At 70.7% G+C, this 57671-nt stretch carries 48 protein-coding genes and 3 pseudogenes (1 of these 51 running past the window's edge); 23 read left to right on the top strand and 28 right to left on the bottom strand.

All coding sequences use genetic code 11. The features are described 5' to 3' along the window. Window positions 1–479: the 3' portion of an alpha/beta fold hydrolase gene (locus tag GWK61_RS06720; RefSeq protein WP_194906122.1), read on the top strand. Its footprint begins 409 nt before the window's first position; only the last 479 of its 888 coding nucleotides appear in the window; its start codon lies off the left edge, out of view; it ends in the stop codon at window positions 477–479. Window positions 480–586: 107 nt separating this feature from the next. Beyond that, on the top strand, window positions 587–2107 hold the full coding sequence (locus GWK61_RS06715) for an alpha/beta hydrolase (RefSeq protein WP_194906121.1): 1521 nt from the start codon (window positions 587–589) through the stop codon (window positions 2105–2107). On the opposite strand, the gene GWK61_RS06710 is transcribed toward GWK61_RS06715, so the two are convergent. Together GWK61_RS06710 and GWK61_RS06705 are read right to left on the bottom strand one after the other, a co-directional pair. Continuing rightward, the gene (locus GWK61_RS06710) at window positions 2101–2568 is read right to left on the bottom strand and encodes a hypothetical protein (RefSeq protein WP_194906119.1); all 468 of its coding nucleotides are present in this window, start codon (window positions 2566–2568) and stop codon (window positions 2101–2103) included. The genes GWK61_RS06715 and GWK61_RS06710 overlap by 7 nt on opposite strands. 251 nt (window positions 2569–2819) lie before the next feature. Beyond that, the gene (locus GWK61_RS06705; protein ID WP_323747438.1) at window positions 2820–3359 is read right to left on the bottom strand and encodes an RNA polymerase sigma factor; all 540 of its coding nucleotides are present in this window, start codon (window positions 3357–3359) and stop codon (window positions 2820–2822) included. Between the two features lie 371 nt (window positions 3360–3730). Between GWK61_RS06705 and GWK61_RS06700 the strand changes: the two genes are divergently transcribed. The 3 genes from GWK61_RS06700 (at window position 3731) to pyrE (ending at window position 6073) form a co-directional block, all read left to right on the top strand. Then, window positions 3731–4621 carry a serine protein kinase RIO gene (locus GWK61_RS06700; protein ID WP_194906158.1) on the top strand — a complete coding sequence of 297 codons (891 nt, stop codon included), beginning with the start codon at window positions 3731–3733 and terminating at the stop codon, window positions 4619–4621. A gap of 114 nt (window positions 4622–4735) precedes the next feature. Then, window positions 4736–5395 (top strand): hypothetical protein, encoded by a 660-nt coding sequence (locus GWK61_RS06695; RefSeq protein ID WP_194906115.1) that lies wholly within the window; start codon window positions 4736–4738, stop codon window positions 5393–5395. Window positions 5396–5551: 156 nt separating this feature from the next. Then, window positions 5552–6073, top strand: coding sequence for an orotate phosphoribosyltransferase (gene pyrE, locus GWK61_RS06690; protein WP_194906113.1), 522 nt, complete (start codon window positions 5552–5554; stop codon window positions 6071–6073). A 53-nt stretch (window positions 6074–6126) separates the two neighbouring features. On the opposite strand, the gene GWK61_RS06685 is transcribed toward pyrE, so the two are convergent. Genes GWK61_RS06685 through GWK61_RS06675 form a run of 3 tightly spaced genes read right to left on the bottom strand, consistent with a single transcriptional unit; the run spans window position 6127 to window position 8828 of the window. Further along, a complete protein-coding gene (locus GWK61_RS06685; RefSeq protein ID WP_323747437.1) occupies window positions 6127–6867 on the bottom strand; it encodes an FAD:protein FMN transferase in 741 nt (246 codons plus the stop codon). Further along, entirely contained in the window at window positions 6864–7463 is a 600-nt protein-coding gene (locus GWK61_RS06680; RefSeq protein ID WP_194906112.1) for an FMN-binding protein, read from the bottom strand. The genes GWK61_RS06685 and GWK61_RS06680 overlap by 4 nt, the downstream gene beginning before the upstream one ends. Before the next feature lie 12 nt (window positions 7464–7475). Continuing rightward, window positions 7476–8828: a ferredoxin reductase family protein gene (locus tag GWK61_RS06675; protein WP_194906110.1), complete on the bottom strand. Its 1353-nt coding sequence runs from the start codon at window positions 8826–8828 to the stop codon at window positions 7476–7478. Between the two features lie 93 nt (window positions 8829–8921). On the opposite strand from GWK61_RS06675, the gene GWK61_RS06670 reads away from it, so the two are divergent. Together GWK61_RS06670 and GWK61_RS06665 are read left to right on the top strand one after the other, a co-directional pair. Beyond that, on the top strand, window positions 8922–9656 hold the full coding sequence (locus GWK61_RS06670) for a response regulator transcription factor (protein WP_194906108.1): 735 nt from the start codon (window positions 8922–8924) through the stop codon (window positions 9654–9656). A 13-nt stretch (window positions 9657–9669) separates the two neighbouring features. After that, window positions 9670–11172 (top strand): sensor histidine kinase, encoded by a 1503-nt coding sequence (locus tag GWK61_RS06665; RefSeq protein WP_194906106.1) that lies wholly within the window; start codon window positions 9670–9672, stop codon window positions 11170–11172. Between the two features lie 18 nt (window positions 11173–11190). On the opposite strand, the gene GWK61_RS06660 is transcribed toward GWK61_RS06665, so the two are convergent. Then, window positions 11191–12189 carry an ABC transporter ATP-binding protein gene (locus GWK61_RS06660; RefSeq protein WP_194906104.1) on the bottom strand — a complete coding sequence of 333 codons (999 nt, stop codon included), beginning with the start codon at window positions 12187–12189 and terminating at the stop codon, window positions 11191–11193. A gap of 114 nt (window positions 12190–12303) precedes the next feature. Here GWK61_RS06660 and GWK61_RS06655 point away from each other — a divergent pair, with 114 nt between their 5' ends. Beyond that, window positions 12304–13479: a citrate synthase/methylcitrate synthase gene (locus tag GWK61_RS06655; RefSeq protein ID WP_194906102.1), complete on the top strand. Its 1176-nt coding sequence runs from the start codon at window positions 12304–12306 to the stop codon at window positions 13477–13479. A gap of 162 nt (window positions 13480–13641) precedes the next feature. On the opposite strand, the gene GWK61_RS06650 is transcribed toward GWK61_RS06655, so the two are convergent. Together GWK61_RS06650 and GWK61_RS06645 are read right to left on the bottom strand one after the other, a co-directional pair. Then, window positions 13642–13995, bottom strand: coding sequence for a VOC family protein (locus GWK61_RS06650; RefSeq protein ID WP_194906101.1), 354 nt, complete (start codon window positions 13993–13995; stop codon window positions 13642–13644). A gap of 53 nt (window positions 13996–14048) precedes the next feature. Further along, the gene (locus GWK61_RS06645; protein ID WP_194906094.1) at window positions 14049–14423 is read right to left on the bottom strand and encodes a hypothetical protein; all 375 of its coding nucleotides are present in this window, start codon (window positions 14421–14423) and stop codon (window positions 14049–14051) included. Window positions 14424–14662: 239 nt separating this feature from the next. Here GWK61_RS06645 and GWK61_RS06640 point away from each other — a divergent pair, with 239 nt between their 5' ends. The 4 genes from GWK61_RS06640 (at window position 14663) to GWK61_RS06625 (ending at window position 20263) form a co-directional block, all read left to right on the top strand. Further along, on the top strand, window positions 14663–16447 hold the full coding sequence (locus GWK61_RS06640; RefSeq protein WP_194906092.1) for an acyclic terpene utilization AtuA family protein: 1785 nt from the start codon (window positions 14663–14665) through the stop codon (window positions 16445–16447). Window positions 16448–16475: 28 nt separating this feature from the next. After that, the gene (locus GWK61_RS06635) at window positions 16476–17426 is read left to right on the top strand and encodes an aldo/keto reductase (RefSeq protein WP_194906090.1); all 951 of its coding nucleotides are present in this window, start codon (window positions 16476–16478) and stop codon (window positions 17424–17426) included. A gap of 366 nt (window positions 17427–17792) precedes the next feature. Beyond that, entirely contained in the window at window positions 17793–18905 is a 1113-nt protein-coding gene (locus tag GWK61_RS06630) for an ABC transporter ATP-binding protein (protein ID WP_228561847.1), read from the top strand. Further along, entirely contained in the window at window positions 18902–20263 is a 1362-nt protein-coding gene (locus tag GWK61_RS06625) for an ABC-2 transporter permease family protein (RefSeq protein WP_194906088.1), read from the top strand. The genes GWK61_RS06630 and GWK61_RS06625 overlap by 4 nt, the downstream gene beginning before the upstream one ends. A gap of 103 nt (window positions 20264–20366) precedes the next feature. Here GWK61_RS06625 and GWK61_RS56055 read toward each other — a convergent pair whose 3' ends face one another. Then, window positions 20367–23120 carry a PKD domain-containing protein gene (locus tag GWK61_RS56055; protein ID WP_228561846.1) on the bottom strand — a complete coding sequence of 918 codons (2754 nt, stop codon included), beginning with the start codon at window positions 23118–23120 and terminating at the stop codon, window positions 20367–20369. A 211-nt stretch (window positions 23121–23331) separates the two neighbouring features. On the opposite strand from GWK61_RS56055, the gene GWK61_RS06600 reads away from it, so the two are divergent. After that, complete coding sequence (locus GWK61_RS06600; protein WP_194906085.1) at window positions 23332–24003, top strand: DUF1707 SHOCT-like domain-containing protein; 672 nt, start codon at window positions 23332–23334, stop codon at window positions 24001–24003. A gap of 125 nt (window positions 24004–24128) precedes the next feature. Next, window positions 24129–24749 (top strand): DUF4291 domain-containing protein, encoded by a 621-nt coding sequence (locus GWK61_RS06595; protein WP_194906083.1) that lies wholly within the window; start codon window positions 24129–24131, stop codon window positions 24747–24749. A 43-nt stretch (window positions 24750–24792) separates the two neighbouring features. On the opposite strand, the gene GWK61_RS06590 is transcribed toward GWK61_RS06595, so the two are convergent. Beyond that, window positions 24793–25227, bottom strand: a complete 435-nt coding sequence (locus GWK61_RS06590) for a nitroreductase family deazaflavin-dependent oxidoreductase (protein ID WP_194906080.1) — start codon at window positions 25225–25227, stop codon at window positions 24793–24795. Between the two features lie 118 nt (window positions 25228–25345). Here GWK61_RS06590 and GWK61_RS06585 point away from each other — a divergent pair, with 118 nt between their 5' ends. Continuing rightward, window positions 25346–25933: a gluconokinase gene (locus tag GWK61_RS06585; RefSeq protein WP_194906078.1), complete on the top strand. Its 588-nt coding sequence runs from the start codon at window positions 25346–25348 to the stop codon at window positions 25931–25933. A 5-nt stretch (window positions 25934–25938) separates the two neighbouring features. Here GWK61_RS06585 and GWK61_RS06580 read toward each other — a convergent pair whose 3' ends face one another. The 4 genes and pseudogenes from GWK61_RS06580 to GWK61_RS06565 form a co-directional block, all read right to left on the bottom strand. Further along, window positions 25939–26697 carry an endonuclease/exonuclease/phosphatase family protein gene (locus tag GWK61_RS06580; RefSeq protein WP_194906076.1) on the bottom strand — a complete coding sequence of 253 codons (759 nt, stop codon included), beginning with the start codon at window positions 26695–26697 and terminating at the stop codon, window positions 25939–25941. A gap of 1 nt (window position 26698) precedes the next feature. Next, window positions 26699–27847, bottom strand: coding sequence for an ABC transporter permease (locus tag GWK61_RS06575; protein ID WP_194906075.1), 1149 nt, complete (start codon window positions 27845–27847; stop codon window positions 26699–26701). 314 nt (window positions 27848–28161) lie between these two features. Then, window positions 28162–29040, bottom strand: a pseudogene (locus GWK61_RS06570) (ABC transporter ATP-binding protein); the annotation flags it as partial. Window positions 29041–29504: 464 nt separating this feature from the next. Next, window positions 29505–30452, bottom strand: a complete 948-nt coding sequence (locus GWK61_RS06565; protein ID WP_369125560.1) for a GlxA family transcriptional regulator — start codon at window positions 30450–30452, stop codon at window positions 29505–29507. 158 nt (window positions 30453–30610) lie between these two features. Between GWK61_RS06565 and GWK61_RS06560 the strand changes: the two genes are divergently transcribed. Together GWK61_RS06560 and GWK61_RS06555 are read left to right on the top strand one after the other, a co-directional pair. Then, a complete protein-coding gene (locus GWK61_RS06560; protein ID WP_194906069.1) occupies window positions 30611–31879 on the top strand; it encodes an MFS transporter in 1269 nt (422 codons plus the stop codon). A gap of 74 nt (window positions 31880–31953) precedes the next feature. Beyond that, window positions 31954–33198: a serine hydrolase domain-containing protein gene (locus GWK61_RS06555; protein ID WP_228561844.1), complete on the top strand. Its 1245-nt coding sequence runs from the start codon at window positions 31954–31956 to the stop codon at window positions 33196–33198. 54 nt (window positions 33199–33252) lie between these two features. Here GWK61_RS06555 and GWK61_RS06550 read toward each other — a convergent pair whose 3' ends face one another. The 3 genes from GWK61_RS06550 to pdhA are packed head-to-tail and all read right to left on the bottom strand — an operon-like array spanning window position 33253 to window position 36778. After that, window positions 33253–34608, bottom strand: coding sequence for a dihydrolipoamide acetyltransferase family protein (locus tag GWK61_RS06550; RefSeq protein WP_438939754.1), 1356 nt, complete (start codon window positions 34606–34608; stop codon window positions 33253–33255). Next, on the bottom strand, window positions 34593–35597 hold the full coding sequence (locus GWK61_RS06545; protein WP_194906067.1) for an alpha-ketoacid dehydrogenase subunit beta: 1005 nt from the start codon (window positions 35595–35597) through the stop codon (window positions 34593–34595). The genes GWK61_RS06550 and GWK61_RS06545 overlap by 16 nt, the downstream gene beginning before the upstream one ends. Further along, window positions 35594–36778, bottom strand: a complete 1185-nt coding sequence (gene pdhA / locus GWK61_RS06540) for a pyruvate dehydrogenase (acetyl-transferring) E1 component subunit alpha (RefSeq protein WP_323747435.1) — start codon at window positions 36776–36778, stop codon at window positions 35594–35596. The genes GWK61_RS06545 and pdhA overlap by 4 nt, the downstream gene beginning before the upstream one ends. 117 nt (window positions 36779–36895) lie before the next feature. Here pdhA and GWK61_RS06535 point away from each other — a divergent pair, with 117 nt between their 5' ends. Further along, window positions 36896–37423: an Lrp/AsnC family transcriptional regulator gene (locus GWK61_RS06535; protein WP_194906066.1), complete on the top strand. Its 528-nt coding sequence runs from the start codon at window positions 36896–36898 to the stop codon at window positions 37421–37423. Between the two features lie 165 nt (window positions 37424–37588). Here GWK61_RS06535 and GWK61_RS06530 read toward each other — a convergent pair whose 3' ends face one another. The 5 genes from GWK61_RS06530 to GWK61_RS06510 all read right to left on the bottom strand — a co-directional run bounded on the left by GWK61_RS06530 (window position 37589) and on the right by GWK61_RS06510 (window position 45513). Then, window positions 37589–38914, bottom strand: coding sequence for a nitrate/nitrite transporter (locus GWK61_RS06530; RefSeq protein WP_194906064.1), 1326 nt, complete (start codon window positions 38912–38914; stop codon window positions 37589–37591). A 66-nt stretch (window positions 38915–38980) separates the two neighbouring features. Further along, window positions 38981–39400, bottom strand: coding sequence for a nitrite reductase small subunit NirD (gene nirD / locus GWK61_RS06525; protein ID WP_194906062.1), 420 nt, complete (start codon window positions 39398–39400; stop codon window positions 38981–38983). Then, entirely contained in the window at window positions 39400–41970 is a 2571-nt protein-coding gene (gene nirB, locus GWK61_RS06520; RefSeq protein WP_194906061.1) for a nitrite reductase large subunit NirB, read from the bottom strand. The genes nirD and nirB overlap by 1 nt, the downstream gene beginning before the upstream one ends. A gap of 82 nt (window positions 41971–42052) precedes the next feature. Continuing rightward, the gene (locus tag GWK61_RS06515; protein ID WP_194906059.1) at window positions 42053–43354 is read right to left on the bottom strand and encodes an NAD(P)/FAD-dependent oxidoreductase; all 1302 of its coding nucleotides are present in this window, start codon (window positions 43352–43354) and stop codon (window positions 42053–42055) included. An 8-nt stretch (window positions 43355–43362) separates the two neighbouring features. After that, window positions 43363–45513, bottom strand: coding sequence for a molybdopterin oxidoreductase family protein (locus GWK61_RS06510; RefSeq protein ID WP_194906057.1), 2151 nt, complete (start codon window positions 45511–45513; stop codon window positions 43363–43365). 202 nt (window positions 45514–45715) lie between these two features. Here GWK61_RS06510 and GWK61_RS06505 point away from each other — a divergent pair, with 202 nt between their 5' ends. Both GWK61_RS06505 and GWK61_RS06500 read left to right on the top strand, forming a co-directional pair. Next, a complete protein-coding gene (locus GWK61_RS06505) occupies window positions 45716–46891 on the top strand; it encodes a uroporphyrinogen-III synthase (protein ID WP_194906055.1) in 1176 nt (391 codons plus the stop codon). 226 nt (window positions 46892–47117) lie between these two features. After that, the gene (locus GWK61_RS06500; RefSeq protein WP_194906053.1) at window positions 47118–47921 is read left to right on the top strand and encodes an aminoglycoside 3'-phosphotransferase; all 804 of its coding nucleotides are present in this window, start codon (window positions 47118–47120) and stop codon (window positions 47919–47921) included. On the opposite strand, the gene GWK61_RS06495 is transcribed toward GWK61_RS06500, so the two are convergent. The 5 genes and pseudogenes from GWK61_RS06495 to GWK61_RS06475 form a co-directional block, all read right to left on the bottom strand. Further along, window positions 47891–48316, bottom strand: a complete 426-nt coding sequence (locus GWK61_RS06495; protein ID WP_194906052.1) for a hypothetical protein — start codon at window positions 48314–48316, stop codon at window positions 47891–47893. The genes GWK61_RS06500 and GWK61_RS06495 overlap by 31 nt on opposite strands. A 134-nt stretch (window positions 48317–48450) precedes the next feature. After that, window positions 48451–49065, bottom strand: coding sequence for a TetR/AcrR family transcriptional regulator (locus tag GWK61_RS06490; RefSeq protein WP_194906050.1), 615 nt, complete (start codon window positions 49063–49065; stop codon window positions 48451–48453). Beyond that, window positions 49062–50369: a phenylacetate--CoA ligase PaaK gene (gene paaK, locus GWK61_RS06485; RefSeq protein ID WP_194906048.1), complete on the bottom strand. Its 1308-nt coding sequence runs from the start codon at window positions 50367–50369 to the stop codon at window positions 49062–49064. The genes GWK61_RS06490 and paaK overlap by 4 nt, the downstream gene beginning before the upstream one ends. After that, complete coding sequence (gene pcaF, locus GWK61_RS06480; RefSeq protein WP_194906046.1) at window positions 50366–51589, bottom strand: 3-oxoadipyl-CoA thiolase; 1224 nt, start codon at window positions 51587–51589, stop codon at window positions 50366–50368. The genes paaK and pcaF overlap by 4 nt, the downstream gene beginning before the upstream one ends. Before the next feature lie 290 nt (window positions 51590–51879). Further along, window positions 51880–53223 (bottom strand): annotated as a pseudogene (locus GWK61_RS06475) (3-hydroxyacyl-CoA dehydrogenase NAD-binding domain-containing protein); the annotation flags it as partial. A gap of 119 nt (window positions 53224–53342) precedes the next feature. Between GWK61_RS06475 and paaN the strand changes: the two are divergent. From paaN to cpt, 3 genes are all read left to right on the top strand, one after another. Further along, window positions 53343–55010 carry a phenylacetic acid degradation protein PaaN gene (paaN, locus tag GWK61_RS06470; RefSeq protein WP_194906043.1) on the top strand — a complete coding sequence of 556 codons (1668 nt, stop codon included), beginning with the start codon at window positions 53343–53345 and terminating at the stop codon, window positions 55008–55010. 1141 nt (window positions 55011–56151) lie between these two features. Continuing rightward, window positions 56152–56928: a crotonase/enoyl-CoA hydratase family protein gene (locus GWK61_RS06465; RefSeq protein ID WP_194906042.1), complete on the top strand. Its 777-nt coding sequence runs from the start codon at window positions 56152–56154 to the stop codon at window positions 56926–56928. Further along, on the top strand, window positions 56925–57467 hold the full coding sequence (gene cpt, locus GWK61_RS06460) for a chloramphenicol phosphotransferase CPT (RefSeq protein ID WP_194906040.1): 543 nt from the start codon (window positions 56925–56927) through the stop codon (window positions 57465–57467). Before GWK61_RS06465 ends, cpt begins: the two co-directional genes overlap by 4 nt. Window positions 57468–57486: 19 nt before the next feature. Here cpt and GWK61_RS06455 read toward each other — a convergent pair. Next, window positions 57487–57671 (bottom strand): annotated as a pseudogene (locus GWK61_RS06455) (GNAT family N-acetyltransferase); the annotation flags it as partial.

Below are 57671 nucleotides of genomic sequence, written 5' to 3'. Positions count from 1 at the left end.
TGACGCACCTGTGGCCGCCGGCCCGGCGCGTGCTGCCGAACCTGTGGCGGATGTGGCACACGGCGTTCATCGAGCACCCGCCGATCGGGCGGCTGGTGCTGCGGCGGACCGGCTTCGCCGGGTTCCTGCTGCGGCACTGGACCGCGGACAAGACGCTGTGGGAGCGCGAGGACATCCGGATCTACACGGATCTGCTGCGCGATCCGGCGCGGGCGCGGGCCGTGGAGCAGGTGAACGCGGCGTATGTGTGGCAGGAGATCTTCGGGCACCCGCTCGGGCGCTACCGGAAGGCGCGGCTGACGGTGCCGACGCTGGTCATCGGCGGGGAGCGGGACGTGGTGATCCCGCCGGCGGTGCTGGCGGGCGGGGAGCGGCACGCGGACGAGCTGAGGGTCGTGGTGCTGCTCGGCGGCGGGCATCTGCTGCCGGAGGAGCAGCCTGCGGCGGTGGCGGCGGAGGTGCTCCGGTTTCTGGGGTAGCCGCCGGTTCTCGGTCGTAGGGCCTCCCCCGAGCGAACGAGGGGTCGGCGCCGAATTCCGTCGCTCGGGTGATCCGCCGAGTGATCAGCGGCTTCTATCGTAAGACCATGATCCATAGTAAAGCTCTGCGACCTGCCTTCGTCGGCGTGGCGTGTCTGGCCCTGATCCCGGTGGTCGGGTCCACCGCTTCGGCCGCACCGGCGAACCACGTCAACCCCTATGGCGCGCTCGGTGCGCAACATCTGGACTGGCAGGTGTGCGACTGGTACCAGAACCCGCCGCCCGGCGGCACCGACTGGCACCAGTACCCGGTCACGTACTGCACCGACGTCACCGTTCCGATGGACTGGTACGACCTGTCGAAGGGCACGATCAGCGTCCGCGTCACGAAGGTCGCCGGCACCGGCGGCTCGGCACGGCGCGGCATCCTGATGGTCGATCCGGGCGGTCCCGGCAGCGACGGCTCGACCCTGGCGACGAAGACCGCCAAGTCCCAACCGTCGCTGCTGGGCGCGTACGACATCATCGGCTTCGCGCCGCGCGGCGTCGCGCCGTCGACCGCGCTGAACTGCAACATCGACTGGTCCCAGTACACACCGATCGCCGACGAGCGGGACCGCTCCGCGGCGAACACCGCGCAGCAGCTCGCGAACGCGCGCCTGGTCGGGCAGAGCTGCGGCGCGGCGCCGCTGGCGCCGTACATCACCACCGACCAGACGATCCGCGACATGGACCTGATCCGCGCGCTGTTGGGCGAGCCGAAGGTCAACTACCTCGGGTTCTCGTACGGCACGTGGCTCGGGGCCTGGTACGCCGCGACCTTCCGCTCGCGCGCCGACCGCTTCGTCCTGGACTCGAACATGGACTGGCGTGCGACGATCAAGGACGACTACGTCGACTCCTGGGCGCGCGGCTTCGACCGGCGCTTCGAGGTGCAGTTCCTGCCGTGGCTCGCGCGCCACGACGACCTCTACGGCTTCGGGACGACCGCGGACGAGGCGCAGGCGTCGTTCGACGCGCTGCGGGCCGCGGTGGCGGCGCAGGGCCGTGGCAGCTCGCTGGACGTGCTGCAGGCGCAGGCGCTGTACAACTCGGACGGCTGGCCGCAGTGGGCCGGGGTTCTCAAGGCTCTGCGAGCCGATCCGACTCAGGCCACGAAGTTGCTGCCGGCGGTGCGGGTGCCGACCGGCAAGGCGAACAGCGGGGCGTACTGGGCCGTGACGTGCGCGGACACGCCGTGGTCGCACGATCCCGGGTACTGGGTGTCCGAGGGCGACCGGCTCGGCGCCACGTATCCGCTGGTCGGTGCGGAGTCGACGGAGGAGCCGTGCGCGTTCTACCCGCACACCTCGCAGCATCCCGTGCTCCCGGGCGCGGACAACCTGCCGCGGATGCTGATGGTGCAGGACGAGTTCGACCCGGCGACGCCGGTCGAGGGCGCGCTCGAGGACGCGCAGGAGTCGGGTCAGGCGATGGTGTTCGTGCAGGGCGGCGGCAACCACATCGCGTACGACGCGGGCAACGCGTGTGTGGACGCGCATGTGAACGACTACCTGGTGAACGGCGGCGAACCGACATCAGCGGTCTGCGAAGGCATGCCGTTGCCGCTGGACAACAGGGTCTACTGACGGCTGGGGCCCTCGACGTGGCTGCGCACCTTGCCGAGGGTGCGCAGCACGGCGCGCTCGCCGAACAGGAGCGGGGCGGCCTTGCGGATGCCGGCGGTCCGGACGGCGCCGCATCCGGCCACGAGGGTGCCCGCGCCGTCGGCGACCGCCGCGAACCCGCCGACCACGAACCGGTCCTGCATCACGCACCAGCCCTCGCGCAGCTCCACGGCGAACCGCCCCCGGTTGCCGAGCAGGCCGGTGGCGACCGCTGAGCCGTCCGCGCGGAGCTCGAAGCGCCGGATGAAGCCGATGAGGTCGGGGATGCTGCGCTCCATGTCGGCGAGGTAGCCCCAGACGCGCTCGAACGGAGCGTCGACGCGCAGCTCGGCGTAGGCGCCGGAGGGGAGCGCCGAGGCCAGGACGCGCATGCGGCGGACCGGGTCGAGGTCTGCGACCGGCCAGGTGCCTGCGTTGCTCATGTTGCTCTCGCCGCCGCCCGAGCCACCACCACTCGCGCCGCCGGTGCCACCCAAGCCGCCGCTGCTGCCAGCCGGACTGCCGCCGCTCGGGCCGCCAGTGCCAGCCGCACCGCCGCCACTCGCGCTGTTTCTCCCGCCCGGGCCGCTGCCGCCCGCGCTGCTGCCAGCCGAACCGCCGCCGCTCATGCCGGGCCGACCGTCGCCGCTCGGGCCGCCTGCGCCGCGAGGTTCTGAGTCCCGCTTCCCGTCGCTCATGCCGTCCACTGCTTCCGAAACGCTGCCTTGGCGCGGCTCAAGCGTGACTTCGCCGTCCCCGCCGACACGTCGAGCACCTCCGCCGCCGCCTGCTCGTCCAAACCCTCCACCTCGCGCAGCATCAGGATCGCACGGTGCTCCGGCGACAGCCGGTCCAGTACGTCGCGGATGTCCACCGCCAGCTCGGGGCTGCCCGGCGCGGGCAGCTCGGCGAGCTCCGCTGGCTGCTGGCGGGCGCCGCGCTGCGCGACGCGGATCGCCTCTCGGACCGCGATGCGGCGGACCCAGCCGTAGAGCGCCGCGGGCTCGCGCAGCGATCGCAGGTTCTGGAAGACCGCGATCAGCGCCTCCTGCGCGGCGTCCGGGCCGTCGGCGAGGGCGATCGGGGCGCACAGGCGGCCGACGTAGGGCGTCAGCTCGTCCAGGAGGCGGCTCATCGCCAGCGCGTCGCCGCGTTGGGCGGCGCGGACCCAGCCGACGGCACCCGGCGCGTCCAGCGCGTCCGGCGCGTCCCCGGCCCCCTCACCTGCGCTCACGGACCGATCGTACCGGCGCGCGAATAATCGGTTGCGCGCCGTCGGCGAGCGTGCCAAGGTCGTGCGCATCGCCGATCAGACCGGTCGCCGATCACGTTCTCCTGGAAGGAGGTGGGGACAGTGACGTTTGCCGTCATTGCCGCACGCGCGGAATCCCGAATCATTTCCCTCCTTTCCACATGGAGAACACCACAGTGCCCAAGCACTCGCAGTACCTGAACGACGGCTTCGACAGCTCCGACGACCTCGACGATTTCGAGGACGACTTCGAGGACGACTTCGAGAACAATCTCGAAGAAGGCTTCGAGGACGATTCCGAGAACGAGGACGACTACGCCGATTTCGGTGACACCTCCGCGCGTCCGCAACGCATGCGCCGCCGTATCGACGACTCCGTCGCCAACCCGAACCGCAAAGGCCGCCTCACCCTTGAGGAACGAGCCCGCCTCGCCATCGAGCGCGAGAACCAGGACATGGCACCGCCCGAGGGCGACCGCTGGTCCAACTGGGTCGACGCCGGCCACGGCCCCGAACCCCGGCCCGAATGGGTCATCACCGAACAGGGCGCCTGCGACCACGAGCTCGGCGTCCTGAAGACCGGCAAGGAAGCCGACGTCTTCCTGCTGCGCCGCGTCTTCCCCGACACCGGCGCCGAGGTCACCATGGCCGCCAAGCGCTACCGCTCCAACGAACACCGCAACTTCCAGCGCGACGCCGGCTACCTCGAAGGCCGCCGCCTGCGCCGCACCCGCGACATGCGCGCCATCGAGGGCCGCACCTCCTTCGGCATGAACCTGATCGCCCAGCAGTGGGCGATCGCGGAGTTCGGCGCGCTGTCCGAGCTCTGGCAGGCCGGCGTGCCGGTGCCGTATCCGGTGCAGCTGTACGGCACCGAGCTGCTGATGGAGTTCATCGGCGAGGCCGACGGCACGGCCGCGCCCCGGCTGGCGCAGATGCGCCCGGATCCCGACGAGCTGCTGGACCTGTGGGAGCAGCTGGTCGCCGCCCTGCTGGCGCTGGCCGAGCGCGGGCAGACGCACGGCGACCTGTCGCCGTACAACCTCCTGGTGCACCACGGCCGGCTGGTCCTCATCGACCTGCCGCAGGTGGTGGACGTGGTGGTGAACCCGAAGGGCCGCGAGTACATGACCCGGGACGTGCACAACGTCGCCAAGTGGTTCCTGGCGCGCGGCCTGCCCGAGCGCTTCGCGGATCCCGAGGCGCTGCTGGAGATGCTCGCCAGCGAAGCGCGTCTGATCTGAAAACCCTGATATATCCAGGCCGCCGGCCGAGGCCCGCAGCACGCGGGCCTCGGCTACAGTCGCTCCCTGCGACATCGCCAACGACATCGCCACAGCATGCCGGGGAGGACCGCGATGGCCGAGCAGACCTGGGATCCCTTCGAGACGCTGCGCCGCACGCTCTGGATCGGCGGCGCGCAGTGGGCCGGCAAGTCGACGGTGGCGCGCATCCTGGCGCACCGGCACGGCCTGACCGCGTACCACTACGACTACCACGACGCCCGCGGCCACCACGAGCGCCGGATCGCCCGGCGCGTCGCACTCGGGCAGGCGGCCGAGGATCCGTCCCCTGACACGGTCTGGGTCGAGACGACGCCGGAGCGGATGGCCGAGGAGACGCTGGCCGGGTTCCCGGCGCGCTTCGAGTGGGCACTGGACGACCTGCGCGGCCTGTATTCGGCGCGGCCGATCATCGCCGAGGGCTGGGGACTGCGGCCGGAGCTGGTGCTGCCGCTGCTGGACGCGCCGACGCGGATGGTCGTGATGGTCCCGACGGAGGACTTCCGCCAGCACCAACTCAGCACCCTGCCGCGCGCCGGCGCCATGGGCATCCACACGAGCGATGCGGCACGCGCGCAGGCCAACCGGGTCGCGCGCGACCGGCTGGTCGGCGAGGACGCGGTGCGGCGGGCGAAGGAGTGCGGCGTGCCGGTGATCGAGGTGGACGGGACGCGCGACGCTTTCGCGATCGCCGACGAGGTCGCCGAGCACTTCGGCACGGCGCTGGTGGGATGAGGCCGCCGCAAAGCATTTCGGCGAGGCCCGGCACTCATCGGAACTCATCGGATGACGTCGCCGCGAGCACTTCGGCGAGGCCGGCCGCTCGCCGGATGAGGTGGCCGAACGCTTCGGCACAGCACTCGTCAGACGCGGCTGCGATAGTGGCTGGCTGTGACGCACTCAGACCTGGCCGCCCGCATCCACGCCGCCGCGCACCTCACCGGCGAGTTCACCCTCCGCTCCGGACGCACCGCCACCGAGTACTTCGACAAGTACCGCTTCGAGGCCGACCCCGTGCTGCTCGACGAGATCGCCGAGCGCATGGCCCCGCTCGTCCCGGACGGCACGCAGGTCCTCGCCGGCCTCGAGATGGGCGGCATCCCGGTGGTCACGGCGCTGGGCCGGCACACCGGCCTGCCCTGCGCCTTCGTCCGCAAGACGGCCAAGACCTACGGCACGCGCCGCCTCGCCGAGGGCGCGGACATCACGGGCCGCCGCGTCCTGATCGTCGAGGACGTGGTCACCACCGGCGGCCAGATCGCGCTGTCCACCGAGGAGCTGCGCACGCTCGGCGCCGACGTGCGCGAGGCGCTGTGTGTCATCGACCGCCAGCAGGGCGGCGGCGAAGCGCTTGCCGGGCAAGGGATCCAGCTGCTGTCTCTACTTACCGCCGAAGATCTGCGGGCCGGCTGAGGCCGGCAGCCGGACATCGCGCGGCATCGCCGCACCCGGCTTTCCGCCCCCACTCACCCCGCCAGATACCGCCCGAACCCCGCCGTCTCCACCGTCGTCCCGTCCGGCAGCACCGCGTATGCCTCGAACCCCTCGCGCTCCTCGACCCACTCCAGCCCCCGCTCCGGTCCCATCGCGAACACCGCCGTCGCGTAAGCGTCCGCGTGCGCGATCCGCGCCCCGATCAGCGTCACCGCCAGGAAGCCGGTCGCGGGCCGCGCGGTCGCCGGGTCGATGATGTGCGCGCCGCGCTCGGAGGTGCCGGAGGTCGCGACCGCGAAGTCGCGGCCCGACACCAGCGCCGCGTAGCGCTCGGGGTGGCGGGGGTCGGCGATGCCGACGGTCCAGGGCCGGCCGAGGTCGGCCTCGCCGCGGGCCTGGACGTCGCCGCCGCCGACGATCAGGTGGTTGCGGGAGCCGGCGGCGGTCAGCAGGCGGTCCACCTCCTCGATGGCCCAGCCCTTCACCCAGCCGCTGGGGTCCAGGCGGCCCGCCGGGTACGCGCTGAAGGCCCCGGCGGTGTCGGCCTCGACCTCGGCGCAGCGGCGCAGGACCTCGGCGATCTCCGGATCGCGCTCGATCGCCTCGCCGCGGGCCATGCGGCTGATCGCGCTGTCCTCGCGGTACGTGGAGAACTTCGCGTCGATCACATGCAGGCGGTCCACCGCAGCCGGGATGCCGTCGCCGACGTCGGCCACGATCGAGAACACGGTGCCCATCACCGGCTCGACGTATCTGACCTTCCCGTCGGTCACGCGCCCGCCTTGTCGATCGCGCTCTGCAGCGACTGCTGGTACCCCTCACTGGTGTACGTCGCGCCCGAGACGCCGTCGATGCTCGCACTCTGCGCGGTCATCGCCTGCTTGTTCAGCTGAGGTATCGCGTAGCTGTTGATCTCCTGGTCACGGCCGGTCTCGGTGGGGTACTGGAGCACTTGGATCTGCGTGATCTTCTTGCCGCTGAAGGTGACGGCCAGCTGCACCGGCCCGTAGCGGGTGTTGGCGGCGTTACCGGTGATCGTCTTGGTCGTAGTCGCCGGGGCCGCAGAGCTCGACGACGTCCCCGACTTCGGCTCGGACGAACTCGGCGCCGACCCGGGCTGCGAAGTGGAGCCGGAACCCGAGGAACCCGACGAGCCAGACGAGCCGGAAGACCCCGAAGAACTTGAAGAACTTGAAGAACTCGACCCCGAACTCGGCTGGGAACCGCCCGAGACACCGCCCGACTGGGTGATCGTGAAGTTGTTGGCGGCACCCTTGGCAGCAAGCGGCGTGTTGCTGTGCGGCTTCAGACCGAGCAGCAGCACGACCCCCGAAACGGTCGCGGTGCCGGTGACGATCGCGCGTCGCATGGAACAGCCTCTCTAGAACTCGAACGACTCGTGGTGGATATGGGAGTTGGGCACCCCGGCCCCCCGCAGCGCGGCGATCACCGCCTGCTGCATCGGCTCCGGCCCGCACAGGTACACGTCGTGCGCCTTCAGATCCGGCACCAGATTCATCAACCCGCGCGGGGTGAGCGTCTTGCCGTGCCGCCGTCGGCTGCCGACCAAGTACACCAGCCGGGCGCCTCGGCTGCGGGCGATATCCTCCAGTTCGTTGCGGAAGATGATCTCGCGATCACTGCCCGCCCGGTACAACAGGGTCAGCCGCCCCGGCAGCGTCTCGAACAACGCCCGGATCGGCGTGATCCCGACCCCGGCCGCGATCAGCAGCACCTGCGGCGAGCGCGCCTTGTCCTCCGTGAAGGCGCCGTACGGCCCCTCGGCGCGCACCCGCGTCCCCGGCCGCAGCCGCGCCACCGCCGCGCTGTGGTCGCCGAGGTTCTTGATCGTGAACCGCAGGTAGTTCGGGTGCGGCGCGGCCGACAGCGAGTACGGGTTCGCCACCCACCGCAGGCTCCGGGTCTGGAACTGGAGCCGGAAGAACTGCCCGGGCCGGGCGTTCAGGTCGTCCAGCCGCTCACCCTTGAGGATGACCGAGTACACCCCCGGGCCCTCCGGCACGACCGAGTGCACCCGCAGCTTGTGCCGCCGGTCCCGCACGTACGGCATCCACAGCCGGTACCAGCCGAGCGTCAACGCCGCCAGCACGTAGTACGCGCTCCACAGCGTCTGCTCCGGCTGCACCGACAGGTCGGCGCCGTTGACGATCTGATGGCTGAACGCCAGCGCGATCGCCAGGTACGTCGCCAGGTGCAGGTAGTACCACGTCTCGTAGCGGAGCCTGCGTCGCGCCACCCGCGCAGAGACGATGCCGGTCCCGAACAGCAGCAGCGTGCCCAGCGAGCCCTTGATCATCTCCGGGTAGTGGAAGACGATGTCCACACCCTCGGCGACGACTCCCTTGCCGTCGGTCAGCGCGTAGCCCCAGATGATGGTGACGACGTGCGCACTGACCAGGAAGACCATGTAACGCCCGCACAGCGCGTGCCAGCGCGCCAGCCGGTCGCTGCCCACGCGGTGCTCCAGGACCGGGATCCGAGCCATGAGCAGCAGCAGGACCGGGGCCGTGTAGCCGGCCAGCAGACCGGTGATGCGGCCCGCGCCGTCCAGCCAGCCGGCGGCGCCCACGACGTTGGGGGTGGCGTGCCACCAGGCGGCCAGCACCGCCGCGGCGCCGGCCGCCATCAGCGCCAGGGCCAGCCGCGGGACGGTCTCCGGCGACGTTTTCGCGCCGGGCGGCGCGGTGTCGCGGGGCAGTGCGGTCGTGCTCATGGGACCGAGGTAAACAGCACTACCTTTGAGTTTCCTCAGAACGGCGTCCGTTTCAGGTCAATCCTTAGCCAATCTTCACGCTCGCTGTGGACGATGACCGCCATGCTTGCGAACATCGCGAACCAGACCGAACCCTGGCGCTTCCTGGTCGTCGACGACGAGCCGGACCTGGTGGAGGTGGTCTGCGGCGCGCTGCGGCACGAGGGCTGGGACGCCGTCGGCGCGCACGACGGCCGCGAGGCGGTCTCGGCCGCGGCCACCTACCAGCCGGACGCCGTGGTGCTGGACATGATGCTGCCGGACATGGACGGCATGGAGGTCATGCGGCGGATCCACACCTCCCGTCCGGAGGTCCGGGTACTGTTCCTCACGGCGCGCGACGCGGTGGAGGACCGGATCGCCGGGATCGCGGCCGGCGGCGACGACTACGTGGCCAAGCCGTTCAGCCTGGACGAGGTCGTGGTGCGGCTGCGCAGCCTGGTGCGGCGCAGCGCGCGCGGGCGGGCCGGCCGGGTGGCGGGCCCGGACTGCCTGGTGGTCGGCGACCTGGTGCTGGACGAGGCCGCGCGGGAGGTGACCCGGGGCGGCGAGCCGATCGAGCTGAGCCCGAAGGAGTTCGCGCTGCTGTGGTTCCTGATGCGGCACCCCCGCCAGGTGCTGAGCAAGTCGCAGATCCTGTCCGAGGTGTGGTCCTACGACTACGGCGGGCAGGCCCACGTCGTGGAGCTCTACATCAGCTACCTGCGCAAGAAGGTCGACGCCGGCCGCCCGGCGATGATCCACACGGTGCGCGGCGCGGGCTACGTGATCAAGGCCGCCGCTCCATGACCTTGATCAAACAATGATCCGGCTCCGGCCACGGACGCTGCGCGGGCAGCTGACGCTCGGGCTGGTGGTGCTGCTGGCGGCGATCTTCGCCGGCGTCGGCGTGGGCACCACGGCCCTGCTGCGCGGGTTCCTCGTGTCGCGGCTGGACCAGCAGTTGTCGGCGGTCGGGCCGCGCTACGCGCAGAGCCTGGAGCACGAACTCGCCGCGGCCGACACCCGCGGGCAGGCGCAGGGCACGTTCGGGGCCCGCGCGCTGAACAGCGTGGTGACGCAGGCCGGCGTGGTCGACGGGACCAGCGCGACCGGCGACAACACCCGGCAGATCCGCCTGACGGCCGCCGATTCCCGGGGCCTGCTGGCCCTGCCGACCGACGGCTCCGCGCACAGCGTCCGGCTGTCGTCGCTCAAGGCCTACCGCATGCGCGCGGTGGCCGGCGCCGACGGCGACGTCCTGGTCACCGGCCTGCCGCTGTCCCAGGTCTCCAGCACGGTCCGGGAGCTGGCCACGGCCGAGATCGCGCTGTTCGGCGGCGCGGTGGTGGTGGCCGCGATCGGCGGCGCGGCGTGGGTCCGGCTGGCGCTGCGGCCGCTGGAGCGCGTGACGCGCACCGCCGAGCGGGTCAGCACCCTGTCACTGGCCAGCGGCGAGGTGGCGCTGGACGTCCGGGTCCCGGACGCGGATCGCAACGACGAGGTCGGCAGGGTCGGCGCCTCCCTGAACCGGATGCTCGGCCACGTCGAGGACGCGCTGGCCCGCCGGCAGTCCGTCGAGCGCCGGCTGCGCGACTTCGCCGCCGACGCCGGCCACGAACTGCGCACCCCGCTGGCCGCCGTCCGCGGCCACGCCGAGCTGGTGCTGCGGCGCGGCGGGGAGCTGCCCGCCGACGCGCGGCACGGGCTGACGCGGATCGAGGCCGAGTCCCGGCGGATGGGGACGATCGTCGACGACCTGTTGCTGCTCGCGCGGCTGGACGCCGGCCGGCCGCTGGAGTCGAAGGAGGTGGACCTGACGCTGCTGGTGCTGGACGCGGTGGACGACGCTCAGGCCGCCGACCATGAGGCCGACGGGGACGGTGACGGCGCCTCGACGGTGCTCGGCGGCGTGACCCCGACGCGTCACGAATGGCGCCTGGACCTGCCGACCGACCCGGTGACGGTCTCCGGCGACCAGCACCGGCTGGCACAGGCGGTGGCGAACCTCGTGACCAACGCGCGCGTGCACACCCCGGCCGGAACCCGGGTCACGGTCGGGATCACAGTCCACGCCGGCCGGGTCCGCCTGACGGTCGAGGACACCGGACCGGGACTGGCCCCGGATCTCGCCGACCGGGTCTTCGACCGGTTCACCCGCGGCGACCCGGCGCGCTCGCGGGCATCGGGGAGCACCGGGCTGGGGCTGGCGATCACGCGGGCGGTCGCGGAGGCGCACGGCGGGCGGGTCGGGGTGGCGTCCGAGCCCGGGCGGACAGTGTTCGAGCTCGTATTGCCGCTGGAGCGGCAGCGGTTGTCCGAGTGAATCAGATCTCCGAGTGCATCAGGCCGCCGTCGTCTCGCTCTCCCGCGCAGCATCGTCTTCAGCCAGCCCCCGCCCCGGATCCGCGTAGTGCCGCAGGAACAGCTCCTCCAGCGTCGGCGGCCGGCTCGTCATCGACCGGACCCCCTGCGTCCCGAGCAGCACCATCAGCGCCGACAGGTGCTCGGTGTCGACCGAGCACTCCACCCGCACTCCCCCGCCGGCGGCGGCTCCCAGCTCCGTCACCTGCACCTGGTGCGGACCGTCGAAGCCTGCGAAGTCCTCGAACCCCTCCGGCAGCCGCTGGAGCTCCGCGCTGACCAGCGTGCGCGTCAGGTGCCGCAGCTCGGCCAGCGTCCCGGACTCCGCGACCCGGCCGCGGCGCACGATGCTGACCCGGTCGCAGACCTCTTCGACCTCCGACAGGATGTGGCTGGACAGCAGGACCGTGCGCCCGCGCGCCTTCTCCTGCCTCAGGCAGGCGCGGAACTCAGCCTCCATCAGCGGGTCCAGGCCTGTGGTCGGCTCGTCCAGAACGAGCAGCTCCGCCTCGGACGCGAAGGCCGCGACCAGCATCACCTTCTGCCGGTTGCCCTTGCTGTAGGCGCGCCCTTTCTTACCGGGGTCGAGGTCGAAGCGCTCCAGCAGCTCGGCCATGCGCTTGGCGGCGCGGTCGGCGTCGATCGTGCGGCCGCGCAGCTTGGCGAGCATCGCCAGGACCTGGCCGCCGGACAGGTCCGGCCAGAGCGCGACATCGCCGGGGACGTAGGCCAGACGGCGGTGCAGGGCCACGGCGTCGCGGCGGGCGTCGCGGCCGAACAAGCGGACCTCGCCGGCGTCCGGGCGGAGCAGGCTCAACAGGATCCTGAGGGTGGTGGACTTGCCGGCGCCGTTCGGTCCGAGCAGGGCGTGGACCTCGCCGGGGGCCACGGACAGGTCCAGACCATCCAGCGCGCGGGTGGCCGCCGACCCCCGCCCGAAGGTCTTCACCAGTCCGGTGAGGGAGATCACATCCGTCACAGTGCCAGCGTACACCCCATGATCATCACATATCACCAATGGCGCCGATTGACGGGCATCGCGCGGATCGCACAAGATCGGGGTGACGACACAATCACACAAGGAGGCACGACGATGCTCGAATCCGAGCAGCCTCGCCCCACGCGGAGCGTCACCACAGTCGAGGTTCCGCGCGGTCTGGCCGGCGTCATCGTCACCGACACCGAGGTCGGCGACGTGCGCGGCGAGGAGGGCTTCTACCACTACCGCCAGTACAACGCGGTGGAGCTGGCCGAGAAGCGGACCCTGGAGGACGTCTGGGTCCTGATGATCGACGGGCATCTGCCCGACGCGGGGCAGCGGGCGGCGTTCATCGCCGAGACCACGCCGCTGCGCCACGTCCCGGACAAGGTCAAGGCACTGCTGCCGGCCATCGCCGAGGCGGTGCACGGCGAGCCGATGAACGGCCTGCGTGCGGCGCTCCCGCTGCTGGCCGGACAGCGCGGCATGCGGCCGATCTACGACATCGACGAGCAGACCCGCCGGGCGGACGCGCTGTACGTCAGCGCCCTGGCCCCGACGGTCCTGACCGCGATCCACCGGCTCGGCAAGGGCCTGGAGATGGTGGAGCCGCGCGACGACCTGTCGTACGCGGCGAACTACCTCTACATGCTCAACGGCACCGAGCCCACCCCCGAGCAGGCCCGCGCGATCGAGCAGTACCTGATCTCGACCGTGGACCACGGCTTCAACAACTCCACCTTCACCGCCCGCGTCATCGCCTCCACCGGCGCCGACCTGGCCGCGGCCGTGACCGGCGCGCTGGGCTCGCTGTCCGGCCCGCTGCACGGCGGCGCCCCCTCGCGAGCCCTGGACACCCTGGACGAGATCGGCACCCCCGACAAGGCCGAGGACTGGGTCCGCCAGCAGGTGGAGGCTGGCGCCCGCATCATGGGCTTCGGCCATCCGGTCTACCGCACGGACGACCCGCGCTCGATCATGCTCCGCGGCGTCGCCCAGCGCCTCGGCGGCCCCCTGGTGGACTTCGCCGTGGCCGTCGAGGAGCACGTGATCAAGGCCCTCGCCGAACTCAAGCCGGGCCGCCAGCTCTACACCAACGTCGAGTTCTACGCCGGCGTGGTGATGGAGCTCTCCGGCGTCCCCCGCGACATGTTCACTCCGACGTTCGCCACCTCCCGCGTCATCGGCTGGTGCGCGAACATCCTCGAACAGGCGCAGGACTCGAAGATCATCCGGCCCGCGGCGCATTACGCCGGCGTGCCGGCGCCGCAGCCGCTGCCGGAGGGCTGAGGTTCAGGGTTCTGAAGGACTGAAGTTCTGTAGTACTGAGGCTCCGAAGCTCCGGGATCCGGGGCGGTTGGGCCAGTCGGAGTAATGGTCAGGGTTCGGATTCCGAGGGGACCCGGACCCTGATTGCGTTCCGGCGGCGGGGCGAGCCTTTGCCGCCCGGCCTCAGCCCACTTCCCACAACTCGATCCGGTTCCCCTCCGGATCCGTCACCCAGCCGAACTTCCCGATGCCGTCCATCTCCTGCGTCTCCGCGTCGACGGCGGCGCCCTTCTCCCGCAGCTGCCGGAGCATGGCGTCCAGGTCGCGGACCCGGAAGTTGAGCATCACCTGCTGCTCGCGCGAGCCGAAGTAGTCCGTCTCGGCCTCGAAGGCCGCGAAGACCGTGGGCCCGGCCTCCTGCTGCCACTGGCCGTGCTCGTCGATGTCCAGCCCGAGGCTGTCGCGGTACCAGGCGGTCAGGGCCGCCGGGTCGGTGGCGCGCAGGAAGTGGCCACCGAGGCCGAGTACTCGTTCCATGGCGCCATCCTGCCAGGGCGGCACCCACAGCCGGCGGCTTCCGACGTGAACGTTCAGCGATTGCGCCGCCGGCGCCGTCCGACGTTCACCGCGATGTTGATCACCATGATCCCGGCCCAGGCGATCGGCACCACGACCGGCGTCGAGCCCGGGCCGCTGCAGCCGATCGTCACGGCGGTGCCGGCGGCCAGCGAGCCCAGGGCCGTCCAGCGCGCGGTCACCGCGTCGGCGACCTCCGACTCCTCGCGGCGCCGCGGGGTGTCGGACGGGTCCGCGGCCCCGGTGCGGGCCAGGAGCTCGGAGTCGATGCGGCGCTGCATCTTGTCGGCCAGCGCCGCCGCGATCTCGTGCTCGTACTCCGGGCCCAGCTCCCTGCGGGCCGCCAGGGCCGCCGCGATCTCCTGCGGAGTCAGCTCGTCGACTGTCATGACGTGACGGTACATCGCGGACGCTTCGGGGAAATCAGCCTGTGGAGTGTCATTCCGGGGGATGACGGTCTCAGCACGGAGGCTGATTCGATCTCATCCGCACGCCGTGACGATCCGGTACAAACGGAATTCCCTCTACCTCGTTATAGGAAATCCTGCGCGCTACTGGCCCGCCATGGGGTACCCCGCGAGTAAAGTCACGGGGAGAACTCGGTTCACACTGAGAGGGAGTTCGTGAAGTGAACACCCAAGTCCCGCCGCGGCGCCCGGTACGCATCGCCAACTCATCCGGGTTCTACGGCGACCGCCTGTCCGCGGCCAGGGAGATGGTGGACGGGGGTCCGATCGACGTCCTGACCGGCGACTACCTCGCCGAGCTGACCCCGCTGCTGCTCCATAAAGCGCGTGAGCGCGGCGGCCCCGGCTACGCGCGCTCCTTCCTGGCGCAGATGAACCAGGTGCTCGGCGCCTGCCAGGAGAAGGGCGTCAAGATCGTCACCAACGCCGGCGGGCTGGAGCCCGCGCGGCTCGCCGACGATCTCAGGGCCCTCATCACGCACCTGAACCTGCGCCTGAAGGTCGCCCACATCGAAGGCGACGACCTGCTCCCGCGCCTGGCCGAGCTGCGCGCCAAAAACGTCCCGTTCGAGAACCTGGACACCGGCGAGCCGTTCTCCGACGCCGCCGAACCGATCTCGGCCCACGCCTACCTCGGCGCCTGGGGCATCGCCGCGGCCTTAGCCGGCGGCGCGGACATCGTCGTCTGCGGCCGGGTCACCGACGCTTCACTGGTCGTGGGCCCGGCCGCTTGGTGGCACGGCTGGAACGGCGACGACTGGGACGCCCTGGCCGGCGCGGTCGTGGCCGGGCACGTCATCGAGTGCGGCCCGCAGTGCACCGGCGGCAACTACTCCTTCCTGGACGAGCTCCCCGACACCCGCGTCCCCGGCTTCCCGATCGCCGAGGTCGCGCACGACGGCTCCGCGGTGATCACCAAGCACCCGGGCACCGGCGGCGTGGTCTCGGTCGGCACGGTCACCGCGCAGCTGCTCTACGACATCGAAGGTCCGGCCTATACGAACCCTGACGTCACCGCGCACTTCGACACCCTGCGCGTGACGCAGCAGGCTCCGGACCGCGTCGAGATCCGCGGCGCCAAGGGCATGACCGGCCCGCACAAGCTCAAGGTCGCCTTCAACTACCGCGCCGGCTTCCGCAACACCGTCATCCTCGGCATCACCGGCCTGGACATAGAGGCCAAGGCGGGCCTGGCCGAGCAGCAGATCTTCGACACGCTCGGCGGCCGCGGCCGCTTCGCCTCCGTGGACGTGCGGCTCCAGCGCAGCGACAAGCCGGCCGAGCAGGCCCGCACCGACGAGGAGGCCACCGCCTACCTGCACATCACGGTCAAAGACCCGGATCCGGACAAGGTCGGCCAGGCCTTCACCGGCGCCGTGACCAGCCTGGCGCTGGCCGGCTACTCCGGATTCCACCCGACCGCGCCGCCCACGCGCGAGGTCGAGTACGGCCTGTACTGGCCGACGCTGATCCAGGACCGGCACGTCTCCCACGTCGCCGTGCTGCCCACCGGCGAGCGCCTGGAGATCCGGCCCTGCCGCCGGCCGATGGGGATGCCGCTGCATCTGGGCGCGCCGCGTCCGCCGGAGCCCTTCTTCTCCGACGGGATGAAGCGGCTGGCTCCGCTCGGCCTGGTCTGCGGTGCCCGTTCCGGTGACAAGGGCGGGAACGCCAACGTCGGGCTGTGGACGCGCACCGACCGCGCCTACGCCTGGCTGCGCGAGACGCTGGACGTGGACACGTTCCAGAAGCTCGTCCCGGAGTGCTGCGACCTGCGGGTGGAGCGCTTCGAGCTGCCGAACCTGCGAGCGCTGAACTTCGTCGTCTACGGCATGCTCGGCGACGGGGTGGCGGCCTCGACGCGCGCCGATCCGCAGGCCAAGGGCCTCGGCGAGTTCGTCCGGTCGCGGCTGGTCATGGTCCCGGTGGAGTTCCTGAACGGCTAGGCTTACTTAGCGGCACTAAGATCGTGCCATGCGCTATCGTCACCTCGGTAATTCCGGCCTGCTCGTCTCCGTCGTGGGCCTGGGCTGCAACAACTTCGGCAGCCGGCTGGACGTGGCCGGCACCCGGCGCGTCGTGGACGCCGCGATCGACGCCGGCATCACCCTGCTGGACACCGCCGACATGTACGGCCAGTCCCAGTCCGAGTCCTTCCTCGGCGAGGTCCTGAAAGGCCGCCGGGACCAGGTGGTGCTGGCCACCAAGTTCGGGCATCAGAGCTTTGACATGAACTACCCGCGCGCGACCGGCGCCAAGGGCGGCCGGTCCTACATCCGCTATGCGGTCGAGCACTCGCTCAAGCGCCTCCAGACCGACTACATCGACCTGTACCAACTGCACACCCCGGACCCGACCACGCCGATCGCCGAGACCGTCGCCGCCCTGGACGACCTGGTCCGCGAGGGCAAGGTCCGCTACCTGGGCAACTCCAACTTCGCCGGCTGGCAGATCGCCGAGGCGCACTACGTCGCCCAGCAGCTGAACGCCACCCCCTTCGTCTCGGCGCAGAACCACTGGTCGCTCCTGGTCCGCGAGGCCGAGACCGAGGTCGTGCCGGCCGCGCAGCACTTCGGCCTGGGCGTCCTGCCCTACTTCCCGCTGGCCAACGGCCTGCTCACCGGCAAGGTCCGCCGCGCCACCGGCATCCCGGCCGACGCCCGCCTGGCCGGCCGCACGCACTGGGTCACCGAGGACCGTCTGGACAAGGTCGAGGCCCTGATCGCCTGGGCCGAGAAGCACGGCCGCAGCATCCTGGAGGTCGGCATCGCGGGCCTGGCCGCCCAGCCCGGCTGCACCTCGGTGATCTCCGGCGCCATGTCCCCGGAGCAGGTCCAGGCCAACGCCGCCGCCGGCGACTGGGAGCCGACCGCCGAGGAGCTGGCGGAGATCGACGCGATCGTGCCGGCGCCGGCGCAGCCGTAGGGCTTGCGGCGACGCGCAACCGCGACCACACCGAGCACACCGAGCACACCGAGCACACCGAGCACGACGACGACACGACACCGCGACCGCACCGCGCCGGAGCACGCACCACCGCCCCGGATCGGCTGCGGTCGCGGCGCGTTTCCGGGCATCCCTCACAACCCGCCCTCTTGTCAGGTCGCTGAGAATCCCCGCCCTGACAGGATCAAGGCTCCCCTCATTCCGGGCACCATCCCCCAACACCACTCCCCGTCGTCCAGCGGCCCTCCCGCGTTCCTTGAACATTCAGCAGTTTCGCGGGTGAGCGCCAAGTACCAGGGGTAGGTTCCTCCGGAATCGGGTCACCACCGGCAGAGGGAGGAGCGGATGGATACGACCGTCGCAGTCAGGGGCCGCGGCATCACCAAGGTCTTCGGTGATGTCGTCGCGCTCGATCACGTGGACGTGAGCATGGCGAAGGGTCAGATCCACGGCTTGGTCGGCCCGAACGGGGCCGGCAAGACCACGCTCCTGGGCCTGTTGCTGGGCCTGGCCGTCGCCGATGAGGGGAGTCTGGAGATCTTCGGCACGCCGGTCGGGCGGACGCTGGCCGCGCCCGAGGGTGTCTCAGGGTTCGTCGACGGCCCCGGCCTGTATCCCACGCTGACCGCCAAGCAGAACCTCGCCGCGCTCATCGCGCTGCGGCATCGCCAGCCTCGTCCGGCCGACGTCGAGGAGGCCTTGGCGCAGGTCGGGCTGACCGAGGTCGCGGACGACAAGGTCCGCGGCTTCTCGCTGGGCATGCGCCAGCGGCTCGGGCTGGCCGCCGCGCTGCTGACCAAGCCCCGGCTGCTGGTGCTCGACGAGCCCGCCAACGGGCTGGACCCGGCCGGCAAGAAGCACGTGCACGGCGTGCTGAACCGCCTGGCCGCCGACGGCGCCACCGTCATCCTGTCCAGCCACCGCATGGACGACCTGGAAGCCCTGTGCTCCGAGGTCACCATCCTGAACACCGGACGCGTGGTGTTCTCCGGCCCGCTGAACAAGCTCTCCGACGAGAACCGCGAGCTGGACTACCGGCTGCGCGTCTCGGACGCCGCCCAGGCCCGCACCGTCGCCGGCGACACCCCCGGCATCACCGTCGTCGAAGGCTCCGACTCCGCGGCGCAGGGCGACCCCGAAGTGATCATCGTGCGCGCGCAGGTGGCCGCGATGGACGAACTCGTGGCGCGGATCGTGCGCGCGGACGTCGCACTGCGCGAGCTGGCCCCCGTGGTCTCGCCGCTGGAAGCCGCGTTCCTCGCGCTCACCGACCAGCCGATCGACGTCCCGCAGCAGTCGACCGGCGAGACGACCGCAGCACCAACCGCCGACGCCCCCGACACCGCCGAAGCCGTAGAACCCACCACCGAAGCCACCGCCGAAGCCACCGAAGCCGCTGAAAGCACCGAACCCGCCACCGCCACGACCGAAGAGCAGCAGCAGGAGGCCGGCCGATGACCGCGACCGTCACCGAAACCCCCGCGCCGGAAGCCGCGTCCCCGGCCGCCGCCGCGGTCCCGGTGTCCCGGGTCCTCCGCTTCGAGCTGATCAAGCAGTTCTCCGCCTGGCGCGTCCGCCTGCTGATCCTGCTGTGCTGGATCGGTCCGGCCCTTCTGGTCTTCGCCATCGACCAGCAGAGCACCCTGCCCTCGGACACCCTGTTCGGCCGCTGGATGCACGCCACCGGCTGGGCCGGCTCCCTGGTGGCCCTCGGCTTCTGCGGCACGTGGGGGCTCCCCCTGATCACCTCCGTGGTCGCCGGCGACGTCTTCGCCTCCGAGGACCGCCTCGGCACCTGGCGCCACCTGCTGATCGCGGTCCGCTCGCACCGGCGCATCTTCGTCGCCAAGGCCATCGCCAGCCTCACCGTGATCCTGCTCCTGATCGCGGGCCTGACCTTCTCCAGCATCCTTGGCGGCCTGCTCGCCGAGGGCAACAACCCGCTGGTCGGCCTGGACGGCCACAGCCTGGCCGGCGGCGACGCCGGTACCAGGGTCCTGCTCGCCTGGCTCTGCGTCCTGGCGCCGACGCTCGCCCTGGCCGCCATCGGCCTGCTCGGGTCCATCGCGCTGGGCCGCTCCCCGATGGGCCTGCTGCTGCCGACGATCGTCGCCCTGGGCATGCAGGCCGCGCAGATGCTGCCGCTGCCGGTCGCCGTCCGCCTGGCGCTGCCCGGCTACGCCTTCATCTCCTGGAACGGCCTGTTCACCGACCCGTCGCAGCTCAAGCCGCTGCTGATCGGCATCACCGTCAGCCTGGTGTGGGCGATCGTCGCCACCGCGCTGGCCTACATGGTCTTCGTCCGCCGCGACTTCACCAACCTCACCAACGACGGCGCCGGCCGCAGGGTCCTGACGGTCGGCGTGCTGCCGCTGGCCGGCGTGCTGGCCGTGACCGTCGGCCTGGTCGCCGCCACCACCACCGGTGCCGGCGGCTCCGGCATCGACCAGAGCAAGGTGCAGAAGTCGGTGGCCACCGCGTTCGCGCACCTCTACAAGCTCCAGGAAGACGAGATGCGCCGGCCTCCGCTCACCGAAGCGCAGCTGCACGCCACCGCCTCGTGCCTCAAGAGCGAGGGGCTCGGCACGCAGGAGGGACCGGGCACCGACTGGCGCTGCACGGTCTCCTGGAGCGTCCCCGGCGACAACGTCACGGCGCAGGCCGTCTACCAGCTCGACGTCACCGCGAACGGCCGCTACATCGCCGACGGCGACGGCCCGCAGGAGGTCAACGGCTACTTCATGATCGTCACCAACGGCAAGACGATCTCGAACCCGCTGTGGCAGTTCGACGGCAACGTCGACCTGCTCTCCTAGAACCTCCGAACACACAGGACCGGTCCGAACACGCAGAACGGGCCCGGCGCGTCGCGCCGGGCCCGTTCTGCGTTTCTGTTCTGTCCGAACGTGCGCTAGAACATCAGCTCACGTTGACCGACGTGTCGTCGATGACGAACGACGTCTGGTACTCGGAGTCCTCCTTGCCGGTGAACTTGAGCGTCACCGTCTGCCCGGCGTAGGCCGACAGGTCGAACGAGTGCAGCGAGTATCCGCTGTTCGCGTTCAGGTTCGAGTACGTGTACATGTTCTTCAGCACCGAACCCGAGCTGCTGAGAAGCTGCAGCTGCAACGTGTCGTACTTGGTCGAGCTCGTGGTCTCCGCGGTGTCGATGTGCATGTAGAAGTTGAACTTGTAGGTCGTGCACCCGGCGGGCAACGTCACCGTCTGCGCCATGGTGTCCGTGGTGGTCTTGCCCCAGCCGTCGAGCCACGCGTCGTACGTCCCGCTGTGCGGCGGCTCGGAGCTGCTGCTGTTGATCACCTGCAGCGGGGAGTGCGTCGAGGTGATGCTCCACGGCGCCGCGTTGGAGGCGCCGTTCTCGAAGCCCGCGTTGCCCAGCAGCTGCCCGGCCGTGCAACCGCCGCTGCCGCCGGTCGGAGTGGCGCTGACCTCGTTGCTCTGCCCGCTCTCGCCGACAGGGTTCGACGCGGTCACCCGGTAGTAGTACGTCGTCCCACTGGTTAGCCCAGTATCCGTGCACGTCAGAGTCGTGCCGCTCAGGCCGCTGCAACCGCCCGAGGTGAGCAGCGACTCGGTACCGCTGGTGGTGCTGCGGTAGACGCTGTACTTGGTGAGGGTCTCACCGCCGGTGTTGGACGGCGCCTGCCAGTTCAGCGTCACCTGGTTGGTGCCGCCGGAGGCCGTCAGGTTCTGCGGCGCGCTGGGAGGCACGCTGCCGACCGGATCCGCCGTGACGCTGACCGTCGACGTCGCCGAGTTCGAGGCGCTGTCTGTCACCGTCAACGTCGCCGTGTAGGTCCCGACGGTCGAGTAGGTGTGGCTCGGGTTCTGCGCCGTGCTGGTCGCGGAGCCGTCACCGAAGTCCCAGCTGTAGGTGTACCCCGGGGTGCCGCCTGTCGCGGTCCCGGTGAAGTTCACGGCCAGGGGGATCTGCCCGGACGTCGGGCTGCCGGCCGCCGAGGCCGCCAGCGGATTGCCGACCGCGCTGACGTTGACCGCGACCTGGGAGGTCGCCGTCTTCACCGGGGAGGAGCCGTCGGTCACCGTCAGCGTCGCGGTGTAGTTGCCCGCGGAGCTGTAGGTGTGGCTCGGGTTCTGCGAGGTGCTCGTCGAGCCGTCCCCGAAGTCCCAGCTGTAGGTGTACGGCGACGTGCCGCCCTGGGCCGAGCCGGTGAAGTTCACCGCGAGCGGGGCGTTGCCGGTGGTCGGGGAGGCGCTGGCCGAAGCGGACAGCGGCGTCGAGCCCTGCACCCAGAAGTCCTCCAGCGGGTCGCCGAGGGCGGCCTGGTCGTTGGTGGTCATCGGGAAGGTGTTCAGGCCGATGTTGTCGTTCGGGTCGATGATGCCCGACTTGACGTTCTGCATCGTGCGTTCCATCGCCGCGATCACGTTGTTGGTGCTGTACGCGACGTGGCTGAGGTAGCCCTGCTTGACGTACTGCGACGGCCCGATGACGACCAGCGGCACCCGGTAGGTGTTGCTCACGTGGTCCGAGCCGTTGTTGCCGTTCTGGGTGTCGTCCTCGGTGATGACGATCAGGGTGTTGTTCTTGTACGTCGCGTTGTTCTCGATCGCGTTGACCACGTTGTTCGTCGCCGTGTCGTTGCCGGCGATGTCCTGGTACGTGCCGGGGTGGTCGTTGAACAGCTCGACGTAGCTGTACACCGGCAGACCGTTGGTGCCGACGAAGCTGATGTAGTCGTTGGCTATGGTGCTGTCCGGGAGGCTCTGGTTCGAGCAGTGGTACTCGTTGTAGTGCAGCTCCTCCGGGATGCTGGTGCCCGGGCGGTTCGGCGGCAGGACTTCGACCTTGCCGTCGGCCGGGTTCTTCCAGTAGCCGGAGCCACTGCTGAGCATCCAGTAGAAGTCGCCGTTCATGACGAACGTGTACGGGCTGCTGCCGCTGCTGGACCCGCTCGGGGTCGTGCAGGCGTTGGTGCCCTCGTCCGTCGGGCCGTTGGTGTTGCTCAGGAAGCGGTCGAACTGCGTCCCGTTCGACGGGTACGACTGCTGCTGCGAGCTGGACTGCGACTGGGCCGAGAACAGCCACCAGTGGTTGGGGCCCGAGGGCGGCTGCGTGCCGGTGCTGTAGGAGTCCGACAGCGCGTAGGTCTTGGCCAGGCTGTGCAGGTTGGGGACAGAGCTGATGTGGTTGGTGCTCTGCGTCTGGCCGTTGCAGCCGGCGTGGACGGTGCTGGCACAGTCACCGAGGTAGTCGTCGAAGGTGTGGTTCTCGCGGTAGATGATGACGAAGTGCTGGAACGGCGGGAAGTACGGCGCCAGCGGGTTCACCGCCGCCACCGGCTGCTGCACCGCCGCGGCCGCCTTGCCGGAGCCGGCCGGTTCGTAGGTGATGCGGTTGTTGACGGCGAAGTTGTGCGGCTGCGGGAACTTGTTGAACTCCGCGCCCAGCGCCGCGAACTTGGCGCTGGAGCAGTCGAAGTTGTCCGGCTTGTACGACTGCGGCCGCTGGCCGACCGGCAGGTTCTTCGCGTTCGTCGGGTCGGTGCTCGGGTTCCAGCCGATGAGGGTGCAGGAGCCGGGGCCGGATGTCGGCCTCTGGCTCGCCAGACCCTGTGCGGCACCCGTTATCCCGCCCACGATGAGGGCGAGGAACGCAGCACCTGCGATCCAACGTTTCCGTCTGATCATTTAAGCTCCCTGATTGGGGGATGTGGGGAAGGCGCGAAAGCGGCGACGGTATTGTCTAGGCGAATAAGGGCCCGGACAAGTGGTATCGAGGCACAAGACCCGCTGATAGCGAAGGCTTTCATTCGTCGTTCGTCCACAGTTGGCCTGACGCGGCGTCAGTCGGTCAACGCGACATATCGCGTTCGGCGCGGTTTCCCGTTACACTGCTCGCATGACTTCCGCGCCCGAAGAGAGCCGGTTCGTCCCGGTCGTCGTGCCCTCCGAGCCGGTCGAGCCGGTGCCGCAGGTCCGGGCCTCCGACGCCGAGCGCGACGAGGTGGCGGCCGTGCTGTCCGAGGCGCTGGCACAGGGCCGGCTGACCAGCGCCGAGCTGGCCGAGCGGATCGACGCGACGTACGCCGCCAAGACCCGCGCCGACCTGGTCCCGCTCACCGCCGACCTGCCCGACGATCTGCGCACGGCCCAGGTGAGCCCGGTCTCGGCGGTCGAGCACCAGGAGCTGAGCGCGACGTTCAGCAAGGTGATCCGCTCCGGCCGCTGGGTCGCCGGCCGGCACACCACGGCGAACGCGCGGTTCGGGGCGCTGATCGTGAACCTGGCCGAGGCCGTGCTGCCGGGGCGCGAGATCACGCTGGACATCAACGCGTTCTGCGGCAAGGCGATCATCACGGTCCCGGAGAACGCGCGGGTCATCGACGAGGGCGGCGCACTGTTCGGCAAGCGCTCGGTCACCGGCTCCACGCCGGAGGGGCAGGAGGACGGGCCGCTGATCCGGATCACCGGCAAGTCCACGTTCGGCAAGATCGTGGTGCACCGGAGCACGCCCGGCGACGCCGCCCTCAACCCTGCCGTGTGGTGGTGGGAGAACCGGCACCAACGCTGAGCCCTGATATGCGCCGCCGTGATATCTGCTGAGCCGTGGCATCTGCTGAGCCCTGATATTCACGGGCGCGGGCCGGCGCTCATACGCGAGACTCCCCTGAGCGATATCAGAACGGGGGAGCCTTCATGGCCAACACGAACAGCCTTCCGCTGCACCAAGTGCGTGCGGACTACGACCGCGACACGATCGTCGTCTACCAGGCGTACCGTGCGGAGATCGCCGAGCCGGCGGTGCGCGCGCAGCGCTTCGTCGAGCCGTTCTCGCTGAACCGGATGACGTGGGTCAAGCCGTCGTTCCTGTGGATGATGGGCCGCAGCAACTGGGCCCGCAAGCCGGGGCAGGAGCATGTGCTGGCGGTTCGGATCACACGCGAGGGCTGGGAGACCGCGCTGTCGCAGGCGGTGCTGACCGGTTACGAGCGCGGCGTGTACGCCGACCGCGTGGACTGGGAGCGGCAGATGAAGAGCGCGACGGTACACGTCCAGTGGGATCCGGAGCGGACGCTGGCCGGTGCCGTGCTGGACGCGCGGGCGATCCAGGTCGGGCTGAGCCGGCACGTCATCGCGGACTACGTGAACACCTGGACCACCGAGATCCGCGACATCACGCCGACCGTGCGCAAGATGGCCGATCTGCTCAAGGAGGGCCGTAAGGACCGCGCCGCCCAGCACCTGCCGAAGGAGCGGCCCTACGAGCTGCCGCCGCACATCGCGCGGCGGTTGTACCGTCCGGGCGCCGACGGCTAGAGAACTAGCCGCGACGCCCGGACAGCACCGGGCCAGCCGACCGTCAGGCGGCCGGCTCCAGCACGACGACCGGGATCCGGCGCGTGGTGCCCTTCTCGTACTCCGCGAACTGCGGGGCCCGGGCGACCATCTGTGCGAAGTAGCGGTCGCGCTCGTCCTCGTCGGCGACGCGCGCGGTCAGCTCGACCGTGGCCACCTCGTCGTCCCCGGGCACCTCCAGAAGCACCTCGGGGTGCGCCTGGAGGTTGTGGAACCACGCCGGGTGGTTGTCCTTGCCGGCGTTGGAGGCCACGATCACCCAGGCGCCGTTGTCCGCGGCGATCCCGGCGAGCGGGGAGACGTAGGGGGCGCCGGACTTCGCACCGGTGTGGTGCAGGACGACCAGGCCCTTGCCGCCGAACTGGGCGACGCTTCCGGCGTTGGCCCGGAACTCTTCAATGACTTGCTCGTTCCACGAACGAGCCTCTTCGTTGCTCATATCCGCGCCCAGCTTCCCGTCGAAGGGGTTTTATTCCCGGCTGGTCAGAGCCTCACCCGGATGGCCCGTCCGGACCCGTCGGCGAGCACCGCGACTCCGGCGATGTCAGGCTGAAGGCATGGTGCGACCGACCCCTCCCCCGCCCCCGGGAGCCGCCGGAGCCACGCCGCCGGTGCTGGTGGTCACCGGCGTCTCCGGCAGCGGCAAGTCGACCGTCGGCGCCGCCCTGGCCGGCCGCCTGGGCTGGGACTGGGCCGACGGCGACGCCTTCCACCCGGGCGGCAACATCGCCAAGATGGCGGCCCGCGAGCCGCTCACCGACGCCGACCGCATCCCCTGGCTCAACGAGATCGGCCGCTGGATCGACAAGGCGGCCGCGGCGGGCCGGCCCGCCGTCATCGCCTGCTCGGCGCTCAAGCGCTCCTACCGCGACCGCCTGCGCGCCGGACGGCCGCAGGTGCGCATGGTGTACCTGGTCGTCGACCTCAAGACGCTGCACCAGCGCCTGACCGACCGGCGCGGGCACATGTTCCACGCCGACATGCTCGGCAGCCAGCTGAGCGCCTTGGAGCCGCCGACGCCGGACGAGAACGTGCTGATGGTGCAGTCCGCGGGCACCCCGGATCAGACCGTGGACCGCATCATCGCCGGGGAGCAGTTGGAGGCTTATCTGCCGACGGAGCCGGGGCGGCGGTCGCCGGGATAGCAGGGTCACCCCACTGTCGCGGCCACCCCGTAGTGGTCCGACAAGAACCGCTCCCGGCCGTCGGCCATCCGCACCTTGTCCTGCAGGACCACCTCGCCCTTGGCTGCCAGTCCCGGCGTCACCAGCACCTGGTCCAGCGCCGCGCCGTCCCAGCCCGGCACCGGCCGGTAGGTGGTGGCGGCGTCGCCGTCGAAGGCGTCGCGCAGACCCGAGGCGGCCTCGAAGCCCTCGAAGAGCCAGGAGTCGCGCGGGACGTTGAAGTCGCCGACCGCGATCACCGGTTCGCCGGATTCGATGCGGCGGACCGTCTTCGCCAGGCGTGCCAGTTCCGCCTGCTGGACGCGGGTGAACGGGGCCGCCTTCGACCAGTCCGCCGCGCGGTTCGCCGACAGGTGGGTGTTGGCGACGGTGAAGAACTCGCCGTCGGCGTTGAAGCGGGTCAGCAGGACGCCCTTGCGCAGTACCAGGTCGGTGCGCCATTTCGCGGGGGCGGCCAGGACCTGGTAGCGGTGCCCGACCAGCGGGATGCGGGACAGGGTCAGCAGTCCGCCGGCGACGATCGGCAGCCGGGGGCCGTGCGCCGCGTAGGGGAACGCCGCTCTGGTCAGCGAGCGGAGCAGGGCGAAGTTCGGCGGGATCTGCAACTCCTGCAGGCAGACTACGTCGTAGTCGCCAGTCCCCAACACCTCGGCCAGTGCGCGCAGGCGCACCCTGGGCTCGTTTCTGAAGAGCGTGTTGAACGACAGCACCCGGACCTTCGGCACGCTATGCCCTCCTCCCCGCGGTCCAGGCGACCCGCATCGGGACCTTGGACCCGAACCGCAACACAGAGTTCTCATACACCCGGGCGCCGGCCGCGACGATCCCGACCGTCACCACGGCCATCAACCCGATCGCCACCACCGGCTCCCACCACGACGCGTCCCCGCCGGCGATGCGCACCGGCTGGATCAGCACCGAGAACGGCGGGATCAGCGACAGCACCCGCACCCAGACCGCGTCCGGGTTGCCCAGCGCCGCGAACGCCGCGAAGTACGGCACCATCAGCACCAGGTTCAGCGGCTGCACCGCAGTCTGCATCTCCTCCTGGCGCGAGACCCGCGCGGCCACCGCGGCGTAGGCCGAGGCGTAGAAGATGTAGCCCAGCACGAACCACACCGCCACGATGCCCACGGTCTGCCAGATCTGCCCGGTCATGTGCAGCGCCCCGGTCGCCGCCCCGGCGCCGATCCCGACCGCGGCCGTGGCCGCCAGCTGCAGCAGCCCCAGCGCCCCGATGCCGATGATCTTCCCGGTCAGCAGCACCCGCGCCGACGTGCTGGACAGCAGCACCTCGATGACCCGGCTGGCCTTCTCCTCCACCACACCGGTGGCGACCCACATGCAGTACGCGATCATCTGGCTGAACAGCATGATCTCGGCGACCAGCGCGACGGTCTTGCGCTGCCCGGCGTCGGGGTCCTTGGGCGCCAGCCTGACCGTGGTCTGCCCCTGCAGCTGGTCCACGTCCGGGATCTGCGCGGCCAGGTTCGCCCCGGCCAGCACCGGCGCCAACTTGGGGTCGACCGAGTCCTGCACGTAGATCCGGCCGTCGTCCACGAGCGCGTTCATCTTGCCACTCTTGACCATCTGCTGCGCCACCGCGGAGTCGGTGACCACGCTGGAGGTCAGGTTGATCTTGTAGGCCGGAGCCTGGCGCTCGGCGTACTGCTGCTCGACGGCGGCGCGCGGTCCGGCGAAGCCGACGGTGAACGACGGCGTCTTGTCCCGCCCCGAGACCAGCGCCGAGATCACCACGGCGACCAGCACGATCAGCAGCGAGAACGCCACCGCGATCGCGAAACCGCGGTCCCGACCCCGCTCGACGAACTCCCGGCGCATGACGAGCCGCACGGCCTGACGGTTGCGGTTCACGCGCGGGCTCCTTCTTGGTCGGCGGAGCCATCTTGGCTGGCCTGGCTGGCCTGGCTCGCCTGGCTGGTCTGGCTGGTCTGGCTCGCCTGACTGACCTGACCGGCCCGGCTGGACTGACTCGCCCGCCCCGCCTGACCTGTACGTGCCGCGCGCGCGGCACGCCAGACCCGCCCGGCGAGCCCGGCAGGCGCGCGGCCGCCGCCGACCCGGCCCGCACCACCGGAACCGCCACCATCGGCCTCGCCACCGGTGCCGCCGGCGCCACCACCCGCGCCGACGCCCTCGCCGTCACCCGCACCATCGCCGTCGTGCTCCGCGACAGCCTCCCGGAACAGGTCCGCCAGGCTCGGCCGCAGCGGCGTGAACTCCCGCACCGGCCCCAAAGCCCGCGCGGCGTCCAGAATCGCCTGGTCGTCGGCCTCGCCGGTGAGGATCAGTATCGTCGTCGGCCCGTACTCGGCCGACTGCACGCCGACGAGCCCGTCGGCCCAGCCGGCGGCGGCGTCGGTCCCGATCCGCAGCGCCCGCTCGGCGCGCGAGGCCCGCAGCTCGTCCACGGTCCCGGTGGCGACCATCCGGCCCCGGTAGATGATCCCGATCGAGTCGCACAGCCGCTCGACCAGCTCCAGCTGATGGCTGGAGAACACCACCGGCACGCCCTCGGCGGCCCGCTCGCGCAGCACCTCGGCGAGGTTGTCGACGCCGACCGGGTCCAGCCCGGAGAACGGCTCGTCCAGCACCAGCACCGCCGGGTGGTGCACCAGCGCCGCGGCCAGCTGCACCCGCTGCTGGTTGCCCAGCGACAGCGCCTCGACCCGGTCCCCGGCCCGCTCGGCGACCGACAGCCGCTCCATCCAGTAGCCGGTGGCCTTGGCGGCGTCGCCGCGGCTCATGCCGTGCAGCTCGGCGAGGTAGCGCAGCTGGTCGCCGACCCGCATCTTCGGGTACAGGCCGCGCTCCTCGGGCATGTAGCCGAAGGTGCGCCGGGTCGCGGTATCGACCGATCTGCCCCGGAACCGCACGCTCCCGGCATCCGGTTCGAGCACGCCGAGCGTGATCCGCATCGTCGTGGTCTTGCCCGCGCCGTTCGTCCCGACGAAGCCGTACAGCTCCCCCGGACGCACGGAGAACGTCACGCCGTCCAGCGCGACGCGGTCGCCGTAGCGTTTGCGCAGCCCCTCAAGCTCCAGCATCAAGCCTCCCGTATCGCCTGGCCCGATCCTAGCCACGGCAACGGCGAATCAAGCACACGGTCGTGCCGCAGCTCGGCAGCCGCCGCGTTGATCGCCGCCTTCCGATCCCGGAAAGGCTTCTCCCGCACCGCAACGGCCAACGGCGCGGCCGACCCCTCTGCCATCGACGCCCGGATCGCCTTCGGCAACCGGTCCACAGGGCGCCGGCGCGCGCCGGGTAGTCGTTGAAGTGCCGCAGACAGCGCCAGTAGTCCCCCATCATCGGCCGGTCCATGATCGGCGGCGGAGGCGGCGGTGGAGGCGTCGGATCGCCCAGCCGGACAAGGCATTCGCGGCCGTACCCGGTGTTCTCGTAATCGGACTCCAAGTCGTCGATGACGCCGCCGCACCACAAGTCGCCGCTCACATAGCCTCCTCACGCACAGGGCTGCGCATCCAAGATAAGCGGTCCCACCGTCCCCGAATCAGACCCCGGGCTTACGAAACGCCCGCCGGTAGTCGCTCGGCGCTACACCCACGACCTCCGTGAAGTGGTGCCGCAGGTTGGCCGCGCCGCCGAGCCCGGCCGCCGAGGCCACGCGCTCCACCGGCAGGTCGGTCGTCTCCAGCAGCCGGCGCGCGTGCAGAACCCGTTGCTCGGTCAGCCATTTGCCCGGCGTTGTGCCCACGGCGGTGTGGAAGCGGCGGATCAGGGTGCGCTCTGCCATGTTCGCGTGCCGTGCGAGATCGGCGACGGTCAGCGTCTCGGACAGGTGCGTCCGCATCCAGTCCAGCAGCGGGCCCAGGCTGTCGCGCCGGTCCGGCGGCGCGGGCGTCTCAACGTACTGAGCCTGTCCGCCGCTGCGGTGCGTCGGCGCCACCAGGCGCCGGGCCAGTGTGTTCGCGATGTCCGCGCCGTGGTCGGCGGCGACCATGGCCAGGCACAGGTCGATGCCGGCGGTGGTGCCGGCGCTGGTGAGCACGTCGCCGTGGTCGATGTAGAGCACCGCGGGATCGAAGTCCACCGCCGGGAAGCGCGCCTGGAACTCCCGGGCGTACAGCCAGTGCGTGGTGGCGCGACGGCCGTCGAGCAGCCCGGCGGCGGCCAGCACGAACGCTCCGGTGCACAGGGACGCCACGCGGGCGCCGTTGGCGTGCGCTTCCCGCACGGCCGCGACGAGGTCCGCCGGCAGCTCCTCGGTGACGTCCCGCACCGCCGGCACGATCACCGTGTCGGCCTCGGCGAGCAGGGCGTAGGTGTCGCCGCTGTCTGCGGTGAAGCCACCACCGGCAGGCACGGGCCCTGATTCGGGGTTGCAGACCCGGACGTCGTAGCCCAGCTCGGGCATGCCGGGCCGGATCCGGCCGAAGATCTCGACCGGGATCGAGATCTCGAAGATCGGCGCGCCTTCGGCGACGGCCACTGCGACCATGTGCTTGGCGCGGCCCTTGGCCCGGCCCGTCGCGTGGCCCTTCGCGCGGCCCTTGGTGACGTGCGCGGCGACGCTGTTCCTACCCATGGCAGCATCTTAGCGCTACATGTCATTCCTGCCACTGGGCGGCCCATCGAGCGCAAGAGATCATCGGACGTATGAGCCTTACAGACGTGAAGAACACCGCGATGGAGACTCCGTCGCGGTCGCCCAAGGAGACCTGGGCCCGCGCCGCGCTCGCGCTGACCGCGGTCGGCTGGGGCGCGAACCAGTTCGCGCCGATGGTTCTGCTGTACCGCGAGAAGCTGGGTGTCTCGGCGTCGGCCGGCGAGGCGATCTTCGGGCTCTACGCGGCCGGTCTCGTGCCGGGCCTGCTGGTCGCCGGCCCGCTGTCGGACCGCGTCGGGCGCCGTCCGGTCGTGACGTTCGCGGTGCTGCTGTCGATGCTCTCCGGCGTGGTGCTGATGCTCGGCTCCCACGGCCTGGCCTGGCTGTCCGTGGGCCGCGTGCTGATGGGCATCGCCAGCGGCGCGGCGTTCAGCGCGGGCAGCGCGTGGGTGAAGGAGCTGTCGGCGGCGAATCCGGTGGCCGGAGCCGGTGCCGGGGCCCGGCGCACGTCGATCGCCATGACGGTCGGATTCGGCCTGGGACCACTGATCGCCGGTGTGCTGGTGCAGTGGGGACCGGCGGCATACGAGACTCCTTATATTCCACAGCTGATTCTGGCCGCGGTGGCTCTGGTGATGCTGTCCCAAGCCCCGGAAACGGTGCAGCGCAAGCGATCCGGCGTCCTCGGCAGCGGCCTGCTCCGCCTGCGCGGCTTCTCCGACCGGCGCTTCGTCGGCGTGCTGCTGCCGATGGCGCCGTGGGTGTTCGGCGCCGCGACGATCGCCATGGTCTACCTCCCGGGCCTGGCGGCGGGGCACGTCAAGAGCTTCTCCCTGATCTACGCCGGTGCCGTCGCGATGGTGACCGCGATGTCCGGTGTCCTGATCCAGCCGGTCGCGCGGAAGATCGCGGCGTCCCCGGCGGGCCAGAACCGGGCCCGGCCTCGCCTGCTGACCGTGGGCCTGGCCCTGGTCACCGGTGGCACCCTCGCCGACGCCGGCGTCGCCGCCCTGAACGACATCGGCGCCTGGCAGGCGGTCCTGACGCTGGCGGCGGCGGTGATCATGGGCTTCGGGTACGGCGTCCTGCTGGTTTTCGGCCTCGCCGAGGTCCAGCGACTGGCACCGCCCGAAGATCTGGCCGGGATGACCGCGGTGTTCCAGGCCTTCACCTACGTCGGCTTCGCGGCGCCGTATCTGTTGTCCGCGTTCAAGAGCGTCGCCTCCCCGGCCACGCTGCTGCTCGCGGTCGGCGCGCTCGGTGTGCTGACGCTGGTCGTGACACTGCGGAACGCGCGGGTGACCGCCGCGCAGGAGTAGTTGCGCAAGCACTTGCAGAGCTTGTTTGCAGAACTGTTTGCAAAGAGTCTCTGCAATCCCCTACCGTGGTCCCCATGATGCGAATCAACGCCAAGCGCAGGGCTGCGGCCGCCGCGTTCACCGCACTCGCGACGGCCGTGACGGGGTTTGCTGTCGTTGCCGAAGCTTCCGCCGCCACACCGTCGCTCAGCGCCACCGCCGTGGCCACACCGCGCACCACCGCCCCGGCGCTCAACCCGGCCACGTTGCAGCAGGCGATCGCCATGCGCCCCGGCGAGGCGGCGGCCGGAGCGGTCGCGCTCGTGCGGAGCGATGGACAGACGTGGCGCGGCTCGGCCGGCGACACGCAGACCGGCGGGCCGGTCGCCGACGACGCGCACTTCCGCATCGGCAGCATCAGCAAGACGTTCTCGGCCGTCGTGTTGTTGCAGCTCGCCGCCGAGCATCGCGTGGACCTCGACCAGAGCGTGCAGCAGTACCTGCCCGGCCTGCTACCCGCGACGTTCCAGCCGATCACGCTGCGCCAGTTGCTGAACATGACCAGCGGGCTGCCGCAGATCGGCGACGGCGGGCCGTCCATGACCACCGACCAGCTGATCGCCGGGCGCTTCGAGTACCAGGGCTTCCGACAGATCATCGACTCGACACTGCGGCCCGCCGGCCGTCCGTGGCCCGGCCCGGTCTTCGCCCCCGGGACCGCGCAGAGCTACAACTCGCTGAACTTCCGCATCGTCGGGCTGCTCATCGAGCACGTCACCGGGCACTCGTTCGGTGACGAGGTCGAGGCCCGCATCGTCCGGCCACTGCACCTGACCGGCACTTTCGTTCCGCAAGGCGCGCCGCGGATGCCGTCGCCGTACATGCACGGCTATCTGACCGAAAGTCAGGGCACTGTCACGGACGTCAGCGCCGCCGGCGGCGACCCGTCGAGCATGATCTCCACGACCGGCGACCTCAACAGGTTCATCACCGTGCTGTTCCAGGGGCGGCTCCTGCCGCATGCGCAGCTGACGCAGATGCTCGCGCTCCCCCACGACGCCGCCGGCGACCTGCTGCCGTACACCGGCGACTCAGGGAACTGCCAGAGCGGCCCGGACAAGGGCAAGGCCTGCTTCGGCCTGGGCATCGGCACCGACACGCTGCCCGACGGGACCGTCCTGTGGGGCAAGACCGGCGAGGACATGGGCTACTTCACCGCCATGTTCGCCACCCGCGACCTGCGGCACGTCGGCATCGTCTCGACCGGCGTCACCGACGTGGCCGCCGAGGCCGGGCTGGAGAAGGCGAACCGGCTGGCCGCCGCAGCCTTCATGCCGTAGCACGAAACCAGGGGCCTGACAGCGCTCTCTGTCAGGCCCCCGGCATTCGCAGCACTACAACCCGCGCAGCAACCGCGTCGGCTCCTCGACCAGATCCGCGACGTAGCGCAGGAACCCGCCGGCCACGCCGCCGTCGCACACCCGATGATCGAAGGTGAACGACAGCTGCGTGACCTGGCGGACGGCCAGCTCGTCGCCGACCACCCACGGCTTCTTCACGATCCGCCCCACCCCGAGCATCGCGGCCTCGGGATGGTTCAGGATCGGCGTGGAGCCGTCGACGCCGTAGACGCCGTAGTTGTTCAGCGTGAACGTGGAGCCGGTCAGCTCCGACACCGGCAGCGAGCCCGCGCGCGCCCCCGCGGTCAAACGCTCGAACTCGGCCGACAACTCCTCGGTCGACATCCGATGCGCCCCCCGCACGACCGGGACGACCAAACCGCGATCCGTCTGCGCGGCGAAGCCGAGATTCACGTCGGCGTACCGGACGATCTCCTGCCGCTCAACATCGACGGTCGCGTTCAACTCCGGATAGCGCGCCAGACCCGCAACACAAATCCGCGCCAACACAGCCAGCAGACTGATCTTCGGAACGGACGCGTCCCGATTCAGCGTCGCCCGCAGCTCCATCAGCCCGGTCGCATCGACATCAACCCACGTCGTCGCATCCGGAATCTCGCGCCGCGAACGCGACAGCTTGTCGGCAACGGTCTTGCGCAAACCGCGCAACGGCAACCGCTCACGCTCAGCGATGCCAGTACTCGACGAAACGGGAGCAGCAGCCGGGGCAGCCAAAGCCGCCTCAACATCGCGCCGCATGATCAAGCCCTCAGGACCCGACCCCTGCACCGACGCCAGATCGAGCCCACCCTCCCTAGCCAGCCGGCGCACCAACGGCGAGACAACCGGAATCCGGCCGCCCTTCCGCTCGACCGCGGCGGCATCGGCAACCACAACCGGCGCCACATGCACGCGCGGCGGCACAGCAGCGTGCCCACCGAACCCGCTCACGACCCGCCGACGGCGGACGCCGCCGCTTTCGACAGTGCCGTAGCCGACGAGGACGTTGCCAGAGCTCTGCTTCGTCTTGCCGTTTTTGGCCTCGGCATCGAGCCGAGCCCGGTCCGCCGGCTCTTCCGGTGCCGCCACCACCGCCGCGACACTCGCGACGCTGATCAGCGGCTTCCCGACATCCACCACATCCCCGACCGCCCCGTACAGCTCGACGACCTCGCCGGCGTACGGACAGGGCACCTCCACCGAGGCCTTCGCCGTCTCGACCTCGCACACCACCTGGTCGACCGCGACGTGCTCGCCGACCGCCACGTGCCAGGCGATGATCTCGGCCTCGGTCAGCCCCTCGCCGAGGTCCGGCAGCAGGAACTCGCGAGTGCTCACCGGTCCTCCCACTGCAACGACGCCACCGCGTCCAGGATCCGGTCCACCGACGGCAGGTGGTGCCGCTCCAGCTTCGGCGGCGGGTACGGGATGTCGAACCCGGTCACCCGGCGCACCGGCGCCTCCAGCCAGTGGAAGCAACGCTCCGACACCCGCGCCGCGATCTCCGCGCCGGTCCCGCCGAAGCCTGCGGCCTCGTGGATCACCACCGCGCGCCCGGTCTTGCGCACCGAGGCGGTCACCGTCGCGTCGTCGAAGGGCACGATCGAGCGCAGGTCCACGACCTCCAGGTCGTAGCCTTCCGCCGCGCCGGCCTCGGCGGCCTCCAGCGCGGTCTGCACCGTCGGGCCGTAGGCGATCAGCGTCGCATCAGTGCCCTGACGCCGCACCGTGGCCTGGCCGATGGCCGGGCCGGCCGTGTCCAGCTGGTCCTTCGACCAGTAGAGCCGCTTGGGCTCCATGAAGATCACCGGGTCGTCCGACTCGATCGCCGCGCGCAGCAGCGTGTACGCGTCCGACACCGTCGCCGGCGTCACCACGTGCAGGCCGGGCGTGGCGACGAAGTACCCCTCGGAGGAGTCCGAGTGGTGCTCCACGCCGCCGATCCCGCCGCCGTAGGGCACCCGCACGACCACCGGCAGCGGCAGCGCGCCGCGCGTCCGGTTGCGCATCTTCGCCAGGTGCGAGGCGATCTGCTCGAAGGCCGGGTAGGAGAACGCGTCGAACTGCATCTCCACGACCGGCCGGAACCCGTACATCGCCATGCCGATCGCGGTGCCCATGATGCCCGCCTCGGCCAGCGGCGTGTCGAAGCAGCGCTGCTCGCCGAAGTCGCGGGTCAGGCCGTCGGTGACGCGGAAGACGCCGCCGAGCACGCCGACGTCCTCGCCGAAGACGACCACCTTCTCGTCGGCCGTCATCGCGTCGCGCAGCGCCCGATTCACAGCCTGCGCCAGGGAGATCTCAGTGCTCTTCACGGCACCGTCGAGCGTGGCGGTCATCGCGCGGCCTCGCTCTCGGCGTCGAGCTCGGCAGCATCGAACTCAGCCGCATCGAGCTGGGCTGCATCGATCTCCGCTTGAAGTGCGGCAGCCTGCTCCAGCAGCTGCGGCGTCGGCTCGGCGTAGACGTACGCGAACATGTCGCGGTGGTCCACCTCCGGCTCCTCGCCGAGCCGGGCCCGCATGTCGTTCGCCAGCTCCTCAGCGACCTGATTCGCCTCGGCGATGACGTCGTCTGTCAGCAGCCCCGCCGCCTTCAGGTACGTCTCCAGCCGTGCCAGCGGGTCGCGCACCTTCCAGTACTCGACCTCTGATTCCTCCCGGTACCGGCTGGCGTCGTCGGCGTTGGTGTGCGCCTGCATCCGGTAGGTGACGGCCTCGATCAGCGTCGGGCCCTCGCCCCGCCGGGCCCGCTCGGCGGCCTCGGCGACCGCGCGCCGCACGGCGATCACGTCGTTGCCGTCCACCCGCACGCCGGCCATGCCGTACCCGACGGCCTTGTGCGCGAGCGCCGCGGCCCGCGTCTGCTTGGCCAGCGGCACCGAGATGGCGTACTGGTTGTTCTGCACGAAGAAGATGACAGGGGCCTGATACACCGCGGCGAAGTTCAGCGCCTCGTGGAAATCGCCCTCGGAGGTCCCGCCGTCGCCGCAGAACGCCAGCGCGACGGTGTCGTCGCCGGCCAGCTTGGCGGCCAGCGCGAGCCCGGCGGCGTGCGGGGCCTGGGTGGCCAGCGGCGTGCACTGCGGGGCGGTGCGCCAGCGCTGCGGGTCGTAGCCGCAGTGCCAGTCGCCGCGCAGCAGGGTCAGCGTCTCCACGGTGTCGATGCCGCGGGTCACCATCGACACGCAGTCGCGGTAGGTCGGGAAGAACCAGTCGGTGGGACGCAGCGCGAGGATCGCGCCGATCTCGCACGCCTCCTGGCCGTAGGACGAGGGGTAGACGGCCAGCCGGCCCTGCCGGACCATCGTGGTGGCCTGCACGTCGAACCGCCGCCCGATCACCATGGCGCGCCAGGTGGCCAGCAGCTCCTTCGAGTCCAGCTCGGGGGCGTCGTCGCGCAGGGCGCCGGAGAGCGCGCCGTGCTCGTCGAGGTACTGCAGGGGCGAGGGGTCCAATATCGCGTCGAACCCGAGCGGGAAGCCCGACCCGGTCTTGTCGGGCGTGGCGAGAACGGTCACGTCGTCTCCGTTGAACAGGGTCACGTGTCGGCGGTGCTATGGCAGTGTGATGCCGATTCTTTGTTCGGCACATGCCGGTTGACCAGTGAGCATGCAAGATCGGAGACAATTGGAGCCATGAGCACCGCTAACCCGGGCCGACCGTCCACGCTGGACGACACGGACCGTCGAATCGTCCATCTGCTCCAGCAGGACGGCCGGATGTCGATGCGCGACCTGGCCGCCGCCGTCCACGTGTCCCGCGCGCACGTCTACACGCGCGTGAAACGCCTGCTCGATGACGGTGTGATCCGCCGCTTCACGATCCAGGTCGATCCCGAGCGCGTGGGCTTCAGCACCTCGGCCTACCTGACCATGAAGGTCGAACAGAACAGCTGGCGCCAGATCCGCGACACCCTGGCGGCACTGCCGTGGGTGGAGCACGTGGCGCTGGTCAGCGGCGACTTCGACGTCCTGCTGCTGGTCCGCAGCGCCTCCAACAAGACGCTGCGGGACCTGGTCTTCGCCCACATCCAGAACATGCCGGGGGTGCGCTCCACCCGGACGCTGCTGGTCTTCGACGAGACGGACCACCTGCCGGCGCTGCCAGGCGATCCGGAGCTCGTCCCGGACTCTGGGCCGCCGAACTCTGGGCCGATCGAGTGACTGGGCCGATCGAGTGACCCCGGGGAACAACACGCCGAAGCTTTTTCGTCGCTCCATAAAGCAGTCGTCCGGGGGCTCAGCCGGCCTCATGACACCCGGCCGGCCTCACACGGCCCGGTGTCGCAGGGCCGGCCTCATGCGGCCCGGCCGGCCTCACACGGCCCCTCACACGGCCTGGTGTCGCAGGACCACCGCCCGGCGTCGCAGGAACGCAGCCCACGTCAACGCGGCACACAGCGCGTAGAAGACGAGGAACGTCAGGTAGGCGGCGTCGCCGTTCTTGGTGCTCAGGAACGACTGCCGGAACGCCAGGTTCACCAGCACTCCCCCGAATGCCCCGACCGCCCCGGCCAGTCCGATCAGCGCCCCGCTGAGCCGCCGGGCCGTGGCCTCGGCCTGGTCGGCGAACAACCCCGGGATCATCTTGTAGACCGAGCCGTTGCCGACCCCGCTGAACACGAACAGCAGCACGAAGCCGGTCACGAACACCGCCAGCGACGCCGCCCGCGAAGCGGCGAGCACGACGGCGGCTCCGACGGCCATGGCGGCGAACGTCGCCAGACTCACCCGCGCACCGCCGAAGCGGTCGGCGAGCCGGCCGCCGATCGGGCGGGACAGCGAGCCCAGCAGCGGGCCCAGGAACGTCAGGTACGCCGCGTCGATCGGAGTCGCGAAGTCGTGCTTGAACTGCACCTGGAGCACCTGGCCGAAGGCGAACCCGAAGCCGATGAACGATCCGAAGGTACCGATGTAGAGCACTGAGATGATCCAGGTGTCGCCCCGCTTGGCGACCTCCCGGATCGCCCCCTTCTCGGCGCGCCGGTTCGGCAGGTTGTCCATATACAGCGCCGAGCCGACCGCGGCCACCACGATCAGCGGCAGGTAGATCCCGGCCACCAGCCCCGGATGCCCCTTGCCGCTCCAGGCCAGCACCGCCAGCCCGACGAGCTGCACGGCCGCCACGCCGATGTTCCCGCCGCCGGCGTTCAGCCCCAGCGCCCAGCCCTTGAGCCGGTCGGGGTAGAAGGCGTTGATGTTGGTCATCGACGAGGCGAAGTTCCCGCCGCCGACGCCGGTGATCGCGGCCAGCACCAGCAGCGTCGAGTACGACACCCCGGGCTTGACCAGGAAGGCCGCCAGCGCGCAGGGCACCAGCAGGATCAGGGCGCTGAAGACCGTCCAGTTCCGGCCCCCGAAGCGGGTGACGGCGAAGCTGTACGGCAGCCTCAGCACCGAGCCCACCAGCGTGGGCACGGAGGTGAGCAGGAACTTCCCGGCGGCGTCGACGTGGTAGGCGGGGCCGAGGAACAGCACCAGCACCGACCACAGCGACCACACCGAGAAGCCGATGTGCTCCGAGAGGATCGACAGAACGAGGTTGCGGCGGGCGATGCGGCGCCCGCCGGCGGCCCACAGGTCCTCGTTCTCGGGGTTCCAGGTGTCCAGCAGAGTTCGGTCCGACTGAGCGGAATCGGTGGCGGTCACGGTCACGGCTCTCCTCCTTCGATCGTTTCCGGTGAGCGTGACCTCACGCTATGAGCGCCCTGTTTCGGCTGTTCATGCCACCAGAGTCGGCTCCATGAGGAGTTCCGCATCCTGCGCGTAATCCGATGTGACATCCGGCGCGACCCACACCATGCCCCGGTGCCGACGTACGGCGAACACCGGCAGGCGCACGTCCGGCGCCTCCAGCGCGACTCCCGTCGCCAGGTCGAACACATCTTTGTACATCGGCGAAGCGACGGTCGCGGTGCCGTCGCCGCGCATCCCGGTGATCCCCCGCGAGATGACCGACGCGCCGCAGAACGGATCGGTGTTGCCGACCGCGTAGAGCGATCCGTCACCCAACCGGAACACCGCCACCGCCTCGCCGTCGACCAGCGCGGCCACGCCACGACCCGGTTCCAACTCCGTGTACTTACACACAGCGGTCCAGGCATCCGCCTGCACCTCGTCGCGGGCGAGTTCGATAGACATCAGCGCCTCCCAAGAGTCAGCAGCGGCTTGATCTGTCCGCGTTCGGGCACGAACGCGACGGTCGGGTCGGGCGCGTCCGGCGCGTTGACGAAGGTGGCGAAGCGGGCCAGCTTCGCCGGGTCCTCCAGCACCGCGCGCCATTCGTCGGTGTAGGCCTCGACGTGCGCCGCGATCAGCGCCTCCAACTCCACGCCGCGCTCCTCGACGTCGTCGATCAGGACACTGCGAAGCCGGTCCAGGCCGCCCTCGTAGCGCTCGACCCAGGTCGCGGTGCGCTCCAGCCGGTCGGCCTCGGCGATGTACAGGGCCAGGAAGCGGTCGATGGTGCGGATCAGCGTCTCGTCGTCGAGGTCGGTGGCCAGCAGGTCGGCGTGCCGGGGCCGGGCGCCTCCGTTGCCGCCGACGTAGAGGTTCCAGCCGCGCTCGGTGGCGATGACGCCGACGTCCTTGGACTGCGCCTCGGCGCACTCCCGGGCGCAGCCGGACACCGCCATCTTGATCTTGTGCGGCGCCCGCAGGCCCCGGTAGCGCAGCTCCAGGTCGATGGCCATCTTCACGGAGTCCTGGACGCCGTAGCGGCACCAGGTGGAACCGACGCACGACTTCACGGTCCGCAACGCCTTGCCGTAGGCGTGCCCCGACTCGAAGCCCGCGTCGACCAGCCGCTGCCAGATCTTCGGCAGGTCGGCCATCGTCGCCCCGAACAGGTCGATGCGCTGGCCGCCGGTGATCTTCGTGTAGAGGCCGAAGTCGCGCGCCACCTCGCCGATGACGATGAGCTTGTCCGGCGTGATCTCGCCGCCGGGGATGCGCGGGACGACCGAGTAGGAGCCGTTGCGCTGCAGGTTGGCCAGGACGTGGTCGTTGGTGTCCTGCAGGGCCGCTTGGCCGCCGTCGAGAACGTGCGGCTTGCTGTCGCCCTCGGCGAGCAGGCCTCCGAGAGAGGCGAGGATCGAGCCCACGGCGGGCTTGCAGACGTCGCAGCCGTCGGTGACGTTCTTCGCGGCGGTGCCGTGCTTGGCCAGCAGTTCGGCGTAGGTGGTGATGTGGTCGCGGCGGACGATGGTGTAGAGCTCCGAGCGGGTCTGCGTGAAGTGTTCGCAGAGGGCTGAGCTACCGCCTCCGCCTTCCGATTTGATCAGGGCCTTGATCGAAGTGACACACGACCCGCAGCCGGTCCCGGCCTTGGTGCAGCCGCCGATCTGCTTCGGCGTCACCTCGCCGTCGCCCTTCTCGACGAGGTCGTGGATGGCGCCGCAGATCGCGCCCTTGGTGACGTTGTGGCACGAGCACAGGACGGCCGCGTCCGGCAGGGCGGAGGGCCCGATCCCGGCGGAGCCGGCGGTTCCGGCCGGCAGCAGCAGCGCTTCGGGCGCGGCCGGCGGCTGCTCGCCGACCAGGGCGCGCAGCGTGCCGTAGTCCCCGGCGTCGCCGACCAGGATGCCGCCGAGCAGCCGGCCGTCCTGGGCGATGGTGAGCTTGCGGTAGACCTGGCGGCGGGAGTCGCTGTAGGTGGCGGACATCGCGCCGTCCGCGGCCCCGAAGGCGTCGCCGAAGCTGGCCACCTCCACGCCGAGCAGCTTGAGCTTGGTCGAGGTGTCGGCGCCGGTGAAGGTGCGGCCCTCGACCAGTTCGGCGAGATGCGCGGCGGCCGTCTCAGCCATCTGATACCCGGGCGCGACCAGGCCGTAGACCCGGCCGTCGGCGGCCAGGGCACACTCGCCGATCGCGTAGACGCGCGGGTCGGAGGTGCGGCACAGCTCGTCGATGACGATGCCGCCGCGCTCGCCGACGTCCAGCCCCGAGGCGCGGGCCAGGCCGTCCTCGGGCCGCACGCCGGCGGCGAAGACGACCAGGTCGGCCTCGATGGTCTCGACGTCCTCGCCGCGGATCGCCTGCACGGCGGTGGCGACCCCGTCGGCATTGACCAGGACCTTGTCCAGGCGGGTGCCGGTGTGCAGCGTGACTCCGAGCTCTGCGATCCGGCCCTGCAACGCGGCCGCGCCGCCGTCATCCACCTGCAGCGGCATCAGGCGCGGCGCGAACTCCACGACCGTGGTCTTCAGCCCCAGGCTGGTCAGCGCCTTGGCGGCCTCCAGCCCGAGCAGCCCGCCGCCGACCACGACGCCGACGCTGCGGCCGTTCTCGGCGGCGTAGGCCGCGATGGCCTCGACGTCGTCCAACGTCCGGTACACGAAGCAACCGGGCGCCTGGTGGTTCTCCACCGGCGGCACGAACGGCCGGGAGCCGGTGGCCAGCACCAGCGCGTCGTAGCTGCGCACGCTGCCGTCCGCGGCGGTGACGGTCTGCGCCACCCGGTCGACACTCGCGACCGCGACCCCGCTGACCACCTCGACGGCCCCGTCGGGGTACGGGTCGAGGTGCAGGGAGGTCTGGTCGCGGTCGTCGAACCACGACGAGAGGCGGACCCGGTCGTAGGCGGGCCGGTCCTCGGCCCCGAAGACGGTGACGGCCGGCGCCGGCTGCCCGTGCTCCAGCAGGCTGGAGACGAAGCGGTGGGCGACCATGCCGTGACCGACGACGAGGACGGTGCGCTGCGAGGGGCTCATGTCCTCCAGGCTGCCGCCGCGCCGTTTCCCGTCCGATTCGGGTTTGTTACGCCTCGCCGAAACCGCCCGCACCGTGGCCCGCCTACGATGTGAGAAGCGGCGATGTGAGAACTGGGGACGCGAGCACCGGGGACGCGAGCAGTGCGGCCGGCGACAGCGGCGCGGGAGCGGTCGGCCGCGCTATGGCCAAGGCCAGGGCGGCAGCGGCCGTGACGTCGCCGACCAGCGCAGCGGCCACCGGCACGTCACCGTCGAGCGCGAGCACCTTACGTGTACGGCGCCGCTGGTCGGTGAACTGGATGGACGCTTCGGCGCGAGGACGACCAAGAACGGCAACATCGGCGCCAGGGATGTCGTACGTGCGCAGGCGCAGGCGCAGGGGCGAAACGGCAGGCAGCGACGGCAAAACCAGCGCCCCGCCGATCGCCGCCACAGCACGCCGCGCGCCGTCCAACGCCGCGAGCGCACCGCCCGCAGCACCCACGCCGATGGTTTCAGCGCAGTCACCGACAGCGAAGATCCGCTCGTCGCCGAGGGAACGACCGGATGTGTCGACGAGGATTCCGGCGCCGATCGGCAGTCCCGCGGCACGCGCCAGCGCGACGCGGGGCTGAACGCCGCAGGCGAGAATCACGAGATCGGCGGTCGGCCAGATGCCGGTCGCGGCCGAGACGTCGGTGTCGCAGTGCACGACGATGCCGGCCTCGGTGAGCGAGCCGGCGAGGAGAGCGCCCGACTCGGCATCGAGCCAGCGGGACAGGAGATGCGGGCCCCGGTGCACGAGTTCGACCCGCACGCCACGGCTGGCCAGCGCGCACGCTGTCTCGACGCCGAGCGGGCCGCCGCCGATCACCGCGACGCGACGATTCCCACCATGCCTGCGGTTGCCGAACCCGGACAGCAAGCCACGGCCGATCTGCGCCATGCCAGAGCTGCCACCGCGGCTCGACTCGCTGTTCTTGCGGCCGGCGGGTCCCGCGCCGCTGCCTGATCCGCCGCGCGCGCCGCCGGGCATTCGACCGTCGAAGTCACCATCAAGCTCGGCGAGGATCGTCCGCACATCGGCGAGCGTCCGCAGCGCCACCGCATTCCCCCGCACCGGCGGAATCACCGGCTCGGCTCCCGTGGCGAGCACCAGGTGGTCGAACTCGGCGCCGGCGATGTTGCGGAGCTGCCTGGTCTCGTAGGTCAGGCGCGGGTCGCGCAGCGTCGGCAGCTCGATCGCCTTCGGCGCGTGCCGCCCGGCCAGCAGATCCGTCAGCAGCACCCTGTTATACGGGTGCCCCGGCTCCCCGGCGTGCCAGGTGATCGTGCCGTCGAACGCGGGATCGGCTAGCAGCCGCCGCACCACCTCGTGCCCCGCGAGCCCGGCGCCGGCCACCACGACGCGGCTCACGTCGCCGCCTCCAGCCGCACCGCGGCGGTCTTGAACGCCGGCATCCCCGACACCGGGTCAGTGGTGCGCCGCGTCAGCGCGTTCGCCTTCCCCGGCCCGGACCAGTGGAAGGGCATGAACACCGTGTCCGGGCGGATCACGTCGCTGATACGCGCCGCCGCGACCGCCGTCCCGCGCCGGCTCGTCACCCGCACCGGGTCGCCCTCGCCGACCGCGAGCGCCGCCGCGAGATCCGGGTGCAGCTGCACGAACGGCCCCGGCTCGGCCTTGTTCAGCGCACGCACCCGCCGCGTCTGCGCCCCCGACTGGTACTGCGCCAGCACCCGGCCCGTGGTCAGCCGGTATGGGAACTCCGCGCACGGTTCCTCGCCCGCCGGCTCGCAGGCGACGGGCACGAAGCGCGCCAGGCCGTCCGGCGTCCCGAACGTGTCCAGGAACATCCGCGGCGTCCCCGGGTGGTCCGGCGTCGGGCACGGCCAGTGCAGCCCGGCGCCTTCCGAGGTCGCGTCCAGCCGCTCGTGCGACAGTCCCGAATAGTCCGCCACTCCCCCAGCCGAGGCCAGGGCCAGCTCGTCGAAGATCTCGGCCGGCGAGGTCAGGAACTTCGGCCACCCCAACCGCTCCGCCAGACCTCCCATCACCAACAGATCAGAGCGCACTCCGTCGGGCGGCGTCACGGCCTGGCGACGTAGCAGCACCCTGCCTTCCAGGTTCGTCACGGTCCCGGACTCCTCAGCCCACTGAGTCACCGGGAACACCACGTCTGCCAGCGCTGCCGTCTCCGACAACACCACGTCACACACGGCCAGGAACTCCAACGCCTGCAACCGCGATGTCACGAAGTCCGCATCCGGTGCCGACACCACCGGATTCGAGCCCGCCACCAACAGGGCTCGTATATCAGCACCGCACGATGCCAGCAGCTCCACCGCCGGACGTCCCGGCCCCGGCAACGCGTCCGCCGAAACGCCCCACACCGACGCGACGTACTCCCGCGCCGCCGGATCCGTGATCTTGCGGTAGCCGGGGAGCTGGTCGGCCTTCTGCCCGTGCTCGCGTCCGCCCTGGCCGTTGCCCTGGCCGGTGATGGCGCCATACCCGCAGTAGGGACGTCCCGCCTTGCCCGCCGCGAGCGCCAGGTTGATCCAGGCGTTCACGGCGTCGGCGCCGTCGGCCTGCTGTTCGGTGCCGCGTGCGGTGAGCACCATGCCGGTGCCGGAAGGGCCAGTACTGGCGCCACCGGCACCGGCACCGCCGCCGCCGCCGGAACCGCCACCGGCGAACATCCGCGCCGCCGCCCGCACATCCCCCGCCGGCACCCCGCACACCGCCTCGACCCGCTCCGGCCACCACCGCTGCGCCTCGGCCCGCGCCTCCTCGAACCCGCTGGTCCGCGCGGCCACGAACTCCTCGTCCACCAGGTGCTCGGCGATCAGCACGTGCAACAGCCCGGCGGCCAGCGCCGCGTCCGTACCGGGAACCGGTTGCAGATGCAGGTCCGCCTGCTCGGCCGTCCGCGTCCGCCGCGGATCCACGACGATCAGCCGCCCGCCGTTCTCCCGCTGCGCCGTGAGGTACCGCAGCGCCGGCGGCATGGTGTCGGCGAGGTTGGAGCCGACCAGCAGGATCACGTCGGTGTGCGCCACGTCCGCCAGTGGGAACGGCAGGCCGCGGTCCACGCCGAACGCGCGCTGCGACGCTGCGGCCGCGGCGCTCATGCAGAAGCGTCCGTTGTAATCGATGTGCGGGGTCTGCAACACGACGCGGGCGAACTTGCCGAGTGAATAAGCCTTCTCATGTGTCAGGCCGCCGCCCCCGAAGACGCCTACCGCGTCGCGGCCGTGCTCGGCGGCGATCGACTTCAGGCGCTGCGCCGCGAAGTCGAGGGCTTCGTCCCACGTCGCCGGTTCCAGCTCGGCGTCGGCGGCGCGGCGGATCAGCGGCGACATCAGGCGCACGGCCGGATTCAGCAGCTCGGCCGAGGTCGCGCCCTTCTGACACAACGCCCCTTTGGTGACCTGGAACGCGTCCCAACCCGCGACGCGCAGCCGAGTTTCCGCCCCGTCGACCTCGGCGTGCAGCTCCATCCCGCACTGCAACGCGCAGTACGGACAGTGGGTGCGGGTGACCGGCGAGAACGTGTCCATGGGCCCAGCCTCGCCACCGTGCGTTTCCGTCGCAGCGCCGCTCCGTTACCCCCACGCGACGGAGGTCTCACACCGTCAGTTCTCCGACATGACGCGTTGCCCAATGAGGTTACGCAGGGCCGCGAGTCGAACGCGAACGGTCTTACCGCCCCGTAGCCGGTCGGCAACACCGCCGTAATCGGACGTGGAGATAGTGCGGCACATGGACACGATGACAACCGATTCGGATACCCCGGGTTCACCGACGGTCACGCAGGCCGGAGCGCTCCCCGAACCCCTGGTCGGCTGCGTCGTGGCGATCACTTCCGACCGGCGGCGGGAAGAGCTCGGGGCGATGCTGCGGCGGCGCGGCGCGGAGATCATGATGGCTCCGACCATGCGCATCATCCCCCTGAGCGACGACAGAGTGTTGCGGGCCGCGACCGAGGAGTGCCTGCGCGGGCCGCTGGACTACGCGGTGGCGACGACCGGGATCGGCTGGCGGGCGTGGATCTCCACGGCCGAGGGCTGGGGCCTGGCCGAGCCGCTGTCGACGGTGCTGGCGTCCGCCACCCTGGCCGCCCGGGGCCCGAAGGCCACCGGAGCGATCCGGCAGTGTGGGATGCGCGAAACGTATTCGCCGCCATCGGAGTCCTCGACCGAGTTGCTGGCCTGGCTGCTGGCCCGGGACCTGACCGGCACCCGCATCGCGGTGCAGCTGCACGGCAGCGCCGACACCGGGTTCCTCGACGCCCTGCGCGGCGCCGGAGCCGAGGTCGTGCCGGTGCCGGTGTACCAGTGGGGCGCGCCGCAGGACACGGCCGCGGTCGGCCGCCTGGTGGAGGCCGTGGTCCGGCGCCAGGTGCACGCGGTGGCGTTCACCTCGGCCCCCGGCGCGGCGGCGTTCCTGGCGGCGGCGGAGAACGACGGCAACCTGAACCGCGTCGTGGACGCGATGCAGGCGGACGTGCTGGCGGCCTGCATCGGCCCGGTGTGCGCGGCGCCGCTGGAACCGCACGGCATCACACCGGTGTGGCCGGACCGGGGCCGCCTGGGCTCGCTCGCCCGAGTGATAACGCAGGAGCTGCCACCGCGCGTGCGGCGGCGGCTGAACACCCCGGGCCGCGACATCGTGGTGCAGGGCAACGCGGTCCTGATCGACGGCCGCCCGGTCCCCCTGTCCCCCCTCCCGGCCGGCGTCCTGCGCGAACTGGCACGCCAGCCCGGCCGCGTCCTCAGCCGCGCCGAGCTGCTGCGCCGCGTCTGGACCGGCATGCGGCGCGACGAGCACGCGGTGGAGGCGACGGTCGCGCGGCTGCGGACCTCGCTCGGGGAGCACGCGGACGTGGTGGCGACGGTGACGAAGCGGGGGTACCGGCTCGCGGTGGAGCCGAACTGAGAGGGGCGAGACGCTTTCGGCGCGGCGGGGGTAGGACCCACCCACCCAAAGGGGGCCACCAACCTCGATAAGGAGCGCGCGCCAGCCGACTCGCTCCAGGATCGAGCCGCGCGCCGGCCCCGGTCAACACTCGATGGCCGAAATCGGCACGAAATTGCGTCAAACGAGCGAACCGGGCCCGAAAAGCATGCGGCCCGGACACCCGCCGCCTGGCATCCTCACCGGTGTGACCTCGCTCAGCTTCGCCAACATCCCGCCGCCCGACCACCCGGTCCCCGACCCGGTCCGCGCGGCGGCGGGCGGCCGGCCCATCGTGCCGGTCTGGTACAACGAGGCCGCCTCGACCTTCCGGCTCGGCGACGGGCCGGACGCGCGCTACGCGAAGTGGGCCCCGGCCGGCAGCGAACTGGACCTGGCAGGTGAGGCGGCCCGCATGCGGTGGGCCGGGGCGTTCGTGGCCGTACCGCGGGTACTGGAGCAGGCGTCGAACGCCGAGGGCGCGTGGCTCATCACCGCCGCGCTCGACGGGGAGATGGCCGTCGTCGACCGGTGGAAGCAGGATCCTGCGACCGCCATCCGCGTCATCGGCGAGAGTCTGCGGACGTTCCACGACGCCCTGCCCGTCGCCGCGTGCCCCTTCAGCGCCTCCGCCGAGGAGCGGGTCGCCGAGGCCGAACGCCATGCCGACCGCCGCGCGGACCGCACGCGGCATCCCGACTTCGCCGGTCGCACGCGGGCCGAGATCCTGAAGCGCCTGGCCGACATCCCGCCGGTCGACAAGCTCGTGGTCTGCCACGGCGACACCTGCGCCCCGAACACCCTGCTGACCCCCGACGGCCGCTTCGCCGGCCACGTGGACCTCGGCGCTCTCGGCGTCGCGGACCGCTGGTCCGACCTGGCGATCGCCACCTGGTCGACCACCTGGAACTACGGCGACGGCTGGCAGGAGCCGCTGCTCGACGCGTACGGGATCGCGCCCGATGCCGAGCGCACGGAGTACTACCGGCTGCTGTGGGAAGCCGGACCCTGAGTCACGGCCGGGCTGACGGGACCGGCCGCACCGACCGGGCCGATCGCCCCCGCAGACCCCACCGGCGCGACGATCCGCCACCGCTCGACCAGCAACGGGATCAGCACGTTCCGCCAGACCTCCAGATCGACCTGCCCGCTGGTCATCCCCCCGCGCGCCAACTCCTCGCGGTAGATCCGATCCGTGGAGGTGTCCTGAAGATCGTTCCCGGTCAGCCACCGGAACGAGGACCGCAGGATCTCGACCAGGTCGCGTTCAGAGGTGGGCAGCACTCGTTTCGCCAGCATTGTGCGCAGGGACCGCCACACATACGGATCCCCGCGCAGCCCCCAGGTCGCCGGCTCAGGGGCGAAGAGGTCGGCGATGGTGCCGACCGGCGCGAGCTCATTGACCATGTCGCGAACTTTCCTTCAGGCACCACATCTTGCGCAGATCTTCCCGAATCTGCCCGGCCCTTACAAGACGCCGCGTGCTGAGAACTTGCTGAAGAAAGCCGGAGGAACCAGCGCAGCCGATATCAATCCTCTGATCAGCGCCGCCGCAACCCGTCGAACACCAGATGCGTCACCGCCGAGGCGACGTCGTCGGCGGACCACCGCCCCGGCCCCGGCCGGTACCACTCCACCACCGAGTTCACCATCCCGAACACCAGCCGCGAGGCCAGATGCGGGTCCAGATCCGTCCGCAGCACCCCGGCCGCCGCCGCGCGCTCCACGAACCCGGCCAGCCGGCGGTCGATCTCCCGTCGCCGGTCCTGCGCCGCGCGCTCGGCCTCGGTGTTCCCGCGCACCCGCAGCAGCAGCGTCACGTACGGCAGCTCCTCGACCAGGATCTGCACCGCACGGAACACCGCCTGCTCCACCCGGTCCAGCTCCCCGGCATCCGGCAGCGGCTCCAGCGTGTCCAACGCGTCGAGCGAGGCGTTCAGCGCGTCCAGGGCCCGGTTGACGCCGCGCGTCAGCAGCTCCTCCTTGCCCTTGACGTGGTGGTAGATCGACGACTTCGTGATCCCCGCCGCCCGCGCCAGGTCCTCCATGCTGGTGCCGTCGTACCCGCGATCGTTGAACACGGCCACGGCGACTTCCAGCAGGGAGTCGGGAGTGTAGGTGGTGCGCCTGGAGGACGTGCTCGTCTCAGTGTTCAATTGTGCTCGCCCCGCATGTCGAGAATGCGCTGCGCCTTGCCCTGCGACCGCTCCAGGCCGCCGGGGTCCAGGACGTCAACGGTAACGGTCACCCCGAACCTCTCCTTCACGCCGGACGCCAGCCGCTGCGCCGCCGCGCCCCGGTCGACGTCCGCCTCCCGCGCCTCGACCCGCACGCACAGCTCGTCCAGCCGCGCCGGGCGAGTCAGCACACAGACGAAGTGCGGCGCGAGCCCCGCGACGGTCAGCAGCTCCTCCTCGATCTGGCTCGGGAAGAGGTTGACGCCGCGCACGATCATCATGTCGTCGCTGCGTCCGGTGATCCGCTCCATCCGCCGCATCGGCCGGCTCAGGCCCGGCAGCAGCCGCGTCAGATCGCGCGTGCGGTAACGGACGACCGGCATCGCCTGCTTGGTCAGCGACGTGAAGACGAGCTCGCCCTTCGCGCCGTCCGGCAGCACCTCGCCGGTGGCCGGGTCGACGATCTCCGGGTAGAAGTGGTCCTCCCAGATATAGGTGCCGTCCTTCTCCGCGACGTCCTCGTTCCCGACGCCGGGACCCATCACCTCGGACAGCCCGTAGATGTCCACGGCGTGCACCTTGAGCCGCTGCTCGATCTCGGTCCGCATGGCGTCGGTCCACGGCTCGGCGCCGAGCACCGCGATCCGCAGCGAGGTCGCGGCCGGGTCAATGCCCTGCTTCTCCATCTCGTCGACGATCGCCAGCAGGTACGACGGCGTCACGCAGATGACGTCCGGCTCGAAGTCCCGGATCAGCTGTACCTGCCGCGCGGTCTGACCGCCGGATATCGGGATGACCGTGCATCCCAGCGCCTCGGCGCCGTAGTGCACGCCGAGACCGCCGGTGAACAGGCCGTAGCCGTAGGCGACGTGGACGCGATCGCCCGGACGGACGCCCGCGGCACGCAGCGAGCGCGCGCCGACGGCAGCCCAGTTGTCGAGGTCTGATTTGGTGTACCCGACGACGGTCGCCTTACCGGTGGTCCCGGACGAGGCGTGGATCCGCGCGACCTGGTCCCTCGGCACGGCGAACATCCCGAAGGGGTAGTTGTCGCGCAGGTCCTTCTTCGCGGTGAAGGGGAAGTGCTTGAGATCGGCCAGTTCCTTGAAGTCGCGCGGGTGCACGCCGGCTTCGTCGAAGGCTGACTTGTAGTGCGGCACGTTGGCGTAGGCATGGCCCAGGCTCCACGCCATGCGCTCGGTCTGCAGGGTCCTGAGTTCCTCGACGGAAGCGCGCTCCGCGTCATCGAGCGTCCGCGCCGGAACTTCAGGAAGCGAACTCATGCCGCACGCTCCAGCAGGACAGCGATCCCCTGTCCCACGCCGATGCACATCGTCGCGACCGCGTACCGCGCCTGGCGCTCGTTCAGCTCCAGCGCCGCCGTGAGGGCCAGGCGAGCACCGGAGGCACCGAGCGGATGGCCGAGGGCGATCGCGCCGCCGTTGGGGTTCACGTGCTCGGCGTCGTCGGGGAGACCCAGCTCCCGCAAGACAGCCAGCGACTGCGCGGCGAAGGCCTCGTTGAGCTCGACGACGTCGATGTCCCCGATGCCCAGCTTGGCGCGCTCCAGCACGCCGCGCGTGGCCGGGACCGGGCCGATGCCCATGATGCGCGGCTCGACGCCGGCGGTGTGGGAGGTGACGAGCTTCGCCAGCGGCGTGAGGCCGTAGCGCTCCACAGCCTCACCGGAGGCGACGAGCAGCGCCACGGCGCCGTCGTTGACGCCGGAGGCGTTGCCGGCGGTGACGGTGCCGCCCTCGCGGAACGGCGTGCCGAGCTTGGCCAGCGCCTCCAGGGAGGTGCTGCGGGGGTGCTCGTCCTGGTCGACGACGATCGGGTCGGCCTTGCGGCGGGCCCCCTTTGCAATCGAGCTCAGCGTGACCGGCGTGATCTCCTTGGCCAGCCGGCCGTTCGCCTGGGCCCGCAGCGCGCGCTCCTGGGAACGGACCGCGAAGGCGTCCTGGTCCTCGCGTCCGATGTGGAAGTCCTCGGCGACGTTCTCGGCGGTTTCCGGCATGGAGTCGATGCCGTACTGCTTCTTCATCAGGGAATTGACGAAGCGCCAGCCGATGGTGGTGTCGAAGACGTCGGCGGCGCGCGCGAACGCGGTGTCGGCCTTGCCCATCACGAACGGCGCCCGCGACATGGACTCCACGCCGCCGGCCACGACGACGTCCGCCTCGCCGAGCCGGATCTGGCGCGCGGCCTGCACCAGCGCCTCCAGGCCCGAGCCGCACAGCCGGTTCACGGTGGCGCCCGGGACCGTCACCGGCAGCCCGGCCAGGAGCAGGGCCATGCGGGCCACGTCGCGGTTGTCCTCGCCGGCCTGGTTGGCGTCGCCGAGGAAGACCTCTTCGACGGCCGCGCCGGGGACCTGCGGGACGCCGGCGAGCAGTTCGCGGATGGCGTGCGCGGCCAGGTCGTCGGGGCGGACGGACGCCAGCGCGCCGCCGTAGCGGCCGAAGGGGGTGCGGGTTCCGGTGACGAGGTAGGCGTCGGTCATGCTGGGTCCTTGTCCTGGTCGTTCTTGTCTTGGTCTCGGTGCTGGTCTTGGTCTCGGTCTCGGTGCTGGTCTCGGTCTCGGTCTCGGTGCTGGTCTCGGTCTCGGTGCTGGTCTCGGTCTCGGTCTCGGTGCTGGTGCTGGTCTTGGTGCTGGTCGTCGTGGTCGTGGTCGTGGTCGTGGTCGGAGGCGTTGCGGAGGATTCCGTCGACGAAAGCGCGTCCGACAGCGTCGTGGAGCGGGGAGTCCATGAGCCGGTCGGCGTGGGCGAGCTGGCGCAGCAGCGGCGAGGCGCGGTAGCGGCCGTCGCGGTAGACGTCCTCAAGGTTGTCGAGGACTTCGCAGATGTAGGCGAATCCTAGATCCGCGCCCCACTCCAGCGGACCCTTGGGGTAGTTGACCCCGAGCTTCATGGCGGTGTCGATGTCCTCTTCGTCGGCGTCGCCCCGGTACAGCGCGTCCACGGCCTCGTTCACCAGGCGCGCGACCGTGCGGGTCACGACCAGGCCGGGAACGTCCTCCAGGACCACGACCTTCTTGCCCTGGCGCTGCAGGTAGGCGATCGCGGCTTCGAGGTCCACGTTCGGGGTGTCGGCGGCGGGGGCGAGCGCGACGGTCGGCGTGCCCTCGGGGTCGATCGCGAGGTCCAGCAGGATCCGGCCGTCGCCGTAGGAGGTCGCCGTCTTGCCCTGGCTGCGGAAGAGGTTCTTGCCGGATCCCCGCACGTCGCGTGTGCCCTCGTAGCGCGGCGTGGCCTGCTCCACGTCCTCGCCGTACTCGTAGAACCCGCGGCCGCTCTTGCGCCCCAGCCGCTTGGCGGCGACGTGCTCCTTCTGCGTCCAGGCGGGCGTGTAGCGGGGGTCGTACCCGGTCGCCTCCCACACCGAGGTCGACACCGCGAGGTTCACGTCGAGCCCGATCATGTCCATCAGCTCGAACGGCCCCATCTTGAAGCCGCCGCTCTCGCGGACGACCGCGTCGATGGTCGCGAAGTCGGCGGCCTGCTCTTCGTAGGCGCGCAGGGCCTCGGCGTAGAACGGCCGCGCGACGCGGTTGACGATGAAGCCGGGCGTGGAACGGCAGTGGACCGTGGTCTTGCCCCACGCCTGCGCCAGGTCCGCGACGGCCGCGCTGAGGCCGGGGTCGGTGGCCAGGCCGTCGATGATCTCGACCAGCGGCATCAGCGGGGCCGGGTTGAAGAAGTGCATGCCGACCAGGCGCTCGGGGGCGCGCAGGCCGCCGGCGACGGCGCTGATGGACAGCGAGGAGGTGTTGGTCGCCAGCAGGCAGTCCGGGCCGACGACGTCCTCCAGGTCGGCGAACAGCTTCTGCTTGACGCCGAGGTCCTCGATCACGGCCTCGACCACGAGACCGGCGTCCTTCAGGGCGTCCAGGGTCTCGACCGCGCCGAGCCGGTCCTTGGCCGCTTGAGCTTCCTCAGCGGCGATCCGGCCCTTGGCCGCGAGCGAGTCCAGGCGCTTTCCGACGCCCGCGACCGCGCGCGCCGCGGCGCCTTCGACCGCGTCGTAGACCGCGACCGGATGCCCGGCCTGCACCGCCAGCTGGGCGATCCCGGCACCCATCGTCCCGGCGCCGATCACTCCTACGAGTGATTCATTAGCGTCGTTCCCCACCATCCGCGTCCACTCCTTCCCAGGCGGCGGTCCTAGGGAGTGTCCCACCCTGGAACCGACCGACCGTTCGGTTTACTCTAGATCCCGTCAGGGCCGACACACCAGCATTCCGGGAGTCACAGATGACCGCCACGGCCGAGCAGTTCACCGTCCGCCACCGTGAGACCCTCGATCGGGCGGTGCAGGCGATCCGCGAACGCGCGTTCTGGACGCCGTATCCGGAGATCCCGAAGGCGTACGGCGAGGAGGCCGCCGGGACCGGCAAGGCGGCGTACGAGGGCTACCTGAACCGGCCGTTCCCGCTGGCCCAGCCCGGGACCGACGAGCTGGTCGGGGGCGAGAAGTCGCCGTACGGGGTGGCGCTGGGCGTCACGTACCCGCACCCGGACCTGGACGTGCTGCTCCCGGCGATGGAGCAGGCGATGCCGAAGTGGCGCGACGCCGGCCCCGAGGCTCGGGCCGCGGTGCTGATCGAGGCGCTGGCGCGGCTGAACGAGCGCACGCACGAGATCGCGCACGCCGTGCACCACACCTCCGGCCAGGCCTTCGGCATGGCGTTCCAGGCCGGCGGCCCGCACGCGCAGGACCGCGGGCTGGAGGCGGTGGCGTACGCGTATGCGGCGCAGACCGCGCAGGTCTCGGCGGCGGAGTGGGAGAAGCCGCAGGGACCGAAGCCGGCGCTGCACATGGCGAAGAAGTTCACGGCCGTCCCGCGCGGCATCGGCCTGGTGATCGGCTGCAACACGTTCCCGACGTGGAACAGCTACCCGGGGCTGTTCGCCTCGCTGGCCACCGGCAACGCGGTGGTCGTGAAGCCGCACCCGAACGCCGTCCTGCCGCTGGCGATCACGGTCGCCGTGCTGCGCGACACCCTCGCCGACGCCGGCTACGACCCGGACCTGGTCGCGCTGGCGGTGGAGAGGCCGGGCGAGGGGCTGGCCAAGACGCTGGCGCTGCGGACGGAGATCCGCATCATCGACTACACGGGCTCGACGGAGTTCGGCGTGTGGCTGGAGCGCAACGCGCCGCAGGCGGTGGTGTACACGGAGAAGGCCGGCATCAACACGGTGATCGTGGACTCGGTCGAGGATTACAAGGGCATGCTGGGGAACCTGGCGTTCTCGTTCTCCCTGTACAGCGGGCAGATGTGCACCACGCCGCAGAACATCTTCGTGCCGCGCGAAGGCATTACGGTCGCGGGCGAGCGTAAGTCCTTCGACGACTTTGCGGCCGACCTGGCGGGCGCTGTGGAGAAGCTGCTTGGCGATGATGTGCGGGCCAACGCTTTGCTCGGGGCGGTGTGCAACTCTGGCGTCACCGAGCGCTTGAAGCAGGCCGAGTCGGTCGGGAAGACGGTCCTGGCCTCACGTACGGTGGCCAACGCTGAGTACCCGGGGGCTGAGGTTCGCACGCCGCTGATTGCTGCGATCGACGTGAGCGACACGGAGGTTTACACGGGCGAGTGGTTCGGGCCGATCAGCTTTCTGATCGCGGCGGACAGCACGGACCAGGCGATCGAGACCTTCCGCAAGACGGTGCGCGAGCATGGCGCGATCACTGCTGCGGTGTACTCCACGCAGGACGACGTGATCGCGCAGACGGAGGACGCGGCGCTGGATGCTGGTGTGAATCTGTCGGTCAACTTGACTGGCGGCGTGTATGTGAACCAGAGCGCGGCGTTCTCTGACTTCCACGCTACTGGTGCTAATCCGGCGGCTAATGCGGCGCTTTCGGATTTGGCTTATGTGGCTAGTCGGTTCCGGGTGGTGCAGTCGCGGCGGCATGTTTGAGGGTGGCATATCTGAGGGTGCCGGTCGGTGCTGGGTCGGTGCTGGGTCGGTGCTGGGTCAAAGATGGCTCGTTGCTGGCCCGGTGCTGGTCGGTGCTGGCCCGGTGCTGCTTCGGAGTTGGCTCGGTACTGATTTGGTGTTGATTCGGCGCTGAATCGGGGCTGGCCTGCTGCTCCCGGACTTCGTGTCCGGGGGCAGCGCTGTTTTCGGCGCTTCTGCTGGGTGGGTAGGTGCTAGTGCTGGTGCTGGTGCTGGTGCTGGTGTCCGTTAAGTTATTGCGGTGCGGTAGATCTGTGGATTTACAGGCGATTTTTACGGCTTCGCCAATGGTTGGATGGCCTCGCAGGGGACGCAGTTCGGTTGAGTCCCGCATGCCGCGCTGGCGGCCGCCGGTTTTCGCGAACACGACCGCGCACCGGTCCAAGTCTGTTCTTGGCGCGTTGGCGGCCGGCGGTCTTCGCGTGCACGACCGCGCATGGGTCCGAGTCACTGCGCATGCGTCGTGCGGGCGGCTGTCTGCCGCGTTTGGTGGGTGCGTTGAGGCCTCTGGCGGGCCTCCTCGACGAGGGGGCGACCCGTGCGTCGGGTTGTTGGGCGGCGGCCCGTGACTGTTCGGCTTCCTGTCCGCTGTTGCCTGCGTCGCGTTGTCTGCTGGCGGTGCTGCTTGTGGTCGCCGGGTTCTGGGTCCCTCGCCACGTCATCGCCGTAAACGGAACCAGCCCGGTTTGGCGGAATCAAGCCGCACCCCACCTGCTGTGGTCCAGCTCCGTCCGGCTTGACACCGCCAAACCGGGCAGGTTGGCTGCGCCCGCTGACGCGGCGAGGGACCCAGAACCAACACCCCACATGGTCCTTCGGACCCCCTCACCACGGCACCAGCCACGCTCACCCGTCACCAACCGCAGCCGCCAAGGCACCGGTACTCATCGCAGCCGGCAGCTTGGCCCGTCACCAACAGCAGCCGCCAAGGCGCCGGTGCTCATCAGGGCCGGCAGCCTGGCCTGTCACCACCCGAGGGCGCCATAATCTTTGGGGCCTGTTATCTGTACTGCCGATGTGGCGCCGCACCGGCTCGGGCTGCCGTGCCTCCACCAGCCGCACCTATCTGGCCAACCGATGGCCGACAGGCCAAACTGCCCCCATGAACACCGACCGACCTGCCGTCCGTACCGAGAAGAACGGCCCCGTCACCACCGTCATCCTGCACCGTCCCGGGGTTCGCAATGCTGTGGATCCGGCGACGGCTTTGGCGCTGCTGGCGGCGTTTCAGGAGTTCGAGAAGGATTCTGAGGCGCATGTCGCTGTGTTCTACGGCGAGGGTGGGACGTTCTGTGCTGGCTTCGATCTCAAGGCTCTGACTGCGGGGGCGGTGCCGGCGGGCATGCTCGCCTACGGCGATGGGCCGATGGGGCCGTCGCGGCTGCGGTTGTCGAAGCCGGTGGTTGCGGCGGTTGCGGGGCATGCGGTGGCCGGGGGGCTGGAGTTGGCGCTGTGGTGTGACCTGCGGGTTGTGGAGGAGAGCGCGGTCTTCGGTGTCTTCTGTCGGCGCTGGGGCGTCCCGCTGGTCGACGGCGGCACGGTGCGGCTCCCGCGCCTCATCGGGCACAGCCGGGCGATGGACATGATTCTCACTGGGCGCGCCGTCGCTGCTGATGAGGCCTTGGCGTGGGGGCTCGCTAATCGGGTCGTGCCGGATGGGACGGTTCGCGAGGCCGCTGAGGCGCTGGCTGCTGAGATCGCTGCGCTGCCGCAGCTCTGTCTGCGCGAGGACCGTATGTCAGCGCTCGAACAGGACGGACTGGACGAGGAGGCCGCCTTGCGCAACGAGCTACGGCATGCGCAGGTGTCCCTGGCCGAGGTGGTCTCGGGTGCGCAGCGGTTCGCCGATGGCGCCGGACGACACGGTGCCTCGGCGTGACGCCCCACGTCATCGTCCTCAACGGGGGCTCCAGTTCCGGCAAGTCCACCATCGCGCGCAGGCTTCAGGCTGTTCTGCCGCAGCCGTGGCTGGCGTTCAGCATCGACGACTTCGTCGACGCGCTGCCGGAGAGGATGCTCTCGGCAGACAGCGGAATCCAGTTCGAAGCTGACGGCAAGGTCACCGTCGGCGCCGATTTCCGCACCCTGGAAGCCGCCTGGATGGCGGGCATCGCGGCGACCGCCCGCGCCGGCGCGAACGTCATCGTCGACGACGTCTTCCTCAGCGGCACGGCCAGCCAGCAGCGCTGGGAGCAGGCCCTCGGCGATCTGGACGTACTGTGGGTCGGCGTCCACTGCGACGCCGCCGTGGCCGCACACCGCGAACGCCAGCGCGGCGACCGCACTGCGGGAATGGCCGCGCAGCAGGCGGACGTCGTCCACAAAGGCGTGCGCTACGACCTGGACGTCGACACCACCGACACCGATCCCGCCGACTGCGCCCGCACCATCACCGACCGCGCCGGCCACATCAGCTAGATGCAACTAGCCGAACCCCTCAGGCATTCAAACCAGCCGGCCGCTCCCCCGCGGGCAACTCCGACAACCGCATGGCCAACAACATCCCCGGCCAGTCGCCCGCCTCCGCGATCGTGAACTCCTGCACCCGCCGGAACCCGTACCCCTCGTAGACCTTCACCAGGCTCCCGCCCTCCCCCGCCCAGCAGTCGACCCGCAGCAGAT

This window comes from Catenulispora rubra, assembly GCF_015356825.1.
Lineage (GTDB): Bacteria > Actinomycetota > Actinomycetes > Streptomycetales > Catenulisporaceae > Catenulispora > Catenulispora rubra.
This window is presented reverse-complemented; position numbering and strand designations above follow the sequence as displayed.

Coding starts and splice junctions, on each gene's coding strand:
- GWK61_RS06555 (WP_228561844.1), top strand. CDS start 31,954: ATGATGCGAATCAACGCCAAGCGCAGGGCTGCGGCCGCCGCGTTCACC.
- GWK61_RS06680 (WP_194906112.1), bottom strand. CDS start 7,463: ATGCGACGCGCGATCGTCACCGGCACCGCGACCGTTTCGGGGGTCGTG.
- GWK61_RS06670 (WP_194906108.1), top strand. CDS start 8,922: ATGACCGCCATGCTTGCGAACATCGCGAACCAGACCGAACCCTGGCGC.
- GWK61_RS06585 (WP_194906078.1), top strand. CDS start 25,346: ATGGTGCGACCGACCCCTCCCCCGCCCCCGGGAGCCGCCGGAGCCACG.
- GWK61_RS06595 (WP_194906083.1), top strand. CDS start 24,129: ATGGCCAACACGAACAGCCTTCCGCTGCACCAAGTGCGTGCGGACTAC.
- GWK61_RS06635 (WP_194906090.1), top strand. CDS start 16,476: ATGCGCTATCGTCACCTCGGTAATTCCGGCCTGCTCGTCTCCGTCGTG.
- GWK61_RS06535 (WP_194906066.1), top strand. CDS start 36,896: ATGAGCACCGCTAACCCGGGCCGACCGTCCACGCTGGACGACACGGAC.
- GWK61_RS06560 (WP_194906069.1), top strand. CDS start 30,611: ATGAGCCTTACAGACGTGAAGAACACCGCGATGGAGACTCCGTCGCGG.
- GWK61_RS06645 (WP_194906094.1), bottom strand. CDS start 14,423: ATGACAGTCGACGAGCTGACTCCGCAGGAGATCGCGGCGGCCCTGGCG.
- nirB (WP_194906061.1), bottom strand. CDS start 41,970: ATGAGCCCCTCGCAGCGCACCGTCCTCGTCGTCGGTCACGGCATGGTC.
- GWK61_RS06495 (WP_194906052.1), bottom strand. CDS start 48,316: ATGGTCAATGAGCTCGCGCCGGTCGGCACCATCGCCGACCTCTTCGCC.
- GWK61_RS06465 (WP_194906042.1), top strand. CDS start 56,152: ATGAACACCGACCGACCTGCCGTCCGTACCGAGAAGAACGGCCCCGTC.
- GWK61_RS06505 (WP_194906055.1), top strand. CDS start 45,716: ATGGACACGATGACAACCGATTCGGATACCCCGGGTTCACCGACGGTC.
- GWK61_RS06715 (WP_194906121.1), top strand. CDS start 587: ATGATCCATAGTAAAGCTCTGCGACCTGCCTTCGTCGGCGTGGCGTGT.
- GWK61_RS06675 (WP_194906110.1), bottom strand. CDS start 8,828: ATGAGCACGACCGCACTGCCCCGCGACACCGCGCCGCCCGGCGCGAAA.
- GWK61_RS06600 (WP_194906085.1), top strand. CDS start 23,332: ATGACTTCCGCGCCCGAAGAGAGCCGGTTCGTCCCGGTCGTCGTGCCC.
- GWK61_RS06625 (WP_194906088.1), top strand. CDS start 18,902: ATGACCGCGACCGTCACCGAAACCCCCGCGCCGGAAGCCGCGTCCCCG.
- GWK61_RS06510 (WP_194906057.1), bottom strand. CDS start 45,513: ATGGACACGTTCTCGCCGGTCACCCGCACCCACTGTCCGTACTGCGCG.
- GWK61_RS06695 (WP_194906115.1), top strand. CDS start 4,736: ATGGCCGAGCAGACCTGGGATCCCTTCGAGACGCTGCGCCGCACGCTC.
- GWK61_RS06710 (WP_194906119.1), bottom strand. CDS start 2,568: ATGAGCAACGCAGGCACCTGGCCGGTCGCAGACCTCGACCCGGTCCGC.
- GWK61_RS06590 (WP_194906080.1), bottom strand. CDS start 25,227: ATGAGCAACGAAGAGGCTCGTTCGTGGAACGAGCAAGTCATTGAAGAG.
- GWK61_RS06545 (WP_194906067.1), bottom strand. CDS start 35,597: ATGACCGCCACGCTCGACGGTGCCGTGAAGAGCACTGAGATCTCCCTG.
- GWK61_RS56055 (WP_228561846.1), bottom strand. CDS start 23,120: ATGATCAGACGGAAACGTTGGATCGCAGGTGCTGCGTTCCTCGCCCTC.
- GWK61_RS06650 (WP_194906101.1), bottom strand. CDS start 13,995: ATGGAACGAGTACTCGGCCTCGGTGGCCACTTCCTGCGCGCCACCGAC.
- paaK (WP_194906048.1), bottom strand. CDS start 50,369: ATGAGTTCGCTTCCTGAAGTTCCGGCGCGGACGCTCGATGACGCGGAG.
- GWK61_RS06565 (WP_369125560.1), bottom strand. CDS start 30,452: ATGGTCGCAGTGGCCGTCGCCGAAGGCGCGCCGATCTTCGAGATCTCG.
- GWK61_RS06655 (WP_194906102.1), top strand. CDS start 12,304: ATGCTCGAATCCGAGCAGCCTCGCCCCACGCGGAGCGTCACCACAGTC.
- paaN (WP_194906043.1), top strand. CDS start 53,343: ATGACCGCCACGGCCGAGCAGTTCACCGTCCGCCACCGTGAGACCCTC.
- nirD (WP_194906062.1), bottom strand. CDS start 39,400: ATGTCTATCGAACTCGCCCGCGACGAGGTGCAGGCGGATGCCTGGACC.
- pcaF (WP_194906046.1), bottom strand. CDS start 51,589: ATGACCGACGCCTACCTCGTCACCGGAACCCGCACCCCCTTCGGCCGC.
- GWK61_RS06665 (WP_194906106.1), top strand. CDS start 9,670: ATGATCCGGCTCCGGCCACGGACGCTGCGCGGGCAGCTGACGCTCGGG.
- GWK61_RS06630 (WP_228561847.1), top strand. CDS start 17,793: ATGGATACGACCGTCGCAGTCAGGGGCCGCGGCATCACCAAGGTCTTC.
- GWK61_RS06700 (WP_194906158.1), top strand. CDS start 3,731: ATGCGCCGCCGTATCGACGACTCCGTCGCCAACCCGAACCGCAAAGGC.